General features: G+C 73.6%; 51 protein-coding genes, 2 tRNA genes and 1 riboswitch (2 of these 54 only partly in view). Of the genes, 24 read left to right on the top strand and 29 right to left on the bottom strand.

The annotated features are described in order from the left end of the window. Positions 1-417, top strand: partial view of a TetR/AcrR family transcriptional regulator gene (locus tag NRO40_RS20150; protein ID WP_058943415.1) — the 3' portion only. 159 nt of this gene lie to the left of the window's left edge; only the last 417 of its 576 coding nucleotides appear in the window; its start codon lies beyond the left edge, outside the window; it ends in the stop codon at positions 415-417. 65 nt (positions 418-482) lie between these two features. On the opposite strand, the gene NRO40_RS20145 is transcribed toward NRO40_RS20150, so the two are convergent. Beyond that, complete coding sequence (locus tag NRO40_RS20145; protein ID WP_058943414.1) at positions 483-1,541, bottom strand: family 2 encapsulin nanocompartment cargo protein polyprenyl transferase; 1,059 nt, start codon at positions 1,539-1,541, stop codon at positions 483-485. A 98-nt stretch (positions 1,542-1,639) separates the two neighbouring features. Continuing rightward, positions 1,640-3,064 (bottom strand): family 2B encapsulin nanocompartment shell protein, encoded by a 1,425-nt coding sequence (locus NRO40_RS20140; protein ID WP_058943413.1) that lies wholly within the window; start codon positions 3,062-3,064, stop codon positions 1,640-1,642. Positions 3,065-3,365: 301 nt separating this feature from the next. Between NRO40_RS20140 and NRO40_RS20135 the strand changes: the two genes are divergently transcribed. The 3 genes from NRO40_RS20135 to NRO40_RS20125 all read left to right on the top strand — a co-directional run bounded on the left by NRO40_RS20135 (position 3,366) and on the right by NRO40_RS20125 (position 5,921). Further along, positions 3,366-4,283, top strand: coding sequence for a 1-aminocyclopropane-1-carboxylate deaminase/D-cysteine desulfhydrase (locus tag NRO40_RS20135; protein ID WP_058943412.1), 918 nt, complete (start codon positions 3,366-3,368; stop codon positions 4,281-4,283). A gap of 265 nt (positions 4,284-4,548) precedes the next feature. Continuing rightward, positions 4,549-4,962 (top strand): ATP-binding protein, encoded by a 414-nt coding sequence (locus NRO40_RS20130; RefSeq protein WP_028963827.1) that lies wholly within the window; start codon positions 4,549-4,551, stop codon positions 4,960-4,962. Continuing rightward, positions 4,959-5,921: an RNA polymerase sigma factor SigF gene (locus NRO40_RS20125; protein ID WP_058943411.1), complete on the top strand. Its 963-nt coding sequence runs from the start codon at positions 4,959-4,961 to the stop codon at positions 5,919-5,921. Before NRO40_RS20130 ends, NRO40_RS20125 begins: the two co-directional genes overlap by 4 nt. A 153-nt stretch (positions 5,922-6,074) precedes the next feature. On the opposite strand, the gene NRO40_RS20120 is transcribed toward NRO40_RS20125, so the two are convergent. Continuing rightward, positions 6,075-6,497 carry a hypothetical protein gene (locus tag NRO40_RS20120; RefSeq protein WP_058943410.1) on the bottom strand — a complete coding sequence of 141 codons (423 nt, stop codon included), beginning with the start codon at positions 6,495-6,497 and terminating at the stop codon, positions 6,075-6,077. A gap of 69 nt (positions 6,498-6,566) precedes the next feature. Between NRO40_RS20120 and NRO40_RS20115 the strand changes: the two genes are divergently transcribed. Continuing rightward, positions 6,567-7,535: a diacylglycerol/lipid kinase family protein gene (locus NRO40_RS20115; protein WP_058943409.1), complete on the top strand. Its 969-nt coding sequence runs from the start codon at positions 6,567-6,569 to the stop codon at positions 7,533-7,535. A gap of 317 nt (positions 7,536-7,852) precedes the next feature. Continuing rightward, positions 7,853-8,110 (top strand): WhiB family transcriptional regulator, encoded by a 258-nt coding sequence (locus NRO40_RS20110; protein ID WP_003953983.1) that lies wholly within the window; start codon positions 7,853-7,855, stop codon positions 8,108-8,110. 228 nt (positions 8,111-8,338) lie between these two features. Here NRO40_RS20110 and NRO40_RS20105 read toward each other — a convergent pair whose 3' ends face one another. Both NRO40_RS20105 and NRO40_RS20100 read right to left on the bottom strand, forming a co-directional pair. Beyond that, entirely contained in the window at positions 8,339-9,808 is a 1,470-nt protein-coding gene (locus tag NRO40_RS20105) for a sensor histidine kinase (RefSeq protein ID WP_058943408.1), read from the bottom strand. 338 nt (positions 9,809-10,146) lie between these two features. Next, the gene (locus NRO40_RS20100; protein ID WP_058943407.1) at positions 10,147-10,758 is read right to left on the bottom strand and encodes a TetR/AcrR family transcriptional regulator; all 612 of its coding nucleotides are present in this window, start codon (positions 10,756-10,758) and stop codon (positions 10,147-10,149) included. A gap of 80 nt (positions 10,759-10,838) precedes the next feature. Between NRO40_RS20100 and NRO40_RS20095 the strand changes: the two genes are divergently transcribed. Beyond that, the gene (locus NRO40_RS20095; protein ID WP_058943406.1) at positions 10,839-11,591 is read left to right on the top strand and encodes an SDR family oxidoreductase; all 753 of its coding nucleotides are present in this window, start codon (positions 10,839-10,841) and stop codon (positions 11,589-11,591) included. Positions 11,592-11,939: 348 nt separating this feature from the next. On the opposite strand, the gene NRO40_RS20090 is transcribed toward NRO40_RS20095, so the two are convergent. Further along, entirely contained in the window at positions 11,940-12,986 is a 1,047-nt protein-coding gene (locus NRO40_RS20090) for an SIS domain-containing protein (RefSeq protein ID WP_058945444.1), read from the bottom strand. 199 nt (positions 12,987-13,185) lie between these two features. Here NRO40_RS20090 and nagB point away from each other — a divergent pair, with 199 nt between their 5' ends. Then, positions 13,186-13,971, top strand: a complete 786-nt coding sequence (gene nagB, locus NRO40_RS20085) for a glucosamine-6-phosphate deaminase (RefSeq protein ID WP_058945445.1) — start codon at positions 13,186-13,188, stop codon at positions 13,969-13,971. A gap of 68 nt (positions 13,972-14,039) precedes the next feature. Here the strand turns inward: nagB and NRO40_RS20080 are convergent, their stop codons facing one another. From NRO40_RS20080 to NRO40_RS20065, 4 genes are all read right to left on the bottom strand, one after another. Beyond that, the gene (locus NRO40_RS20080) at positions 14,040-15,563 is read right to left on the bottom strand and encodes a glycoside hydrolase family 3 protein (RefSeq protein ID WP_058945446.1); all 1,524 of its coding nucleotides are present in this window, start codon (positions 15,561-15,563) and stop codon (positions 14,040-14,042) included. An 8-nt stretch (positions 15,564-15,571) separates the two neighbouring features. Continuing rightward, positions 15,572-16,363 (bottom strand): carbohydrate ABC transporter permease, encoded by a 792-nt coding sequence (locus NRO40_RS20075; RefSeq protein WP_232791299.1) that lies wholly within the window; start codon positions 16,361-16,363, stop codon positions 15,572-15,574. Positions 16,364-16,485: 122 nt separating this feature from the next. After that, positions 16,486-17,496 (bottom strand): carbohydrate ABC transporter permease, encoded by a 1,011-nt coding sequence (locus NRO40_RS20070; protein ID WP_058945447.1) that lies wholly within the window; start codon positions 17,494-17,496, stop codon positions 16,486-16,488. A 75-nt stretch (positions 17,497-17,571) separates the two neighbouring features. After that, positions 17,572-18,849: an extracellular solute-binding protein gene (locus tag NRO40_RS20065; protein WP_257375458.1), complete on the bottom strand. Its 1,278-nt coding sequence runs from the start codon at positions 18,847-18,849 to the stop codon at positions 17,572-17,574. 291 nt (positions 18,850-19,140) lie between these two features. On the opposite strand from NRO40_RS20065, the gene NRO40_RS20060 reads away from it, so the two are divergent. From NRO40_RS20060 to NRO40_RS20030, 7 genes are all read left to right on the top strand, one after another. Continuing rightward, complete coding sequence (locus NRO40_RS20060; RefSeq protein WP_058945427.1) at positions 19,141-19,926, top strand: GntR family transcriptional regulator; 786 nt, start codon at positions 19,141-19,143, stop codon at positions 19,924-19,926. Positions 19,927-20,091: 165 nt separating this feature from the next. Continuing rightward, the gene (locus NRO40_RS20055; RefSeq protein ID WP_401892069.1) at positions 20,092-20,346 is read left to right on the top strand and encodes a DUF3311 domain-containing protein; all 255 of its coding nucleotides are present in this window, start codon (positions 20,092-20,094) and stop codon (positions 20,344-20,346) included. Continuing rightward, positions 20,343-21,965, top strand: coding sequence for a monocarboxylate uptake permease MctP (gene mctP, locus NRO40_RS20050; RefSeq protein ID WP_058945425.1), 1,623 nt, complete (start codon positions 20,343-20,345; stop codon positions 21,963-21,965). Before NRO40_RS20055 ends, mctP begins: the two co-directional genes overlap by 4 nt. A gap of 124 nt (positions 21,966-22,089) precedes the next feature. Next, positions 22,090-22,878, top strand: a complete 789-nt coding sequence (locus NRO40_RS20045; protein ID WP_079047555.1) for a hypothetical protein — start codon at positions 22,090-22,092, stop codon at positions 22,876-22,878. Between the two features lie 251 nt (positions 22,879-23,129). Beyond that, a riboswitch (cobalamin riboswitch) is annotated at positions 23,130-23,257 on the top strand. 145 nt (positions 23,258-23,402) lie between these two features. Next, positions 23,403-25,760 carry a ribonucleoside-diphosphate reductase subunit alpha gene (locus tag NRO40_RS20040; RefSeq protein WP_058945423.1) on the top strand — a complete coding sequence of 786 codons (2,358 nt, stop codon included), beginning with the start codon at positions 23,403-23,405 and terminating at the stop codon, positions 25,758-25,760. Continuing rightward, on the top strand, positions 25,760-26,776 hold the full coding sequence (locus tag NRO40_RS20035; protein WP_257375457.1) for a ribonucleotide-diphosphate reductase subunit beta: 1,017 nt from the start codon (positions 25,760-25,762) through the stop codon (positions 26,774-26,776). The genes NRO40_RS20040 and NRO40_RS20035 overlap by 1 nt, the downstream gene beginning before the upstream one ends. Continuing rightward, positions 26,773-27,204 carry a ribosomal maturation YjgA family protein gene (locus tag NRO40_RS20030; protein WP_058940698.1) on the top strand — a complete coding sequence of 144 codons (432 nt, stop codon included), beginning with the start codon at positions 26,773-26,775 and terminating at the stop codon, positions 27,202-27,204. The genes NRO40_RS20035 and NRO40_RS20030 overlap by 4 nt, the downstream gene beginning before the upstream one ends. 54 nt (positions 27,205-27,258) lie before the next feature. Here the strand turns inward: NRO40_RS20030 and NRO40_RS20025 are convergent, their stop codons facing one another. The 9 genes from NRO40_RS20025 to NRO40_RS19985 form a co-directional block, all read right to left on the bottom strand. Beyond that, positions 27,259-27,996, bottom strand: a complete 738-nt coding sequence (locus NRO40_RS20025) for a D-Ala-D-Ala carboxypeptidase family metallohydrolase (RefSeq protein ID WP_058940682.1) — start codon at positions 27,994-27,996, stop codon at positions 27,259-27,261. Between the two features lie 316 nt (positions 27,997-28,312). Further along, complete coding sequence (gene def, locus NRO40_RS20020; protein WP_058940681.1) at positions 28,313-28,963, bottom strand: peptide deformylase; 651 nt, start codon at positions 28,961-28,963, stop codon at positions 28,313-28,315. 73 nt (positions 28,964-29,036) lie between these two features. After that, entirely contained in the window at positions 29,037-30,017 is a 981-nt protein-coding gene (locus NRO40_RS20015; protein ID WP_058940697.1) for a tetratricopeptide repeat protein, read from the bottom strand. 97 nt (positions 30,018-30,114) lie between these two features. Further along, positions 30,115-31,308, bottom strand: coding sequence for an HD-GYP domain-containing protein (locus tag NRO40_RS20010; RefSeq protein WP_232790958.1), 1,194 nt, complete (start codon positions 31,306-31,308; stop codon positions 30,115-30,117). 41 nt (positions 31,309-31,349) lie between these two features. Continuing rightward, on the bottom strand, positions 31,350-32,993 hold the full coding sequence (locus tag NRO40_RS20005) for an HD-GYP domain-containing protein (RefSeq protein ID WP_079046823.1): 1,644 nt from the start codon (positions 32,991-32,993) through the stop codon (positions 31,350-31,352). A gap of 411 nt (positions 32,994-33,404) precedes the next feature. Then, positions 33,405-33,749, bottom strand: coding sequence for a mycothiol system anti-sigma-R factor (gene rsrA, locus NRO40_RS20000; RefSeq protein ID WP_058940679.1), 345 nt, complete (start codon positions 33,747-33,749; stop codon positions 33,405-33,407). After that, positions 33,746-34,402, bottom strand: coding sequence for a sigma-70 family RNA polymerase sigma factor (locus NRO40_RS19995; RefSeq protein WP_058940678.1), 657 nt, complete (start codon positions 34,400-34,402; stop codon positions 33,746-33,748). The genes rsrA and NRO40_RS19995 overlap by 4 nt, the downstream gene beginning before the upstream one ends. 267 nt (positions 34,403-34,669) lie before the next feature. Next, positions 34,670-35,311, bottom strand: coding sequence for an alpha/beta hydrolase family protein (locus NRO40_RS19990; protein WP_058940677.1), 642 nt, complete (start codon positions 35,309-35,311; stop codon positions 34,670-34,672). Positions 35,312-35,475: 164 nt separating this feature from the next. Further along, complete coding sequence (locus NRO40_RS19985; protein WP_058940676.1) at positions 35,476-36,291, bottom strand: SOS response-associated peptidase; 816 nt, start codon at positions 36,289-36,291, stop codon at positions 35,476-35,478. A gap of 50 nt (positions 36,292-36,341) precedes the next feature. Here NRO40_RS19985 and NRO40_RS19980 point away from each other — a divergent pair, with 50 nt between their 5' ends. The 4 genes from NRO40_RS19980 to NRO40_RS19965 all read left to right on the top strand — a co-directional run bounded on the left by NRO40_RS19980 (position 36,342) and on the right by NRO40_RS19965 (position 39,933). Then, positions 36,342-37,046: a M50 family metallopeptidase gene (locus NRO40_RS19980; RefSeq protein WP_058940675.1), complete on the top strand. Its 705-nt coding sequence runs from the start codon at positions 36,342-36,344 to the stop codon at positions 37,044-37,046. 27 nt (positions 37,047-37,073) lie between these two features. Then, positions 37,074-38,420 carry a 3-phosphoshikimate 1-carboxyvinyltransferase gene (gene aroA, locus NRO40_RS19975; RefSeq protein WP_058940674.1) on the top strand — a complete coding sequence of 449 codons (1,347 nt, stop codon included), beginning with the start codon at positions 37,074-37,076 and terminating at the stop codon, positions 38,418-38,420. Between the two features lie 5 nt (positions 38,421-38,425). Next, positions 38,426-39,439: a ribosome small subunit-dependent GTPase A gene (gene rsgA, locus NRO40_RS19970; protein WP_058940673.1), complete on the top strand. Its 1,014-nt coding sequence runs from the start codon at positions 38,426-38,428 to the stop codon at positions 39,437-39,439. A 170-nt stretch (positions 39,440-39,609) separates the two neighbouring features. Next, positions 39,610-39,933 (top strand): DMT family transporter, encoded by a 324-nt coding sequence (locus NRO40_RS19965; RefSeq protein ID WP_058940672.1) that lies wholly within the window; start codon positions 39,610-39,612, stop codon positions 39,931-39,933. Here NRO40_RS19965 and NRO40_RS19960 read toward each other — a convergent pair. After that, complete coding sequence (locus NRO40_RS19960; protein ID WP_058940671.1) at positions 39,899-40,579, bottom strand: TetR/AcrR family transcriptional regulator; 681 nt, start codon at positions 40,577-40,579, stop codon at positions 39,899-39,901. The genes NRO40_RS19965 and NRO40_RS19960 overlap by 35 nt on opposite strands. A 98-nt stretch (positions 40,580-40,677) precedes the next feature. On the opposite strand from NRO40_RS19960, the gene NRO40_RS19955 reads away from it, so the two are divergent. Next, a complete protein-coding gene (locus NRO40_RS19955; protein ID WP_058940670.1) occupies positions 40,678-41,547 on the top strand; it encodes an inositol monophosphatase family protein in 870 nt (289 codons plus the stop codon). 266 nt (positions 41,548-41,813) lie between these two features. After that, positions 41,814-42,230, top strand: a complete 417-nt coding sequence (locus NRO40_RS19950; RefSeq protein WP_058940669.1) for a CBS domain-containing protein — start codon at positions 41,814-41,816, stop codon at positions 42,228-42,230. 84 nt (positions 42,231-42,314) lie between these two features. Here NRO40_RS19950 and NRO40_RS19945 read toward each other — a convergent pair whose 3' ends face one another. Next, a complete protein-coding gene (locus NRO40_RS19945) occupies positions 42,315-43,766 on the bottom strand; it encodes a catalase (RefSeq protein WP_058940668.1) in 1,452 nt (483 codons plus the stop codon). A gap of 143 nt (positions 43,767-43,909) precedes the next feature. On the opposite strand from NRO40_RS19945, the gene NRO40_RS19940 reads away from it, so the two are divergent. Continuing rightward, the gene (locus NRO40_RS19940) at positions 43,910-44,326 is read left to right on the top strand and encodes a Fur family transcriptional regulator (protein WP_058940667.1); all 417 of its coding nucleotides are present in this window, start codon (positions 43,910-43,912) and stop codon (positions 44,324-44,326) included. 364 nt (positions 44,327-44,690) lie between these two features. On the opposite strand, the gene NRO40_RS19935 is transcribed toward NRO40_RS19940, so the two are convergent. From NRO40_RS19935 to NRO40_RS19920, 4 genes are all read right to left on the bottom strand, one after another. After that, a tRNA-Met gene (locus NRO40_RS19935) sits at positions 44,691-44,764 on the bottom strand. A gap of 49 nt (positions 44,765-44,813) precedes the next feature. Then, positions 44,814-46,715, bottom strand: a complete 1,902-nt coding sequence (locus tag NRO40_RS19930) for a tetratricopeptide repeat protein (RefSeq protein ID WP_408057031.1) — start codon at positions 46,713-46,715, stop codon at positions 44,814-44,816. Between the two features lie 205 nt (positions 46,716-46,920). Further along, positions 46,921-46,994: transfer RNA gene (locus NRO40_RS19925), tRNA-Met, on the bottom strand. A 77-nt stretch (positions 46,995-47,071) separates the two neighbouring features. Next, positions 47,072-50,113: a UPF0182 family membrane protein gene (locus NRO40_RS19920; protein WP_058940665.1), complete on the bottom strand. Its 3,042-nt coding sequence runs from the start codon at positions 50,111-50,113 to the stop codon at positions 47,072-47,074. A gap of 152 nt (positions 50,114-50,265) precedes the next feature. Here NRO40_RS19920 and NRO40_RS19915 point away from each other — a divergent pair, with 152 nt between their 5' ends. After that, on the top strand, positions 50,266-50,823 hold the full coding sequence (locus tag NRO40_RS19915; RefSeq protein ID WP_058940664.1) for a PPA1309 family protein: 558 nt from the start codon (positions 50,266-50,268) through the stop codon (positions 50,821-50,823). 183 nt (positions 50,824-51,006) lie between these two features. On the opposite strand, the gene NRO40_RS19910 is transcribed toward NRO40_RS19915, so the two are convergent. From NRO40_RS19910 to NRO40_RS19895, 4 genes are all read right to left on the bottom strand, one after another. Beyond that, positions 51,007-52,095: a YlbL family protein gene (locus tag NRO40_RS19910; RefSeq protein ID WP_058940663.1), complete on the bottom strand. Its 1,089-nt coding sequence runs from the start codon at positions 52,093-52,095 to the stop codon at positions 51,007-51,009. Between the two features lie 63 nt (positions 52,096-52,158). Beyond that, the gene (locus NRO40_RS19905) at positions 52,159-52,329 is read right to left on the bottom strand and encodes a hypothetical protein (RefSeq protein WP_198549256.1); all 171 of its coding nucleotides are present in this window, start codon (positions 52,327-52,329) and stop codon (positions 52,159-52,161) included. Between the two features lie 289 nt (positions 52,330-52,618). Then, positions 52,619-53,080: a molybdenum cofactor biosynthesis protein MoaE gene (locus NRO40_RS19900; protein ID WP_058940662.1), complete on the bottom strand. Its 462-nt coding sequence runs from the start codon at positions 53,078-53,080 to the stop codon at positions 52,619-52,621. A 279-nt stretch (positions 53,081-53,359) separates the two neighbouring features. Then, a complete protein-coding gene (locus NRO40_RS19895; protein ID WP_058940661.1) occupies positions 53,360-54,469 on the bottom strand; it encodes an SDR family oxidoreductase in 1,110 nt (369 codons plus the stop codon). A gap of 190 nt (positions 54,470-54,659) precedes the next feature. Between NRO40_RS19895 and NRO40_RS19890 the strand changes: the two genes are divergently transcribed. Next, positions 54,660-55,284, top strand: the start of a protein-coding gene (locus NRO40_RS19890) for a zinc-dependent metalloprotease (protein WP_079046821.1). 914 nt of this gene lie beyond the right edge of the window; the window shows 625 of its 1,539 coding nt (coding positions 1-625); its start codon is at positions 54,660-54,662; its stop codon lies beyond the right edge, outside the window.

Genomic DNA, 55,284 nt, shown 5'->3' with positions numbered 1-55,284 from the left:
CTCACCCAGGCCGGGGCGCGCATCCACGTCCGCATGAGCCCGGCCCCCGAGCAGGTCGACACGGTGACGCGCCCGGCGCCCGGCAGGGAGCTGGTCGCCGAGCTGATGAAGTGGCTGGTGCGGCGGACGGCCGAGGAGCGCACCGGTTACCTGGCTCTGCTGGAGCTGCGCCTGGAGGCCACGCGCCGCCCGGCGCTCCGGGCCGAGCTGGACCGGGCCGTCCGCGAGGAACTCGACCGGAACATCCGCTTCCACATGGACGCGGGACTGCCCGGTGACGCCGACACGGTCCTGCTCCTCTACCTGGCCATGACCGGTCTGCTCCTGGAGCGGCTGACACTGCCGGGCGTGCTCGCGGGCAGGGAGCTGGACCGGGTGGTCGACCTCGTGGTGGAGCGGATCGTCCCCGCCGGCTGAGGAACGGCACGGGCCGGGCCGGGACCACGGCCCGGCCCGTGCGGCCCGCCGGTCCGCCGGTCCGCTCAGTACGAGCGCCGGGTGACGAACTCCGCCAGCGACAGCAGCTCACCGGCCGCCGCCAGGTCGGGCACCGCGCGCGACAGCTCGTCGACCGCCCGCGCCATCCGGTCGGCGGCCTCCGCCTGGGCCCAGTCCCGTCCGCCGGCCCGCTCGACGGCCCTGGCCGCGCGGGCCACGTGCTCGTCCGTCGGCGCCGGCCGCCGGTACAGCTCGGCCAGCTCCGCGCCCTCCGCCGTGCCGGAGGTGAGCGCGGCGACGACGGGCAGCGACTTCTTGAGGGCGACCAGGTCCGCCCCGGCCGGCTTGCCGGTGTGCCGGGGGTCGCCCCAGATGCCGATCAGGTCGTCGATCAGCTGGAACGCCAGCCCGGCCTGCCGGCCGAACGCGTCCATCGCCGCGACCTGCGCCTCCCCCGCGCCCGCGTACAGGGCGCCGAGCGCGCAGGCGCAGCCGAGCAGCGCACCGGTCTTGGCCTCCGCCATCGCCAGGCACTCGTCCAGCGACACGTCGAGCGGGCCGCGCTCCTCGAAGGCGCAGTCCGCCTGCTGGCCCGCGCACAGCTCGACCACGCAGGCGCCGAGCCGGGCCGCCGCGGCCGGCGCGGCCGGGTGTCCCTCGGCGACGAGCGTGCCCAGCGCCAGGGCCTGCAGGGCGTCCCCGGCGACGAGGGCGTCGGGCACGCCGAAGACCGTCCAGGCGGTGGGCCGGTCGCGGCGGGTGCGGTCCTCGTCGACGATGTCGTCGTGGAGCAGCGTGAAGTTGTGCACCAGCTCCACGGCGGCGGCCGCCCCCACGGCGACGGCCGGGTCGCCGCCGAGAGCACGGGTCGCGGCCAGGACGAGGGCCGGGCGGAGCGCCTTGCCGGGGCGGCCGGAGGCGGGTGTCCCGTCGGCGTGCTCCCAGCCGAAGTGGTACATGGCCACCCGCCGCAGGGGGCCGGGCAGCGAGTCCAGGCCGGCGCGCAGCCGGGGGGTGACGGCGGCGTGGGTGCGGTCGAGGAGCGCGAACGCGTCCCGGCCGTCGCCCTCGTGCCGCGTACCGGTCCCGTCCGTGTGGGTCATCGTCACGGTTCTTCCTCCGCTCCCTGGGCCTGTGTCCTCTTCCGGGCAGGGGTACGGGCGGGGGCGCCGGTGCAGGGCGCCCCGCCCGTACCCGGTCCTCACCTCCAGCGGCTGATTTCGACGTTCTCCAGGACACCCAGGGCGTCGGGCACCAGGATGGCGGCCGAGTAGTACGCCGTGACCAGGTACGAGATGATCGCCTGTTCGTCGATACCCATGAAGCGCACCGACATACTCGGCTCGATCTCGTCCGGGATGCCGGTCTGGTGCAGACCGATCACGCCCTGGTCCGCCTCCCCGGTGCGCAGGCAGAGGATGGACGTGGTGCGGGCGTCACTGATCGGGATCTTGTTGCAGGGGAAGATGGGCACGCCGCGCCAGGTCGGGATGCGGTGGCCGCCGACGTCGATGCTCTCGGGGACCAGGCCGCGCCGGTTGCACTCGCGGCCGAAGGCGGCGATGGCCTTGGGGTGGGCGAGGAAGAGCTTGCTGCCCCGGCGGCGGGAGAGCAGCTCGTCCATGTCGTCCGGGCCGGGCGCCCCCTCGTGCGGCTGGATCCGCTGGCCGTAGTCGGCGTTGGCGAGCAGGCCGAACTCGCGGTTGTTGATGAGCTCGTGCTCCTGGCGCTCGCGCAGGGCCTCGACCGTCAGCCGCAGCTGCTGCTCGGTCTGGTTCATGGGCTGGTTGTACAGGTCGGCGACGCGCGTGTGGACCTTGAGCACGGTCTGCGCGACGCTCAGCTCGTACTCGCGCGGGGCCGGGTCGTAGTCGACGTAGGTGTGCGGGATGACCGGCTCGCCGCTGTGGCCGGAGGAGAGGTCGATCGCCTTCTCGCCGTACCGGTTGGTCCGCTGGTGCGGGATGGACGCCATGCCGGCCAGGTGGGCGGAGAGGGACCCGGCGCGCTCGGCGAGGTTCAGGACGTCGGCGCGGGTCAGCTCCAGCAGCACGCAGGCCGTGGCGGCCCGGTGGGTGTACTCCCAGCTGCACTCGCCGTCGAGCAGGGCGCCGTCGCCGAAGTACGCGCCGTCGGCCAGGACGTCGACGACGGCCTCGTCGCCGTAGGGACCGGTGCCGATCTTCTCTACCTTGCCGTGGGCGAGGAGGAAGACCCGGTCCGCGGCCGAGCCGGCCTCGACGATGACGTCGCCGGGGGCGACGTCGCGCTGCGAGCAGCGCGTGGCGAGCTCCCGCAGGGCCGCCTGGTCGTCGTACCCGCGCAGGGGTGGCAGCTCGCACAGCTCGGCCGGGATCACCTCGACGCGCTCGCCGGTCTGCACGAAGGTGACGCGCCCGTCGCCCACGGCGTAGGTGAGCCTCCGGTTCACCCGGTACGCGCCGCCCTGGACCTGCACCCACGGGAGCATCTTCAGGACCCACCGGGAGGTGATCTCCTGCATCTGGGGCGCTGACTTGGTGGTGGTGGCCAGGTTCCGCGCCGCCGCGGTGCCGAGGCTCTGCTGCGGAGGCACCTGCTCCGCCCGGACCTCGTCGCCGACCGAACCAACCGAACCAACCGACATGGACGTCCCTCTCGATCTTTCCGTACGGACCTGCGGCAGAAGCCTTTCAGCACGTGGCGTGAGGACGCCATTACACAAATGAGTGGGACTGAATGAAGATATCGCTGGGCAGTTAGAGATCCTTTTCGATTCGGCGGCGGTGGCGGTGGCGCGCGGAGCGGCGTGGAGCGACCGGTTCCGGCCGCCGCGCCCGTACCGCGCCCCCGTCCGTACCGCCGGCCCGGCCGCCGCGCGACCCCGTCCGCGCCCGTACCGCGGGACCGCCCCGGGGCCGTGCGGTGGCGGGTCGCACAATGGGCGGGTGACGTCCCGCGACCCCGCCGCCGCCCTGGAGCCGCGGCTGCCCTCCCCGCTGGTGGCGGTCGACGACGACCGGTTCACCCGGCGCGGCCTGCGGCTGCTGCTCAAGCGGGACGACCTCATCCACCCGGACCTGGTGGGCAACAAGTGGCGCAAGCTCGCCCCGAACCTGGCGGGGGCGGCCGGGCGCCCCGTGCTGACCTTCGGCGGCGCCTACTCCAACCACCTGCGCGCCACCGCGGCCGCCGGGCGGCTGCTCGGCTTCCCGACGGTCGGCGTCGTCCGGGGCGACGAGCTGGCCGGCCGGCCCCTGAACCCGTCGCTGCAGCGGTGCGCGGCGGACGGGATGCGCCTGGTCTTCGTCGACCGGGCGACGTACCGCGCGAAGGACGACCCGGCGGTCGTGGCGCGGCTGCTGCGCGGCGCGCCCGAGGACACGGTGGTCGTCCCGGAGGGCGGCAGCAACGCGGCGGCGGTGCGCGGCTGCGTCGGGCTGGGCCGGGAGCTGCGCGGCCGGGCGGACGTCGTGGCGGTGGCGTGCGGTACGGGCGGCACCCTGGCCGGGCTGGCGGCGGGCCTCGGGCCGCAGCAGCGCGCGCTGGGGATTCCGGTACTGCGGGGCGGTTTCCTGGGCGGGGCGGTGCGGGCCCTGCAGGAGCGGGCCTTCGGCGGACCGGCCGGCCGGTGGAACATGGACGACCGCTTCCACTTCGGCGGGTACGCCCGCAGCGGTCCGGCGCTGGAGGAGTTCGCCGAGGACTTCGGGGCGCGGCACGGGCTGGCCGTGGAACGCGTGTACGTCGCCAAGATGCTGTACGCGCTGGTGACCCTGGCCGAGGAGGGCGCCTTCACGCCGGGGACGGCCGTGGCCGGGGTGGTGACCGGCCGCCCGGAACCGGCCGGAGGCGGTCCCGGCTGAGAACGGGACGGTTCGACACCCCGGCACCTGGGTACGTCAACCCTCCGCCGGATTCTCCGGATTGGTCGCCGCAGAGCACTAGCCACTGTCCGTACTCGTGTGCCTACTATGAGTGACAGTCGTCGGACCCGGGGGCCCCGGCGACACGGCACCATGGATCGCGATAGCGTCACCGCGACTACGCACTCCTGCGTACCGCACGGTTCCGGGGGGATCTCACACCCCCCCGGCCCCCGAACGAGTTTGTGCCACCTTGGAGGTGAGGGTGTCCCAGATCGCAGGCGAGCCCGGGACCCAGGACTTCGTGGAAGTCCGGCTGCCCGCTGCGGGTGCCTACCTGTCCGTGTTGCGTACGGCCACGGCCGGCCTCGCGGCGCGCTTGGACTTCACCCTCGACGAGATCGAGGACCTGCGCATCGCGGTCGACGAGGCCTGCGCGATCCTGCTGCAACAGGCCGTGGCCGGCTCGGTCCTCAGCTGCGTCTTCCGGTTGATCGACGACTCCCTGGAGGTCACGGTGTCGGCGCCCACGACCGACGGCCGCGCGCCGGAGCGGGACACCTTCGCCTGGACGGTGCTGTCCGCCCTGGCGGGCAAGGTGGACTCCTCGGTGGCGGACGACCGTACGGTCTCGATCAGCCTGTACAAACAGCGCGGCGCGGGACCCGGGCCGGCGTGAGGGACGGGGACGGTCCGGTGCGGAACGAGGAGCGCGGCCCCCGGGCCTTCAGCGCGGCGGAGGGCATCGAGGGCATCCCGGAACAGCAGGCGCGGCCGCACCCGGTGGACGGTCTGGTGGAGGCGCCGGAGCAGGCGCGGACAGAGCGGGCGGCCAAGATGAGCGAACACGGGCACGAGCGGCGGAACAGGACCCAGCACGACCCCCAGGACCGCAGTGGCGCGAAGGCGATGTTCGTCCGCCTGCGCGACCTGCCGGACGGCTCCCCGGAGCGGGCGGAGCTGCGCAACCAGCTCGTCCGCATGCACCTGCCGCTGGTCGAGCACCTGGCCCGCCGCTTCCGCAACCGCGGCGAGCCGCTGGACGACCTGACGCAGGTCGCGACCATCGGCCTGATCAAGTCGGTGGACCGCTTCGACCCGGAGCGGGGCGTCGAGTTCTCGACGTACGCGACGCCGACGGTCGTGGGCGAGATCAAGCGGCACTTCCGCGACAAGGGGTGGGCGGTCCGGGTGCCGCGCCGCCTCCAGGAGCTGCGCCTGTCCCTCACCACGGCGACGGCGGAGCTGTCCCAGCTGCACGGGCGCTCCCCCACGGTGCACGAGCTGGCCGAGAAGCTCGGCATCTCGGAGGAGGAGGTCCTGGAGGGGCTGGAGTCCGCCAACGCCTACTCCACGCTCTCCCTGGACGTGCCCGACACGGACGACGAGTCGCCCGCCGTCGCGGACACGCTGGGCGCGGAGGACGAGGCGCTGGAGGGCGTCGAGTACCGCGAGTCGCTGAAGCCACTGCTGGAGGACCTGCCGCCGCGCGAGAAGCGGATCCTGCTGCTGCGGTTCTTCGGGAACATGACCCAGTCGCAGATCGCGCAGGAGGTCGGCATCTCACAGATGCACGTCTCCCGGCTGCTGGCCCGGACGCTGGCACAGCTGCGCGAGAAGCTGCTGGTGGAGGAGTAGGCCCGGCCGAGGGGTGGCACTCCGCCCGGGGGGAACGCCCGGCCCGAGGAGTGGTACCCCGTCCGCCCCGCCGTGCTCCGCGCGCGGGGCGGTGGGCCGCCGGACGGGGCCCGGGATGCGGACGGGACCCAAGGTGGGCGCGCGCCGGAGCGCTCAGGCGCCGCCGCGGCCGATGCCGAGGGCCTGGGTGGTCGCGGGGTGGACGAGGCAGACCAGCCCCGTGACCGCCGCGGCGGCCAGGGCGATGCCCGCCGGGATCGCCGCGCCGGTCGCCGTGAGCAGGGTGTACGCGACGGGCAGCGCCATGATCTGCGTGACGATCGCCGGCCCCCGGCTCCAGCTGCGGCAGCGCAGCAGGCCCCGCGCGGCGAGCAGCGGGATGAGGCCCAGGGCGACGAGGGTCGCCCCGCCGGTGAGGGCCTGGGTGACGCCGTCGGGCGTGCCGGTCAGGGTGTTCACGAGGACGTAGACGCCCCCGGCGAAGAGGGCCAGCGCCTCCAGGCCGGCCACCGCGGCGGCGGCCGTCACGCGGGTGGGACGGGTCCGGGGGGCGGGGTGCTGTTCGCTGCTGCTCACCCCAGCAGGGTAGCCGCCCGCTCCCGGCCCCCCTGGGCGCGGTACCGCGCGGTAGGTAACCTGGCGGGCATGCGCGCACTCCTCGTGGTCAACCCGGCAGCCACCACCACGAGTGCCCGCACCCGTGACGTACTGATCCACGCCCTGGCCAGCGAGATGAAGCTGGACGCGGTGACGACGGAGTACCGGGGGCACGCCCGTGACCTCGCCCGGCGGGCGGCTGACTCCGACGACGTCGACCTGGTCGTGGCGCTCGGCGGCGACGGCACGGTCAACGAGGTCGTCAACGGTCTGCTGCACCGGGGACCGGACCCCGACCGGCTGCCGCGGCTCGCGGTGGTGCCGGGCGGCTCCACGAACGTCTTCGCCCGCGCGCTGGGCCTGCCCAACGACGCCGTCGAGGCGACCGGCGCCATCCTGGACGCGCTGGCCGGGCGACGCAGCCGCACCGTCGGCCTCGGCTTGGCGGCCGGCACGCCCGGTACGGAGGACGAGGCGGTCCCGCCCCGCTGGTTCACCTTCTGTGCGGGCTTCGGCTTCGACGCGGGGGTGGTCGGCCGGGTCGAGCAGCAGCGGGAGCGGGGCAAGCGGTCGACGCACGCGCTGTACCTGCGACAGGTGGTCCGCCAGCTGCTGGGCGACCCGCACCGCCGGCACGGCACGATCACGTTGGAGCGGCCGGGGCACGACCCGGTCCGGGACCTCGTGCTGTCGATAGTCTGCAACACCTCGCCGTGGACGTACCTGGGCAACCGGCCGGTGTACGCCTCGCCCGAGGCGTCCTTCGACACCGCGCTCGACGTGCTCGCCCTGAGCCGGTTGTCGACGCCCGCCGTCGCCCGGTACGCCACCCAGTTGCTGACCTCGACCCCGGAACGCGGTCCGCACGGCAAGGACGCGGTGACCTTGCACGACCAGACGGACTTCGCCTTGCATTCGAAGGTGCCGCTCCCCTTCCAGATGGACGGAGACCACCTGGGGCTCCGCACGAGCGTGACGTTCACAGGCGTTCGCCGAGCACTGGGTGTGATTGTGTGAGCGGAAGGGCCCCTGGCCCTTTATCTCGAACGTATGGGCTGGGGTCCACCCCATGGAAGTACGGCTGTGACCTAGCCGACACCGAGGAATCAAAAAAAACTTTTCGGAAGGGGTTGTATCCGCCGCTGAGGTTTGCGAGTCTCTACGTGGCGATCGGGACGGCCCGCAACACCGGCCTCCACTGAAAGCCAGAACCCCTCCTCAGTCCAGGACCACACCAGTTCGTCTGGCCGTCGGCCCTTCCCTCGCGGGGGGATTCGTGAAAGCGTTCACATTCACAAGCAACTTGCATGCAACACCAAGGAGAGGTAGCAGCCATGGACTGGCGTCACAACGCCGTTTGTCGTGAGGAAGACCCCGAGCTGTTCTTCCCCATCGGCAACACCGGTCCTGCGCTGCTGCAGATCGAGGAAGCCAAGGCCGTCTGCCGGCGCTGCCCCGTGATGGAGCAGTGCCTGCAGTGGGCGCTCGAGTCCGGTCAGGACTCCGGCGTCTGGGGTGGCCTCAGCGAGGACGAGCGCCGCGCGATGAAGCGCCGCGCCGCCCGTAACCGGGCGCGCAACGCCAGCGCCTGAGCACCGCCACCGCGCCTCCCGAGTAGCAGCGCGCAGCAGTAACCCACAGCGTTCGAGCCCCGGACCGTGCCGACACGGACCGGGGCTCGCTGCTGTGCCCGCACACCGTGCGCGCACCACACACCGCACACCGCGCGTGTGCCGCGTGCACGCCGCCGGCTGCCGGCCGCGGGGGCCGGGGAGCGGGGCGGGGCCGGCGGCGGAGGGGGGGCGCGGGCCCTGCCGGTGCTACTTCTGGGCCCGCACCGGGACGTCCAGCACGACGCGCGTCCCGCGCTCCGGGGCCGGGCGCATGTCGAACGTACCGCCCAACTCCCCCTCCACCAGGGTGCGGACGATCTGGAGTCCGAGGTTCCCGGTGCGCTGCGGGTCGAAGCCGGGCGGCAGACCGCGGCCGTCGTCCTGGACGGTGATGAGCAGCCGCGCGTCGCCGACCCGTCCGTCGCCGCGGACCGCCGCCACCTCGACGGTGCCGTGCTCGCCGGGGGCGAAGGCGTGCTCCAGGGCGTTCTGGAGGACCTCGGTCAGCACCATGGACAGGGGCGTGGCGACCTCGGCGTCGAGCACGCCGAAGCGGCCGTTGCGCCGGCAGACGACCCCGCCCGGGGAGATCTCGGCGACCATCGAGATGACGCGGTCGGCGATGTCGTCGAACTCGACGCGCTCGTCGAGGTTCTGGGAGAGCGTCTCGTGGACGATGGCGATCGAGCCGACCCGCCGCACCGCCTCGTTCAGCGCCTCCCTCCCCTGGTCGGAGTCCATCCGGCGGGCCTGGAGGCGCAGCAGGGCGGCGACCGTCTGGAGGTTGTTCTTCACCCGGTGGTGGATCTCCCGGATGGTCGCGTCCTTGGTGATCAACTCTCTTTCGCGGCGCCGGAGTTCGGTGACGTCCCGGAGGAGGACGAGCGAGCCGATCCGGGTGCCCTTGGGCTTGAGGGGGATGGCCCGCAGCTGGATCACCCCGCCGTTGCCCTCGACCTCCGCCTCGCGCGGGGCGTAGCCGCTGGCCAGTTTGACCAGCGCCTCGTCGACGGGACCGCGGGAGGGCGCGAGTTCGGCGGTGATCTGGCCGAGGTGCTGGCCGACGAGGTCGGCGGCCAAGCCCAGGCGGTGGTAGGCGGAGAGGGCGTTCGGCGAGGCGTACTGGACGACGCCTTCCGCGTCGAGCCGGATCAGGCCGTCGCCGGCGCGCGGCGAGGCGTCCATGTCGACCTGCTGCTCCGCGAAGGGGAAGCTGCCCGCGGCGATCATCTGGGCGAGGTCGGAGGCGGACTGGAGGTAGGTGAGCTCCAGCCGGGAGGGCGTACGGACGGTGAGCAGGTTGGTGTTGCGGGCGATCACGCCGAGGACCCGGCCCGCCCGGCGCACGGGGATCGACTCGACGCGTACGGGGACCTCCTCCCGCCACTCCGGGTCGCCCTCGCGCACGATCCGGCCCTCGTCGAGGGCCGCGTCGAGCAGCGGTCGGCGGCCCCGGGGGACGAGGTGGCCGACCATGTCGTCCTGGTACGAGGTGGGCCCGGTGTTGGGGCGCATCTGCGCGACCGAGACGTACCGGGTCCCGTCTCGGGTCGGCACCCACAGCACGAGGTCGGCGAAGGACAGGTCGGAGAGCAGCTGCCACTCCGAGACCAGCAGATGGAGCCACTCGAGGTCGGACTCCCCGAGGGCGGTGTGCTGGCGGACGAGGTCGTTCATGGACGGCACATCCGCGAGCGTACCCGGGGCCCGAACCTGGTGCTTTGCCCGTCCGTGGGGGAGGATGGGCCGGGAAAGTCCGCGTCCTGTGGATGGACAGCCCCAAATGGTCTAGTCCACAATGGCGACGTGAGGACCTCCACCCTCCCCGCACAGGAGGGTGGACCGGGGAACCGGCGCTCTCTGCCCTGACTGCGCCGGGGCCCCACCCGCGGCCGCGGGACCGCACACCCGCCGGCCGCTGCTACTCCGGGCTGCGGTGCCGGACGGGTTGAGGGTCCCGTCGCGGCGCCGCGGCCCGCGGGTGTTTCCGGGGCCCCCGCGGGTGGCCCGCGGGGTCAGGGCGCGTCCACCGTTCGCTCCGGCCACGCTCGCATGGCCGCCTCCGCCACCGCCTCCAGCTCCTGCCGTGTCGCGCCGTCACGCGCCTGCTGCGACATGCCCTGGAGCACGGCCCCGCTGAAGCGGGCGAGTGCGCGGGCGTCCGTGCCGGCCGGGAGCAGGCCCGCCGCGACGTCCGCGCGGATGCGCGCCTCCATGCCCGCCAGGTTCGCGTTGCGCCGGTCGCGCAGGGAGTCCGCCACGTCCGGGGTGGCGCAGTTGGCCGCGGCGGAGATCACCAGGCAGCCGCGCGGGTGCGCCGGGTCGGTGAACTCCGCCGCCGCCTCGCGCAGCATCCGCCCTATCCCGGCGCGCGCGGTGGGCTCGACGTCGAGGGCGCGTGCCGCGAAGGAGCCGTGCGACCGGACGTACTCGGTCACGACCTCCTCGAACAGGGACCTCTTGTCACCGAAGGCGGCGTACAGACTGGGCGCGCCGATGCCCATCGCCCGGGTCAGCTCGGCGACCGAGGTCGTCTCGTACCCGTGCTCCCAGAAGGCCATCGTGGCCCGCTCCAGGGCCGTCGCCCGGTCGAAGGAGCGGGGCCGGCCGCGCTGCGTCGTCGCCATGCCGCCATTTTATAGCGCGCATTAGGGAATGCTGCTACGGTTCTTTCTGTAACGCTCACTAGAGAAAGAGGGGGGCGTCCATGCGCACGCTCACGGGCAGGACGGCGTTGGTGACGGGCGGCAGCCGGGGCATCGGGCGGGCGATCGCGGAGCGCCTCGGGCGCGACGGCGCGCGGGTCGCGGTGCACTACGGGGTCAACGAGACCGCCGCCAAGGAGACCGTCACCGCGATCGAGACGGCCGGCGGCTCGGCCTTCGCGATCGGGCAGGAGCTGGGGGTGCCGGGGGACGCCGAGGGACTGTGGGCCGCGTTCGACCGGCACGCGGACGGGCTGGACATCCTGGTGAACAACGCGGGCATCGCGGCGCCGGCGGCCTTCGGCGAGGTCGAGGAGGCGGCGTACGACAGGCTCTTCGCGGTCAACACCAAGGCGCCGTTCTTCGTGACGCAGGCCGGGCTCGGCCGGCTGCGCGACGGGGGCCGCGTGGTGAACGTCTCGACGGGGCTGTCGCGGGCGGCCCTGATGCCGGAGCACATCGCGTACGCGATGAGCAAGGGCGCGCTGGACCTGTTCACGTCGTACCTGTCGAAGGCCCTCGGCGCGCGGGGCATCACCGTCAACACCGTGGCGCCCGGCATCGTCGACACCGACATCAACGCCGACTGGCTGCGGGGGAGCGACGAGGCGTGGGCCGGGGCGGCGGCCATCTCCGCCCTGGGCCGGGTGGGCCGGCCGTCGGACATAGCCGACGTGGTGGCGTTCCTGGCGTCGGACGAGGCGCGGGCGGTCACGGGCCACTGGATCGACGCGACGAACGGCTCGCTGCCGTAGGACGTTCCGCGGGGCACGGCGGGCCGGTCGCTCGGCCCGCCGGGACACCGGCCCTGTGGGAGGCGGGCTTGGGGGGAAGGCGGCTCGGCGGGGCGCAGGCTCGGCGGGGGGCGCCGCAGGCTGGTGGGACGGCGCCCTGGCGGGGCGGCGACCTGGCGGGGGCGGCGACCTGGCGGGGGCGGCGCCGGCGGGGGCGGCGCCGGCGGGGGCGGCGGCCTGGCGGGCCGGTGGCTCGGTGGAGCGCGGGCTGGGGGGCGGCTCGGCGGGGGGCTCCGGCTCGGCTGCGCGCCGGCCGGCGGCGGGTGTCGCCGCGCCGCCCCACAGGGGCGGCCTCCGGGGGGTCCGGGGTCAGCGCGTCTCGGTGACCTTCGCGAGGGCCCTCGGCGCGTCCGGGTCCTGGCCGCGCGCGATGGTCACCTCGTAGGCGAGCTGCTGCAGCGGCAGGATCTCCAGGATCGGCTGGAGCTCCTCCGGCACGCCGTCGACCGGCAGGACGAAGCCTGCCGATGCCGCCTCCACCTGCGCCCGCGGGCCGACGACGAACAGGTCGGCGCCCCGGCCGCGCAGCCGGTCGAGCACGGGCTGGAGCGCCTCGCCGCCGCGCCCCTCGGTGACCACCGCGATGACCGGTGAGACGTTGTCGACCATGGCCAGCGGCCCGTGCAGCAGGTCGGCCCCGGAGTAGGCCAGCGCCGGGACGTAGCTGGTCTCCATCAGCTTCAGGGCGGCCTCGCGGGCCGTCGGGTAGCCGTACCCACGGGAGGTGAGCACCATCCGCTCGGCGAAGCGGTAGCGCGCGGCGAGGGTGCGCACCTCGTCGCGGCGGGCCAGGATCCGCTCGGCGAGGTCGGGCAGGGCGTGCGCGGCGGCGCCGTCGCCGCCGCGCAGCCCCTCCACGAGGAGGTACAGGGTGAGCAGCGAGGCGGTGTACGTCTTCGTCGCGGGCAGCGCCCGCTCGGGGCCCGCCAGGACGTCGAGGTGGTACTCGGACACGGCGGCCAGCGGTGAGTCCGGGTTGTTGGTCACGGCGAGCGTGACCGCGCCGGCCTCCCGGGCCGCCCGGGTGGAGGCCACCAGGTCGGGCGAGCCGCCGGACTGGCTGACGGTGATCACCAGTACGTCGGTCAGGTCGGGTCGGGCGCCGTAGGCCGTGGTGGTCGACATGGAGGTGAGACCGCAGGGCATGCCGAGGCGGATCTCCAGCAGGTACTTGGCGTACAGCGCGGCGTTGTCGGAGGTGCCGCGTCCGGTCAGCAGCACGAAGCGGCACCCACGCGCCGCGACGGCCCGCGCGACGGCGTGGACCTCCGGTACGCCGCGCTCCAGGATCCGGCGCAGCACGGCGGGCTGCTCCGCCATCTCCCCCGCCATGATCCGGCCAGGCTCGTCGCTCATGGCTCCCAGTCGACCAGGGTTCGCGCCGGGCCGCCAGCGGTGGGCGGACGTCGGGGCGCGCGGCCGTCGGCAGTGGGGGGCGGGGGTCGATCGAGGGGCGTTCCGGGCCATGGGACGGCGGGGGCGCTTCTGCTAGATTGGTCTATACCACCTTGAGGTATGTGACCCTTTCCCCTCCTCCCAGATCGGCAGGCCCAGCGTGGAAGTTGTCATCGTCCAGGACGCCCAGGCAGGCGGCGAGCTCATCGCGGAGGGCATCGCCGACCTCCTGCGCCGCAAGCCCGACGCTCTGCTCGGCGTGGCCACCGGCTCGACGCCGCTGCCCATCTACGACGCGCTGACCGCGAAGGTCCGCTCGGGCGCCGTGGACGTCTCCCGCGCGCGGATCGCCCAGCTCGACGAGTACGTCGGACTGCCCGCCGGGCACCCGGAGTCGTACCGCTCCACCGTGCTGCGCCAGGTGGTCGAGCCGCTCGGACTGGACGCGGACGCCTTCATGGGTCCCGACGGCTCCGCCGAGGACGTGCAGGCGGCCTGCGAGGCGTACGACCGGGCGCTCGCCGAGGCGGGCGGGGTCGACCTCCAGATCCTGGGCATCGGCACCGACGGCCACATCGGCTTCAACGAGCCGTGCTCGTCGCTCGCCTCGCGCACCCGGATCAAGACGCTCACCGAGCAGACCCGGATCGACAACGCCCGGTTCTTCGAGGGCGACATCGACCAGGTGCCCCACCACGTCATCACCCAGGGCATCGGCACCATCCTGGAGGCCCGCCACCTGGTCCTGCTCGCCACCGGCGAGGGCAAGGCCGAGGCTGTGGCCCAGACCGTCGAGGGCCCGGTCGCCGCGCTCGTCCCCGCGTCAGCGCTCCAGCTCCACCCGCACGCCACGGTCGTCGTCGACGAGGCCGCCGCGTCCAGGCTGAAGCTCGCGGACTACTTCCGTCACACCTACGCCAACAAGCCCGCCTGGCAGGGCCTGTGAGCCGGTAGCCCCGGGGGGCGTGACGGAGGGCCGGGCACCCACGGGTGCCCGGCCCTCCGTCACGTGCGCTACGCGCCCGCGACGACCTCCGCCGCCGCGATGCCGCAGACCCGCGCCGCACCGTGCGTCGCGATGTGCAGCGCCCCGCGCGGCGGAGCCTGGTTCAGGCCCATCTCCACCACGATCGTGTCGGGGCGGGCCGCGAGCAGCCCGTCCAACGCCTCCCTCATCCAGGCGTGACGGTGCGCGTCGCGCACGACGGCCACGATCCGGCGCTCCCCCGCCGCCCGCAGCACGTCCTCGGCGCCGGTCCCGGCGCCGTAGGTCCCGGTCCGGGTGCCCGGCAGGAGCCGCTCCAGCTCGACGCCGACGCCCCAGGGGGTCTCGTCGCCGACGGCGATGTTCGCCTCCGGCGCGTAGGACGCCACGTGGACCGGGCCCGCCGGCGGCTCGTACGGCGTCTCCCCGGGCGTGACGCGCAGGGCGCGGCGCGCCGCCACCAGGCCGATGTCGGTGCCGGGCGCGGTCCCCTCCTGCACAGCCGCGCCCGGCTCCGTTCCGGCCCCCCTTACCCGGTGCGCCCGGGTCCAGGACGCCAGGGCGCGTACCCGCGCCGCCGCGTCGGCCAGCCGCTCCTCGGGCAGTTCGCCGCTCCGTACCGCCGCCACCAGCGCGTCGCGCAGGCTGAGGACGATCCCCTCGTCCGCGAGGCCGCCGCCGACGCAGATGGCGTCGGCGCCCGCCGCGATGGCGAGGACGGAGCCGCGCTCGATCCCGTAGGTCGACGCGATGGCCTGCATCTCCATGCCGTCGGTGACGATCAGGCCCTCGAAGCCCAGCTCCCGTCGCAGCAGTCCGGTGAGGATCCGCGGGCTCAGGGTGGCGGGGCGGTCGGGGTCGAGCGCGGGCAGCAGGATATGCGCGCTCATCACCGATTTGGAACCCGCCGCGATGGCCGCGCGGAAGGGGATCAGCTCACGGGCGTGCAGTGTCCCCGGATCCACGTCGATGCGGGGCATCGCGAGGTGCGAGTCGACGTTCGTGTCGCCGTGCCCGGGGAAGTGCTTGGTGCACGCGGCGACGCCGGCGGCCTGCATGCCCTCGATGTAGGCGACGGTGTGGCGGGAGGCGAGCTCCGGGTCGGCGCCGAAGGAGCGCACGCCGATGACCGGGTTGTTCGGGTCGGAGTTGACGTCGGCGGACGGCGCCCAGTTGAAGTCCACCCCGCAGGCCGCCAGTCGGCGGCCCAGCTCGTGGGCGACGGCCCGGGTGAGCTCCGGGTCGTCGACGGTGCCGAGCGCGAGGTTGCCGGGGAAGGAGGAGCCGGTGCGGACCTCCAGCCGGGTGACGTCGCCGCCCTCCTCGTCGATGGCGACCAGGACGTCCTCGCGCTCGGCGCGCAGCCGCGCGGTGAGCGCGGTCAGCTGCTCCGGCGTGGCGATGTTGCGGCCGAAGAGCCCGACGGAGGAGAGCCCCTCGGCGACGCGCCGGAGCAGCCAGTCGGGCGGCGTCGTGCCGACGAAACCGGGCTGGAGGACGGTGAGGGCGTCGCGGGTCAGCGTGTCCGCGGTGTCGCGTACGAGTGTGGTCATGGGCCCGGTCATCCCTTCACTGCGCCGGCCGTGAGGCCCGCGGCCATCTTGCGCTGGACGAGGAGGAACAGGATCACGATGGGGACGGCCATCATGGTGGAGCCCGCCATCATGGGGGCGTACTCGGTGCCGTTCTTGGTGATGAAGTTCCCGAGCCACACGGTCGCGGTCTGGTTCTGCTGGCTCATCAGCATCAGCGCGTACAGGTACTCGTTCCACGCCTGGATGAAGCCGTAGACCGACGTGGCGACCATGCCGGGGGCGAGCAGCGGGAAGACGACGCGGACGAAGGCGCCGGTGCGCGTGCAGCCGTCGACCATGGCCGCCTCCTCCAGCTCCTTCGGGATGTTCACGATGAAGCCGCGCAGGGTCCACACCGTGAACGGGAGGATGAAGGTGAGGTAGGTGATGATCAGGCCGGTGAGCCGGTCGTACTGGCCCAGGTCGTTGAGGAGCAGGAAAACCGGGATGATCATGGCGACCAGCGGGACCATCTGGACGGCGAGGATGCCGACGATGACGATCTTGCGGCCGCGGAAGGCGAACCGCGAGATGGCCAGGGCGGCGAGCATGCCGACGGCGATGCCGATCACCACGACGACCAGCGAGACGACGAGGCTGCGGCCGACGGGCCCCCAGAAGTCGGCGACCTCCAGGGCGCGCTTGAAGTTCTCCAGCGTGAAGGTGGAGGGGAAGAAGTGCGGGTCCGGGTCGATCGCGTCCTTGGCCGGCTTGAAGGCCGTGTTCACCATCCAGTAGACGGGGAAGCCGAGGACGGCCACGACGAGCAGGCCGAGCAGGTTCCAGCCGAGCTTGCCGGGGCGCCGGCGGCGGGTGGTGGCGGTCCGGGGGGCCTTCGCGGCCGGGGCCGTCGGGGCGGCCGGGGCCACGGGGTTGGCCGGGGCGGCCGTGGCGTTGGCGCTCACTCCACCTCTCCGATCTTGAGCATCTGACGCATGTAGACGGCGACCGCACCGAGCAGCAGGAAGACCGTGACGAGGGCGATGGCCGAGCCGGTGCCGTAGTCGTTCACGACGAACGCCTTGTCGAACGAGTAGGTCGTGAGCACCTGGAACTCGGGCTCGGGGTGGCCGTTGCGCATCACGTAGACCTGCGGGAAGACGCCCATGTCCCAGATGACGGAGAGGGTCGTCAGCATGACGATGATCGGCTTGAGGATCGGGAGGGTGACGAAGCGGAAGACGCCCCAGGCGCCGGCGCCGTCGAGGCGGGCGGCCTCCTCCAGCTCCTTGGGCACCTGGGTGAGGCCCGCGCTGAGCGTGATGACGACGAAGGGCACGGCGCCCCAGACGACCAGCAGCATGATCACGGCGAGGCCCTGGGGGCCGCTGGCGAACCAGTTGTGGCCGATCATGTCGACGCCGGGGAGCTTGTCGATCAGCCAGTTCAGCACGCCGTAGTCGGCGTCGAAGAGCCACTTGAAGATGGCCGTGGCGACGATGATCGGCATGCCCCAGCTGGCCACGAGGACAACGCTGATCAGTGCCTTCACCCACGGCGAGACCCGCTGCAGCAGCAGGGCGATGAGCATGCCGAGGACCATCGTCAGCACGACGGCGCCGCCGGCGAAGACCACCGTGCGCAGGACGACGGCCCAGAACTCGCCGTCGCCGAGGATCCTGGCGAAGTTGGCGAAGCCGACGGACTCGGCCTCCTGGAAGCCCCACAGCTGCGGCTGGCCGAACTTCTGGAAGGAGAGGGCCACCAGCCGGTACAGCGGGTAGCCGAGGACCAGGACCAGGACGGTCAGGCAGGGCGCGAGCAGCAGCCACGGGACCGACGCCCCGGTCCTGGCGCCGGGTGCCGACGGTTTCCCGGCCGGCTTCCCGGGGTGGCGTCCGGCGCCCGGGCCGGGTGGTGGCGCTTGCCGCACCGGCGGCGCCTTCGCGGTGGTTGTCTCAGCGGCACTCATCCCGTGCTCCTCAGCGATCCCTCTCGTGGTGCGGGCGGCGGGGCCCCGTCGCGGCGACGGGGCCCCGCCCACAGGTCACTTGGTGTTGATGACCTTGTCGATCGCGGCGTCCGCGTCCTTGGCGGCGGCCTCGACGGACTTCTTGCCGTTGGCGATCTCGACGAGCATCGTCTTGAGGATCTGGCCCTTCTCGACCTGGCCCCAGCCGGGCGCGGTCGGGACGAACCAGCTGGACTCGGCGGCGGTGGCCGGGACGGCGGTCGCCGGGTCGGCCTTCAGCGGGGCGAGGTCGGCCTTGTTGTTGGGCAGGTTGCCCTTGGCGACGAGGCCCTTCTGGCCCTGGGGGCCGGTGAAGGCGGCGATCCACTCGGCGGCGACGTCCTGGGACTTCGACTTGACCGGCACGGCGAGGTCGGAGCCGCCCAGGAAGACCGGGAGGTTCTTGCCCGACGGGCCGGGCATGACGAAGTTCTCCAGCTTGTCCTTCAGGCCGCCCACCTTGTCGTTCTTCGGGTCGGCGGCGGTGGCGCCCTCCCACGCGGCGGCGAAGACGGTCGCCGCGTTGCCCTGGCCGAAGACGACGGGGCGGTCGGCCTCGTCCTTCGTCTTGTCCCCGTGCATGTAGGCGTCGAGGACCTTCTTGTACTCGGTGAGGCCCTTGACGGACTCCGGCGACGAGAGGTTCGCCTTCCACGTCTCGCCGTCCTGCTCGGCGATGGAGCCGCCGGCGTCGAAGACGAACGACATCGCGGCGTACCAGTCCGGCGCCGGCTGGTACCAGGCGCTGAACTTCTCGCCCTTCTTCGCCTGGATCTTGTCCAGGGCGGCGGTCAGCTCGGCCCAGGTCTTCGGGGCCGTCGTGACGCCGGCCTCGGCGGCGACGTCCTTGCGCCAGGTGCCGATGCGGCCGCCCGCGTAGTAGGGGACGCCGTACGTCTTGCCGTTGTAGGTGACGGACTCCTTCAGGGCGTCCAGCCACTTGTCCGAGTTCTCGAACTTCGCGGGGTCGACCTCGGCGAAGGCGCCCTTCGCCATGTAGCCGATCATCTCGGTGTTGCCCATCTCGACCACGTCGGGGGCCTTGTCCGTGGCCAGCACGGCGTCGAGCTTGGTGTTCTTGTCGGGCCAGCCGTAGTACTCGTGCTTGATCTTGATGCCCGGGTACTTCTTGGTGATCGCGTCGTCGGCCGCCTTGACCAGGTCCGGCCAGTTGTTCTGCGCGTCGACGGTCAGCCAGACGGTCAGCTCCTTGGCGCCGCCCGCCTTGTCGCCGCCGTTGTCGGAACCGCCGCAAGCGGCGAGACTGACCATCATGCCCGCGACGCCGATCGCCGCGATGAGCTTGCGCTTCACGCCACCCTCCTCAGGGATGCCTGCAACCCCTGCCCACCGCGGAGACGTGCGACGTACGACGCATCTTGCTCGTGGGACTGGGACCTGATCTTTAATGGTTTAGACCAGTAACCCGGAGCTTGGCCTAGACCTTTGGGGGTGTCAAGGGTGTATAAGAGGGGCTGTTGCGTCCGTTATGGGACCGACACCTGAGGAGGGGCGACGACCCGTGACCGGTCCGTGCCACCATGTGAGCCGCGACAGACGGAGGAGCCGGTGACGGCAACAGCACAGGAGTCGGAGAGGCAAGCCATGGCCGCGCACAGTGGCGGTACGGAGCCCGGGAAGGCGCTCCCGTCCGAGAACGGGACGGCGACGCGGACCGCTCGCGTGCCCAAGTACTACCGACTCAAGCGGCACTTGCTGGACATGACCGAGACCATGCCCCCCGGCACCCCCGTGCCGCCGGAGCGCACGCTCGCCACCGAGTTCGACACCTCCCGCACCACCGTGCGCCAGGCGCTCCAGGAGCTCGTCGTCGAGGGGCGGCTGGAGCGGATCCAGGGCAAGGGCACGTTCGTCGCCAAGCCCAAGGTCTCCCAGGCGCTCCAGCTCACCTCCTACACGGAGGACATGCGCGCCCAGGGCCTCGAACCCACCTCCCAGCTGCTGGACATCGGCTACGTCACCGCCGACGACACCCTCGCCGGACTCCTCGACATCCAGCCGGGCGGGCGCGTCCTGCGCATCGAGCGCCTGCGCCTGGCCAGCGGCGAGCCCATGGCCATCGAGACCACCCACCTGTCGGCGAAGCGCTTCCCGGCGCTGCGCCGCTCGCTGGTGAAGTACACCTCCCTCTACACCGCGCTCGCCGAGGTGTACGACGTGCGGCTGGCCCAGGCGGAGGAGACCATCGAGACGTCGCTGGCCACACCGCGCGAGGCGGGGCTGCTCGGCACGGACGTGGGCCTGCCGATGCTGATGCTCTCCCGGCACTCCATCGACGAGGACGGCGCGCCCGTCGAGTGGGTGCGGTCGGTGTACCGGGGCGACCGGTACAAGTTCGTGGCCCGGCTCCAGCGGCCGAGGGACGAGTAGGCCCGGACGGCCGGACCCGGCGACGGGCACAGGATTCCCACCCCTCACACACGCCTCCGCAGTCACACCGTTATCAAGCGACGGGTTCCCTCGCGCCGGGCCGTCCCCTAGATTCACCGCATCGCACGGCTGATCTTGAGGGGACGGTGCCGCCGTATGCCGGAGATGTCGCAAGAGAAACCACCCGTCGTCACCCCCGTGCGGGTGGTGATCGCGTTCTGTCTCGTCGCCCCGTTCGTCGCGATGCTCTGGGTGGGCTCCTACGCCCGGACGGAGCCGGTGCTCATCGGGATCCCGTTCTTCTACTGGTACCAGATGCTCTGGGTCGTGCTGTCCACGGCGCTGACCATGCTCGCGTACCGGCTCTGGCACCGTGACCAGCGGGCCCGCGCCTCCCGGGACGGGGGTGCGGAGCGATGAAGGACGGTGTGAACGGCGTCGCGCTCGCCGTCTTCGTCTTCTTCTTCCTGCTCGTCACGGTCATGGGCTTCCTGGCCGCGCGCTGGCGCCGGGCCGAGAACGAGCAGAGCCTGGACGAATGGGGCCTGGGCGGCCGGTCGTTCGGCACGTGGGTCACGTGGTTCCTGCTCGGCGGGGACCTGTACACGGCGTACACCTTCGTCGCCGTCCCGGCGGCCATCTACGCGGCGGGCGCCGCCGGCTTCTTCGCCGTGCCGTACACGATCCTCGTCTACCCGCTGATCTTCACCTTCCTGCCGCGCCTGTGGTCGGTGTCGCACCGGCACGGCTACGTCACCACCGCCGACTTCGTGCGCGGCCGCTGGGGCTCCAAGGGCCTGTCGCTGGCGGTCGCCCTCACCGGCATCCTCGCCACCATGCCGTACATCGCGCTCCAGCTGGTCGGCATCCAGGCCGTGCTGGACGTGATGGGCGTGGGCGGCGGCGAGTCCACGCACTGGTTCGTCAAGGACCTCCCGCTGCTGATCGCCTTCGGCGTCCTCGCCGCGTACACGTACTCCTCCGGGCTGCGCGCCCCCGCGCTGATCGCGTTCGTCAAGGACACGCTCATCTACCTGGTCATCGCGGTCGCCATCATCTACATCCCGATCAAGCTCGGCGGCTTCGACGCGATCTTCAGCGCCGCGAGCGACGCCTACGCCCAGGTCAACCCGGCGACCGACAAGCCGCGCGGCGCGCTGGTGCCGGGCGAGGCCGGCCAGTGGACGTACGCGACCCTGGCGCTCGGCTCGGCGCTGGCGCTCTTCATGTACCCGCACTCCATCACCGCGACGTTGTCGTCCCGCAGCCGTGACGTCATTCGCCGCAACACCACCATCCTGCCGCTGTACTCGCTGATGCTGGGCCTGCTGGCGTTCCTCGGCTTCATGGCGATCGCCGCGGGCATCAAGGTGCAGAACGGCCAGCTGGCCATCCCGCAACTGTTCGAGGACATGTTCCCCGACTGGTTCGCCGGGGTCGCCTTCGCCGCCATCGGCATCGGCGCGCTCGTACCGGCCGCGATCATGTCGATCGCCGCGGCCAACCTCTTCACCCGCAACATCTACAAGGACTTCCTGAAGCCGGACGCCACCCCGGAGCAGGAGACCAAGGTGTCCAAGCTGGTGTCGCTGCTGGTCAAGGTGGGCGCGCTGGCGTTCGTCCTCACGATGGACAAGACGGTCGCCATCAACTTCCAGCTCCTCGGCGGCATCTGGATCCTCCAGACCTTCCCCGCGCTGGTCGGCGGCCTGTTCACCCGGTGGTTCCACCGCTGGGCGCTGCTCGGTGGCTGGGCGGTCGGCATGGTGTACGGCACCTGGACCGCGTACAACGTCGCCGGCCCCACGCAGAAGCACTTCGGCGGCTCGTCGGCGGAGATCCCCGGCATCGGGGAGATCGGGTACATCGGCCTCACCGCCTTCGTGCTGAACCTCCTGGTCACGGTGGTCCTCACGTTCGCGCTGCGGGCGGTGCGGGCGCCGGAGGGCGTCGACGAGACGACCGCCGGCGACTACACCGCCGACGTGGGCGACACGGGCGTCCGCCGGACGATGCCCAAGGTCGGCACCGGGCACTGAACCCCGGACCGCCCCGCGGCGAGGGCCCCCGCACCGTCCCGGCAGGGCGGCGGGGGCCCTCGTGCGCGTACCGGGCCGACGGGGGCCCTCGTCCGGTACCGGGCCGGTAGGCGAGGATGTGCGCATGACACGACGCCCGGTGCCCGCACCGCTCCCCCCGCGCCCCCGGCGCACCCCGGCGCTCCTGGCCGCCCTGGCGTCGCCGCTGCTGCTCCTCGTCGGCTGCGGCACGCAGGTGGCCGGCTCCGGCGCCCCGGACCGGGCGGAGTTGGAGGCCCGCGCCGCCGCCCTGCAGACCAGGGCGGAACACGTGTACGTGACCGAGGCCGACGGCTTCGACCTCGCCGAGCAGTCGGTGGGCGTCCTCGGCGACGACGGCTTCTCCGCGTCGTACGTCTCGAAGGGCGGCGGCACGCTCACCCTCGGCGTCGAGCGGGGCCGCCTCGAGGACGTGGGCTGCGCCGCCGTCCCGTCGGCCCCACCCGCCCCGTCGACCGGCACGGGCGCGGCCGGTGGCGGGCCGTGCGCAGCGGACGGGGCGCTGTGGTACCGCTCCGGGGACACGGCACACGAGTACCTGCGCGTCGAGGGCGGGCTGCGCATCCGCGTGAGCGCCGACCGCGCCGCCGTGGACCGCGCCACCCTGCGTGCCGCCGCCGAGCGGGCGCACCGCGCCTCCGACGAGGAGTTGGCAGAGGTACTGCCCGAACGCCCGCCCGGGTCGGGTGGCTCGGGCGGCACGAGCGGCAACGGCGGTCCCGGCGGCACGAGCGGCACGAGCGGCACGAGCGGCACAAGCGGCACGGCCGGCAGCGGCGGCCCCGGCGGCACCGGCGGCGCGCCCGTGGAGCGCGGGGACCTGCCTCCCGTGGGTGACGGGGCGCCCGACAACGGCGTGGGCGTGAGCGGCTGACCCCGCCCCACCACCCCGGCCGCGCCGCCCCCGCGGGCTCGCGGGAGCCCCGCGGCGGCCCGTGACGGCCCCCGTGTCCGCCCGCGCCGGCCCTCCCCGAGGGGCCACGCGCCGGTCCCGCGAGAGCCCCGTGGCAGCCCCGCGCGGACCCCTCCGCCGGGGCCGGAACCCCTCCCCGGGCTGCCACTGTTCGCGTACGCGCCGACACTCTGACACAACATGTGGGGTGTGCCGTGAGGGGTGCCCCCCACATGTATGCTCGTCCTCGCTGTCGCAGCAGGGGAATCCGGTGAGAGTCCGGAACTGTCCCGCAACGGTGTACCGGTGTGCCCTTCGCGTACCCGCGAGTCCGACGACCTGCCGGCAGCGCGCCCGGACCGTCCGGCCCGGGTGCCCAGACGTCCGGGCCTCGCGGAGTGGGCCGGTGGACGCGGTCACGCACGCCCCCGTGCCCGGGGTGAGGCGCGCCCCGCTCCCCCGCCCCCGCCCGCGGGACCCCGAGCCGAGCGAGGGAGAGCCCCCACGTGACCATCGCGCCAGCGGATCCGGCTTCAGCCACCGAAGTCGACGCGCCCGGGACCGCGCTGCTGCGGACCCTGACCGACCTCACCGCGGACCTCCCCGACGCCGACCCCGGCCGGGTCGCCGCCGCCGCCCTGCGCGGCCGGCACGCCGGGTCGGACGAGGCCGAACTGCGGGAGCTCGCCACCGAGGCGGCGGCCGGACTGATCGCCGAGGACCCCGCGTACTCGAAGCTCGCCGCGCGGCTCCTGACCCGGACCATCGCCGACGAGGCGGCGGGCCAGGGCGCGGTGTGCTTCTCGGCCTCCGTCGCCGTCGGCCACCGCGAGGGGCTCATCGCCGACCGCACCGCCGAGCTCGTGGCGGGCCACGCCGACCGGCTGGACGCCGTGATCGACCCCGCGGCCGACGACCGGTTCGGCTACTTCGGCCTGCGCACCCTGTACTCGCGCTACCTGCTGCGCCACCCGCTCACCCGCAAGGTGGTCGAGACCCCGCAGCACTTCCTGCTGCGGGTCGCCTGCGGCCTGGCCGCCGACCGTTCGGCGGGCGCCCTGGACGAGGTCGAGGCGCTGTACCGGCTGATGAGCCGCCTCGACTACCTGCCGTCCTCGCCGACCCTGTTCAACTCGGGCACCCGGCACCCCCAGATGTCCTCCTGCTACCTGCTGGACTCCCCGCAGGACGAGCTGGACTCCATCTACGACCGCTACCACCAGGTGGCCCGGCTCTCGAAGCACGCGGGCGGCATCGGTCTGTCGTACTCGCGGATCCGCGCCCGCGGTTCGCTGATCCGCGGCACCAACGGCCACTCCAACGGCATCGTGCCGTTCCTGAAGACGCTGGACGCGTCCGTCGCCGCCGTCAACCAGGGCGGGCGGCGCAAGGGCGCGGCCGCCGTCTACCTGGAGACCTGGCACGCGGACATCGAGGAGTTCCTGGAGCTGCGCGACAACACGGGCGAGGACGCCCGGCGCACGCACAACCTCAACCTGGCGCACTGGATCCCCGACGAGTTCATGCGCCGCGTCAACGCCGACGCCGACTGGTCGCTCTTCTCGCCGTCGGACGTCCCCGAGCTGGTCGACCTGTGGGGCGAGGAGTTCGACGCCGCCTACCGCGCCGCCGAGGCCAAGGGCCTGGCCCGCCGGACGATGCCGGCCCGCGACCTGTACGGCCGGATGATGCGGACGCTCGCGCAGACCGGCAACGGCTGGATGACGTTCAAGGACGCCGCCAACCGCACCGCCAACCAGACCGCCGAGCCGGGCCACACGGTCCACTCCTCCAACCTCTGCACGGAGATCCTGGAGGTCACGGACGACGGCGAGACCGCGGTCTGCAACCTGGGCTCCGTCAACCTCGGCGCGTTCGTGACCGGTGACTCCATCGACTGGGAGCGGCTGGACGAGACCGTCCGCACGGCCGTCACCTTCCTCGACCGGGTCGTCGACATCAACTTCTACCCGACCGAGCAGGCGGGCCGCTCCAACGCCCGCTGGCGCCCGGTGGGCCTGGGCGCGATGGGCCTCCAGGACGTCTTCTTCCGGCTGCGGCTGCCGTTCGACTCCCCCGAGGCGCTCGCCCTGTCGACGCGGATCGCCGAGCGGATCATGCTCGCCGCGTACGAGGCATCCGCCGACCTGGCCGAGCGCCACGGCCCGCTGCCCGCGTGGGAGAAGACGCGGACCGCGCGCGGCGTGCTCCACCCCGACCACTACGACGTCGAACTGGCCTGGCCCGAGCGGTGGGAGGCGCTGCGCGCCCGCGTCGCCGAGGTCGGCATGCGCAACTCGCTGCTGCTCGCCATCGCGCCGACGGCGACGATCGCCTCCATCGCCGGGGTCTACGAGTGCATCGAGCCGCAGGTCTCCAACCTCTTCAAGCGCGAGACGCTGTCCGGCGAGTTCCTCCAGGTCAACTCCTACCTGGTGGACGAGTTGAAGAAGCTCGGCGTGTGGGACGCGCAGACCCGTGAGGCGCTGCGCGAGTCCAGCGGCTCCGTGCAGGGCTTCACCTGGGTCCCGGCCGACGTGCGGGCCCTGTACCGCACGGCGTGGGAGATCCCGCAGCGCGGCCTGATCGACATGGCCGCCGCCCGCACGCCGTTCCTGGACCAGTCGCAGTCGTTGAACCTGTTCCTGGAGACGCCGACCATCGGCAAGCTGTCGTCGATGTACGCGTACGCCTGGAAGCAGGGGCTGAAGACGACGTACTACCTGCGCTCCCGCCCGGCGACCCGGATCGCCCGCGCCGCCCAGGCGTCCGCCGCCGCCCCCGTACCCGCCCAGCAGGTGTCCGAGCCCGACGCCGTCGCCTGCTCCCTGGAGAACCCCGAGTCCTGCGAGGCCTGTCAGTGATGTCCCCCCACACCGAGAAGAACCTGCTCGACCCGGGCTTCGAACTCACCCTGCGCCCCATGCGCTACCCGGACTTCTACGAGCGTTACCGGGACGCCATCAAGAACACCTGGACCGTCGAGGAGGTCGACCTCCACTCGGACGTCGCCGACCTCGCCAAGCTCACTCCCGGTGAGCAGCACATGATCGGCCGTCTGGTCGCCTTCTTCGCGACCGGCGACTCGATCGTGGCGAACAACCTGGTCCTGACGCTCTACAAGCACATCAACTCCCCCGAGGCGCGCCTCTACCTCTCGCGGCAGCTGTTCGAGGAGGCCGTGCACGTCCAGTTCTACCTGACGCTGCTCGACACCTACCTCCCCGATCCGGCGGACCGCGCGGCCGCGTTCGACGCCGTGGAGAACATCCCCTCCATCCGCGAGAAGGCGCAGTTCTGCTTCAAGTGGATGGACTCGGTCGAGAAGATCGAGCGGCTGGAGACGCGGGCCGACCGGCGCCGCTTCCTGCTGAACCTGATCTGCTTCGCCGCGTGCATCGAGGGCCTGTTCTTCTACGGCGCCTTCGCGTACGTCTACTGGTTCCGCTCGCGGGGTCTGCTGCACGGGCTGGCGACCGGCACCAACTGGGTCTTCCGTGACGAGACGATGCACATGAACTTCGCGTTCGAGGTCGTCGACACCGTCCGCAAGGAGGAGCCGGAGCTCTTCGACGACGCGCTGCGGCAGCAGGTCACGGACATGCTGAAGGAGGCCGTGGAGGCGGAGCTGCAGTTCGGCCGCGACCTGTGCGGCGAGGGCCTGCCGGGCATGAACACCGAGTCGATGCGCCAGTACCTGGAGTGCGTCGCCGACCAGCGCCTCACCCGCCTGGGCTTCGCCCCGGTGTACGGCTCGGAGAACCCGTTCGCGTTCATGGAGCTCCAGGGCGTCCAGGAGCTGACGAACTTCTTCGAGCGCCGCCCGTCCGCGTACCAGGTGGCCGTGGAGGGCTCCGTCGACCTGGACGAGGACTTCTGACGGGGAGCGCCGGGACGCTGCCCACGCGGCTCGCGGCCGGCGCCGCCGCCGCGCTGACCGTCGCCGCGGGCCTGGGAGCCAGGTCCGCGGCGACGGGCGCCTGGGCGACGTACGCCGGGGACGCGCTGTACACCGTGCTCGTCGTGGCGCTGGTGGTGCTGGTCGCGCCCCGGCTGCGGCCGGTGGCGGCGGCCGGGGCGGCGCTGGCGTTCTCGTGCGCGGTGGAGCTGTTCCAGCTGACGGGCGTACCGGCCGGGCTCGCCGCCCACAGCCGGCTGGCGCCGCTGGTCCTCGGCACCTCGTTCCACGCCCCGGACCTGCTCTGGTACGCGATCGGCGCGGCGGCCGGCTGGGCGGTCCACGCCGCCTGCCGCCGCGCCCGGGGCCGTGAGGGCCGCGGCCGCCGGACGACGACCACGGCCGTCTGACGCCGCGGCGTCGGCGCCGCGGGCCGTCATGCCGCGACGTCGGCGCCGCGGCCGTCAGATGCCGCAGCCGGAGGCGGACCAGAACCGGTCGGCCCGGTGGTCGAGGTGGGTGTGGTCGCCGTGCCCGGGGTAGCCCGGGCCGAGGATGCCGTTGAAGCCGTGGTTGCGGGCCTGCTGGGCGAGCCGGCACAGCGAGTGCGGGCCCGCGCCGAGGTCGGCGGCGTCCCCGTACAGATGGCGGCTGCCCGACGCGCCGCCGACCGCGTCGTTGCAGGCGTGGGAGCGGAAGCCGCTGGTCACGGTGATGGGCTGGTCGCCGAGCGCGTGGCGCAGGGCCTCCAGCTTCCACATCGTGCGCAGCGCGTTGGACTTCGCGGTGGCGGCGCTGACGGCCCCGCCGGACCAGGTGGTGTTGCAGTCGTTCAGCTCGGCGTAGCCGAAGTGGACGGGCGTGCAGTCGTCGTCCTGGAGGGCGTACAGCTTGCTGAAGGTGGCGGGGCCCGCGACGCCGTCGGCCGTCAGGCCGTACGCGGCCTGGAACCGCTTGACCGCCGCGGTGGTGGCCGGGCCGTAGGAGCCGTCGACGGCGAGGACGGCCCCGTATCCGGGGTAGCCGGCGACGCGGATCTGCAGCTGGGTGACGTCGGCGCCGGAGGCGCCCTGGGAGAGCGTGCGCGACCACGTGTAGCAGCCGTCGGCGTGGGCGGTGCCGGCCGTGGTGACCACGCCGACCGTCAGGGCAGACATGAGCATGACAAAAGACAGCAGGAGTCGTCCGGTCCGTCCGAGCATCGTGCCTCCGTGTCCGAGCGGGCGTCCCGGCGGGCGCCGGGCGCGACGGGCGGGACGGCGCGGGCGCCGTACCGCTCCCGAGACTGGCGGGGCGGTCGACGCGCGTCAACAGGGCGTGCCGCCCTTCACCCGCCCGACCCCCGACGGACGTGGACGGGTCCCGCCCCGGTCACCTGAGCGTGACCGGACCGGGACCCGTAGGACCTGGACGTACGGGGACCGGACGTGACGGGACGGGCCCGGACGTAAGGGACGGGTCCGGGGCCCGAAGGGCCTGGACGTGCCGGGCCGGACGTGCGGGGCCGCGACGGCGGCGTCAGTCGTTGGCGACGACCGGGTAGCGGGGCGTGCCCTCGGCCATCTGCTGCAGCGCGTCCTTGCGGTCCCGCTTCGACAGCCGGTCGATGTACAGGTACCCGTACAGGTGGTCCGTCTCGTGCTGGAGGCAGCGGGCGAAGTACCCGGTGCCCCGGACCTTGATGGGGTTGCCCTTCACGTCCTGGCCCCGCACCACCGCGTAGTCGGGCCGCGCCAGCGAGGCGTACGCCGTCGGGACGGACAGGCAGCCCTCGTTGGAGTCGTCGAGGTTGCGCCGGTCCGCCGGCAGCTCCTCCAGCACCGGATTGCAGACGACGCCGACGTGCCGCACGCCCTCGTCGTCCGGGCAGTCGTAGACGAAGACCTTCAGGTCGACGCCGATCTGGTTGGCGGCGAGACCCACGCCCTCGGCGGTGCGCTGGCTGGCGAACATGTCGTCGACGAGCCGGGCGAGGTCGTCGTCGAAGGCGGTGACGTCCTTGCACTCCTTGTGCAGCACGGGGTTGCCCACCACCGTGATCGGACGCGACGTACCGCGCTCGCGGTACGCCTGCTCGCGCTCCTCGCACTGCTCCGTGTCGACGACGAACCCCTCGTCGTCGACGGGGAGGGCGTCGAAGCCCTGCTGGTCCGTCTCCTGCTGCGCCATGTCCGGTTTCGCGCCTTCCCTGAGTACCCGTTGCCGTGTGCCCGTACAGCCTAAGGGGCCCCTGCGGCGGGCATCAGCAGACTTCCTCCAGATCGCGCCACTCCCGGCTGTCCGGACTGTCGGCGACCCAGCCGTCCAGGAGCCCCCGCACGAGGCCGGCGGGCGCGGCGATGCCGCACTCCCGCTCGGGCACCCACAGGTCCCCGGCGGTGCGGTGGCCGAGCGGGCCGGGGTGGCCCGGCTCGCTGTGGTCGTGGGGGTCGAGGTGCTCACCGTCGCCCTCGGCGCTCGGCATCCGGGACTCCGAGCAGGTGCGGCACAGCAGCCGCACGGACGAGGACCAGTCCTCGGCGGCGAACCCGGCGTCGGCCGCCAGCCGCTCCAGGGCGTCCCGGTCGGCCTCGGTCGCGGCCTCCAGCAGCACCACCCAGGTGGGAACGGGCGACGGGGCCCACAGCTCGATCTCGTCGAACACCGGGAAGCTGTGCCCCGACGCGGTCGTGCGCTCGCCGTTGGGGACGCCGTCGTGGAGGACCACCTCGCCCCAGCGGCGCCCGGAGGACGGCAGCGGGATGGACAGCACCTCCATCCGGGCCGGGTCGAGCCTGCGGCCCCACACGACCTCGGCCTCGCCCTCCGGCGACAGCCGCACGGCGGCGCTGCCCAGCTCCATGCCGACCGGTTCCCCGCCGGGCGCGGTGCCGCCGGGCACCTTGAGCCCGTACGCCTGCCAGGCGCGGCGGGCCAGCGGCCAGTCCTGGAGGGCGGTCGCGGCGATGCCGACGTTCCACCAGTCGGGCGCCCCGGTCTCCTTGTCCAGCAGGGCGACGGCGCGCAGCCCGGCGGCGCGGGCCTGCTCCCAGTCGTGCCGGAACTTGTGCAGGAGCGCCAGGTTGAACCAGGACTCCGAGAGCCAGGGCTCCAGATCGGCCGCGCGCGTCAGCAGCGCGCCCGCGTCCTCGTACCGCCCGTCCCCGATCAGCGTGAACGCGCGGTCGGTGGCCTGCCGCCACGAGGCGGAGGGCCGATGCCGTACCTTCCCGAAGATCCTCACGATTCCCGCCTGCCGGTCGCTGAAGGTCACTGCCCCCGGACACCCTCTCGTTGGCATCCAACCATGCCCGGTCGCACGCCCGCTCATTACCCATGGGTTACCCCGGCACCCGCCCCTCGACGCCGCCCCGGGCGAGGACTCTGACGAGGGATTCCACGACCGCCGGGTGGTAGTCGCGGGCGGTCCCGAGCCTCAGGTGCTCCAAGGCCGCGAGCGCCCGGTGGGCGCATTCCCCGGAGAGGTCGTCGTACGCGTTGACCGCCCGGACGATGCGCGCCGCGAGGGGCTGCTCGCGGTACGGGTCGGCCTGCCGCTCGACGACCACGGCGACGGCCGGCGGCACACCGGTCTGGCGGACCACCGCGCCGCCGAGCAGGGCGATGCGGCGCTGCTCGGCGGCGGGCAGCAGGGCCGTGGCCCCGTCGGGGACCGGGTCGACCAGGGAGAGCTGGCCGATGTCGTGCATGAGGGCCGCGTACTCCAGGACGGTCAGGTCCTCGCGGCACAGCCCCATCTCCCGCCCCACGGCCCGGCTGAGCGCGGCGACGCGGTGGGCGTGGCCCGGCGGGGTGTACCCGGCGATCTCGGTGGCCCGGGCGAGGGAGGCGATGGTCTGCCGGTAGGTGCGGCGCACGGCGGCGTACCGGCGGAACGCCAGTTGCGTGAGGAGCAGCGGTACGCACAGGACGGGCAGCGTCCACAGGCCCGCGACCGCGACCGCCAGGGCCATCACCGCGCCGGTGGCGCACACGGCGGACGCGACCCCGGGCAGGGCCCGCAGCTCGTCGCGGAGGAGCGGACCGTACGGATAGCCGGTGCGGGCGCGCAGCAGCAGGGCGGCGAGGACGGCGTCGCACAGCGCGGTCAGGGCGAGGACCAGCAGCAGGAGCGGCACGTACCGGGGCGACGGGGGCTCGGCGTGCAGGGGCCCGGCGCAGACGGCGGCGAAGGTGACGGTCAGCGCGCGCCGGGCGGTCCGGTCGGGCTCGGGCCCGCGGCCCCGCGCCACGTCCGGCACGGCGCCCACGAGCACCCCTGCGGCGGTGACCGTCACGACCTGGGCCACCCCGCACGCGGGGGTGCCGGCCGGCACCCCCAGCAGGGCGTACGCCAGCGCCCCGGCCGCCGCGAGCGGGGCCGGCTCGCGTTCGCGCGGCGGTCCGCCCCGGCGCGCGAGCACGCCGACCGCGATCAGCACGCCGAAGGCGAGGGCCGTGCCGGGCTCCGAGAGGCCGTGCCAGAGGGTCCATCCGAGCGACAGGGCGGTGGCGGTGGCGGCGGCCCCGTACACGAGGAGGACGGTGAGGGGCGGGCGCGGGCCGCGGCACCCGCTCACCGCCCGCCCCCGGCGGTCCGCCCGGGCCCGGTTCCCGGCCTCTCCCCGGACCTTGCCCCGGACGCGGAGCCAGTACCGGTACCGGTACCGGTACCGGACCCTGCCCCGGGGCCGGAGCCGGAGTCCGAGCCGGAGCCGGTACCGGGCCCGTGCCCGTGCCCGGACGGGCGCCCGGTGCCGGCGGTCGGCGCCGTCCCGGTACGGGGCGGGCGGTCCGGTCCCGCGGCGGACCGGGCGGACCGGGCGGACCGGGCGGACTGGGCGGGCAGCCCGGGAGGGGTGCGCGGCGCGGGGCCGGGGGCCGGCCCGTCGGGCGGGGCCGGCTCGTCGGACGTCACGGCCGTCTGCCACCCGTGCCGGGCGAGCGCCCGGGCGAGCGCCCGCACCATGTCCGGGTCGAAGTGGCTGCCGGAGCAGCGGTCGAGTTCGGCGAGCGCCGCCCCGACCGGCCGCGCGCGGCGGTAGGAGCGCGTGGACGTCATCGCGTCGAAGGCGTCGGCCACGGCGACGACCCGGGCGATCTCGGGGATCTGGGCGCCGCGCAGGCCGTAGGGGTAGCCCCCGCCGTCGAGCCGTTCGTGGTGGTGGAGGATCGCGGCGCGGGCCTCGCCGAGGAAGCCGATGCCGCGCGTCATCTCGTGCCCGTACTCCGGGTGGAGCTCGATGATCCGGCACTCCTCCGGCGTCAGCGGCCCGTTCTTGCGCAGGACGCGCGTGGGGACGCCCAGCTTCCCCACGTCGTGGAGGGTCCCCGCGAACCGGAGGACCTCCAGGCGCTCCTCCGCCATGCCCAGCTCGCGGCCGATCATCACCGAGGCCCGGCCGACGCGTTCGCTGTGCCCGCGCGTGTAGGCGTCCTTCAGGTCGACGGCCTGGACGAGCGCCCGGATGGTCGCGTGGTGGGCGGCGCGCTCACGGTGGTACTGGGTGAACGCCCAGCTCGTCGTGGACATCGGCAGGAGCAGCAGCAGCGCGGCCGGCCAGCCGTACGGGCCGCACCAGAGCACCGCCATCACCAGTCCGACGAGGCCGTGCACGACGTGCGCGGCGAGCGAGCGGCCGAACAGCCCGCGCCAGGCGGCACGCGGCGGCACCCGTTCGGCGGTGGCGAGGATCCCGCCGTCGAGGGCGGCGAGCACGGCGCACGAGGCGAGGACGGCGGCGCCGGCGGGCAGCAGCGCGTACGGGAGGTCGGGGGGGAGCGGCCCGGCGGGCCCGGGGCCGCCCAGGGCGGCGGGGCCGTGGAGGAGCGCGGCGGTGTGGGCGGCGGCCCAGGCGGCGAGGGCGAGCCGGGCCGCCCGCCAGATCCGGCGGGTCCGCCGCGCGGATCGCTGCTCGACGGGCGCGACCAGTGCCCCGACCAGGACGGCGAGCGCGGCGGCGGACGGCGGGAGCAGCAGCGCGGCGGCGAGGAGGACGGGGAAGGAGGAGCCGTGGCCCGCCGGCGGGTCCGCGCCCCCGGGCCGGCCCGCGCGGGGCCGCACGCCCGGGCGTTCGCACAGTCCGTACAGCCCGGCGAGGAGCGCGAGGGCGCCCCAGGGAGTGGCGGCCGGTGCCGCGGCCGCCGGCAGGGCGCACGCGGCGGCACCCAGCGCGGCGCAGGCGACGTACGCGCGTGCCGCTCCCGGAATCGCCGCCACCGCTGCTCCGCCTCCCCTCCGCCCGGTCGGACGCCGGGGCTGGCCACGCTAACGAGCCGGTCGGGGGCGGGCGGCGGGACGGACCCGATTAGCACGTTCGGGTGACGGTGGGGGCGGCCGTGTGTGCGGGCCCGGCCGCGAGGCGCCGTACGGCGGCGGCGTACGGGGCGCGGTGAGGGCCCTGGGCCTCCCCGCGGTCGCGGCGGTGTCCGCCCTGCGCGAGCGGAGTCCTCCCTGGGGGAGCGTGGGCGCAGGGACGTGCGCCGTGGGCGGGCAGGTGTCCGCCCTGGCGGCGCGGCGGTCTCCGCCCTGGCGGCGCGCGGTGCGGGCGGGGCCCGTGGACGCGGGACGGGGCGCCCCCGCGGTGGTCCGCGGTGGCGCCCCGTCCGGGCGTCGGCGTGCCGCCTGCCGTCACTCCTGCGCGGTGGCGGGGACGTCCTGACCGGTGGCGGGGACGTCCCGGGAGGTGGTGGTGTGGACGTCCGAGGCCGGGACGGGTTCTCCCGCCCGGATCAGCTCGATCCGCCCCATGACCTTCGCGCGCAGGTCGCTGGGGACGTCGTCGTGTCCGCAGCACCGCTTGACGAGCTTCTTCACGGCCTGTTCGAGCCCGTACTTCTCCAGGCACGGGGAGCACTCCTCGAAGTGCGTCTCGAACTTGGTGCAGTCACTGTCGGGCATCTCGCGGTCGAGGAACTCGTAGAGGTGGTCCAGGACCTCCGAGCAGTCCGTCTCGTGCGGCTCTCCGCAGCTCATGAGCCCGAGCCTTTCCGGTCGTTCGTGGACTCTCCGGCGCCCGCGGGCACCAGCCCGCGCTCACGGGCGTAGTCCTCCAGCATGCCGCGCAGCTGGCGGCGCCCACGGTGCAGGCGGGACATCACCGTGCCGATGGGCGTTCCCATGATGTCCGCGATCTCCTTGTAGGCAAAGCCCTCGACGTCCGCGAGGTAGACCGCGATGCGGAACTCCTCCGGGATCGCCTGGAGGGCTTCCTTCACGTCGGAGTCCGGGAGGTGGTCCAGCGCCTGGGACTCGGCCGAGCGCAGACCGGTCGACATGTGGGACTCGGCGCGGGCGAGCTGCCAGTCCTCGATCTCCTCGGCGGCGCTCCGCTGGGGCTCGCGCTGCTTCTTGCGGTACGAGTTGATGAAGGTGTTGGTGAGGATCCGGTACAGCCACGCCTTGAGGTTGGTGCCCTCGCGGAACTGGTGGAACGAGCCGTACGCCTTGGCGTACGTCTCCTGCACCAGGTCCTCTGCGTCGGCCGGGTTCCGCGTCATCCGCAGGGCTGCCGAGTACATCTGGTCGAGGTAGCCGAGGGCGTCCCGCTCGAAGCGCGCGTTGCGCTCGCGGTCCGTCTCCTCGGGGCCTTCGTCGGTCCCCCTGTCGGTCCCAGTGACCGGACCCACCTCCTCCAGCGCGGCGGCGAGACCGAGTGCGGACCCGCTCGAATCGGAGAATAGTCGACCAGCCGCCGGCCGTCCCTTCCTATTCCCCTCGGCGGACGCCCTCGGGGAGCCGGTCGCGGGGCCGGGCAGCACGGTCCAGTCCAGCTCGGCGGCGTGCGACCGGTTCGGGCAGATGGTCGAACCCATGCGGCGGACTCCCTCTCCTGGCTCTCCTGTGTCGTTCGTCGACGTACGGCACAACAGCGGTGGCCCGCCCGTCATTCCCGGTCAGGAGGGCAGGTCCGCGAGCCAGCGGGCCGCCCCCGCGGTGATCGTCCCCAGCGCCTCGTCCTGCGTGGTGGTGGCCCGCTTCGGCACGGCGAACGAGTGGTCGGCCCAGGCCACCTCCACCAGCGCGTGGTCGCCCGCGGGGAACTCGCCGGGCCGGCCGAAGGGGTCGTTGCCGCCCTGGACGACGAGGGTGGGCAGGCCGGTGCCGAGGAGTTCGTCCGCGCGGGAGCGCTCCGGACGGCCCGGCGGGTGGAGCGGGAAGGACAGCGCGAGGACTGCGTGGGCGCCCAGCTCGCGGGCGGTGCGGCAGGCGACGCGGGCGCCGGCGCTGCGCCCGCCGGCGACGACGGGCAGGCCAGGGGCGCACAGCGCCGGCCACAGCTCACGCCAGGCCGCGTCCAGGGCCTTGGGGGCCGGGGCGAGCTTGCGGCCCGCCACGCGCCAGGGCTGTTCGACGAGGGCGACGGTCGCGGCGGCGGCGTCCGGCAGGTGCGCGGCGAGAGCCTGGAGGTCGCGCGCCTCGATCCCGCCGCCGGCGCCGTGGCCGAGGGCGACGACGAGCCGCGCGCCGGCGCCGGCGCCGTACCAGGTGATCCGGGCGTCGCCGGCGCCCGTGGGGATGGTCTCGGTCTGGGTCACGGGCCCATCCTCGCCCGTGGCACCGGCCCGGGCCGCGCACGCCACCGGTGCGGCACCCGGACGGGGAGGACCGGGCGGGGAGACCGGGACGGGGAGGGCCCGGACGGGGAGGGCCGGAGCGCGATGCGGGAGCGCGGGGCGGGAGCGCCGGCGGCCCGCCGGGCTCAGAAGAGGGTGCTCTCCTCCGGGGCGTCGAGCTCGGTCAGCAGCTCGGGCCCGTTGTTGCGGACGTTGCTGACGGCGGTGGGTACCGGATAGGCCCGCATCAGGCCCTCGGGGGGCGGGGCGAGCAGGCCGCGCAGCTCCTCCACGTCCGTGCGGGCGGGGTCGAGCCAGGCGTCCCAGCGGTCGGGGGTCAGCATGAGCGGCATCCGGGGGTGGATGTCGGCGAGGGAGCGCGGGCCCCCGGCGGGCGCGACGCCGAGGGGGCCCTGCTCGGCCTCCGTGGTGATCACCGAGCAGGTGGCCCACCAGGCGGAGGGGTGGTCGGGCGGCAGCGTGGGGTCGCGCCAGAACTCGTACAGGCCCGCCATCGCGAAGACCGAGCCGTCGGAGGGGGTCACGAAGTACGGCTGTTTGCGGGGCCGCTTCTTCTTCCCCTCGACCTCCAGCTCGCGCTCGGCGGCGCCGGTGACCCACTCGTAGTACCCGTCGGCGGGGAGGATGCAGCGGCGCGACGCGAAGGCGCGGCGGAAGGCGGGCTTCTCGTGCACGGTCTCGGCCCGGGCGTTGATCATCCGGGCGGCGCCCTCGGGCGTCTTGGCCCAGGAGGGGACGAGTCCCCACTTCAGGGTGCGCAGCTGGCGAACCGGGCGGGGCGAACCGGCGTCCTTGAGGGGGCGGTCCAGTACCGCGTACACCTCTTTGGTGGGGGCGACGTTCCAGTCGGGCTCCAGGGCCTCCCGGGGCTCCCACTTCTCTATCCCGAAGACCCCCGCGAGGTCCTCGGGCCGTCGACTGGCCGCGTAACGTCCGCACATACTGTCCCACCCTGCCACGTCCCCGCGTCCCCCGAGGAGTCCTTCACTCCATGGCCACCACGAAGTTCCTGTCCGACGTGCTCGGCACCCAGCCGGCGCCCGAGCTGTGGCTGGTCCTCGCGACCGCCGTCGCCGCCTTGGCGGTGACGGCCCCGCGGACGGTGTGGCGGCTGTCGCGCAACGCGGTCACCATCGCCCACGAGGGCGGCCACGGGCTGGTGGCGCTCCTCACCGGCCGCCGCCTGGAGGGCATCCGGCTCCACTCCGACACCAGCGGGCTGACCGTGAGCCGGGGCCGGCCGACCGGCCTCGGCATGATCCTGACGGCGGCCGCCGGCTACACCGCGCCGTCGCTGCTGGGCCTCGGCGGTGCCTGGCTGCTCGCCGCGCACCGGATCACGCTGCTGCTGTGGGTGGCGACGGCCCTGCTGATCGCGATGCTGCTGATGGTGCGCAACGCCTACGGGGCGCTGACGGTCCTGCTGACGGGCGGGACCTTCCTGCTGGTGTCGTGGCTGACCGAACCGCAGGTGCAGGCGGCCTTCGCGTACAGCGTGGTGTGGTTCCTGCTGCTGGGCGGCGTGCGGCCGGTGTTCGAGCTCCAGGCCAAGCGGCGGCGGGGCGAGGCGTGGGACTCCGACGCCGACCAGCTCGCCCGGCTGACCCACGCGCCGGCGGCGCTCTGGCTGTTCCTCTTCCACTCCGTGGCGCTCTGCTCGCTGATCGGCGGCGGCCGCTGGCTGCTCGGTCTGTGACCTGCTCGGCCCACTAAAGTGAGGGGCATGACCGATACCCCCGTGCACCCTGACCCCTGGCCCGCACCGCACGCGAGTGGCCCCGTCGACGCCACCGTCGCCGTGCCCGGTTCCAAGTCGGTCACGAACCGTGCCCTGGTCCTGGCCGCCCTCGCCTCCGAGCCGGGCTGGCTGCGCCGCCCGCTGCGGTCCCGGGACACGCTGCTGATGGCCGAGGCGCTGCGGACGCTGGGCGTCGGCATCGAGGAGACGGTGTCGTCCAGCTCCTCCGCCGCAGGCGCCCCGTCCGGTACGGGCGAGGCGTGGCGCGTCATCCCCGCCGGGCTCCACGGCCCGGCCTCGGTGGACGTGGGCAACGCCGGCACGGTCATGCGGTTCCTGCCCCCGGTGGCCGCCCTCGCGGACGGCCCGGTCCGTTTCGACGGCGACCCGCGCTCGTACGAGCGTCCGCTGCACGGCGTGATCGACGCGCTGCGCGTGCTGGGCGCCCGGATCGACGACGAGGGGCGCGGCGCGCTGCCGCTGACGGTGCACGGGGCCGGCGCCCTGGACGGCGGCAAGGTCGCCATCGACGCGTCGTCGTCCTCGCAGTTCGTCAGCGCGCTGCTGCTGTCGGCGCCGCGCTTCAACCAGGGCGTCGAGGTGCGGCACACCGGCCCGCGGCTCCCCTCGATGCCGCACATCCGGATGACCGTCGACATGCTGCGCGCGGTGGGCGCGCAGGTCGACGAGCCGGAGACGGGCGGCGAGCCCAACGTGTGGCGGGTCTCCCCTTCGGCGCTGCTCGGCCGGGACCTCGTCATCGAGCCGGACCTGTCCAACGCGCAGCCGTTCCTGGCGGCGGCGCTCGTCACCGGCGGCCGGGTCACCATCCCCGACTGGCCCGCGCGGACGACGCAGCCGGGCGACGCGCTGCGGGAGATCTTCACCGAGATGGGTGGCTCCTGCGAGCTGGACGAGGCCGGTCTGACCTTCACCGGATCGGGTCGGATCCACGGCATCGACGTGGACCTCGGCGAGGTGGGCGAGCTGACCCCGGGCATCGCGGCGGTCGCGGCCCTCGCCGACTCGCCGTCGACGCTGCGGGGCGTGGCGCACCTGCGGCTGCACGAGACGGACCGGCTGGCGGCGCTGACCAAGGAGATCAACGGCCTCGGCGGTGACGTGACCGAGACGGAGGACGGGCTGCACATCCGGCCCCGCCCGCTGCGCGGCGGCGTCTTCCACACGTACGACGACCACCGCATGGCGACGGCCGGCGCCCTGATCGGCCTCGCCGTCGAAGGGGTGCGCGTGGAGAACGTGGCGACGACCGCCAAGACCCTGCCCGACTTCCCGCAGATGTGGACCGAGATGCTCGCGACCGAGGCCTGAACGACATGCGCCGCTACGGCAGGAACGCCGACGAGGACGACATCCGCGTCCGTCCCAACCGCAAGGGGAACCGACCCCGCACCAGCATCCGCCCGAAGCACGAGGACGCCGCGGACGGCATGGTCCTCACCGTGGACCGGGGCCGCATCACCTGCCTGGTGGAGGACCGCACGGTCCTCGCGATGAAGGCGCGGGAGCTGGGCCGCAAGGCGGCGGTGGTGGGCGACCGGGTGTCGATCGTCGGCGACCTGTCGGGCGGCAAGGACTCCCTCGCGCGGATCGTGCGCATCGGGGAGCGGTCCTCGGTGCTGCGCCGGACGGCGGACGACGACGATCCGTACGAGCGGGTCGTCGTCGCCAACGCCGACCAGTTGGCCATCGTCACCGCGCTCGCCGACCCCGAGCCGCGGCCCCGGCTGATCGACCGCTGCCTGGTCGCCGCGTTCGACGGCGGCCTGGAGCCGCTGCTCGTGCTCACCAAGTCGGACCTGGCGCCCCCTTCGGAGCTGCTGGAGCTGTACGGCGCCCTCGACATCCCGTACGTGGTGACCAACCGCGACGAGCTGGACGACGGGGGCGCGGCGGACCGGGTGCGCGCCCACCTGTGGGGACGCACCACGGCCTTCGTCGGCCACTCCGGCGTGGGCAAGACGACCCTGGTGAACGCGCTGGTCCCGGAGGAACTGCGGCGGTCGACGGGCCACGTCAACGCCGTCACGGGCCGCGGCCGCCACACGACGACGTCCGCGCTGGCCCTGCCCCTGGCGGGCGAGGCGGGCGGCTGGGTGATCGACACCCCGGGCGTGCGGTCGTTCGGGCTGCACCACGTCGACCCCTCGCGCGTCATCCGCGCCTTCCCGGACCTGGAGCGGGGTACGGACGGCTGCCCGCGCGCGTGCAGCCACGACGAGCCGGACTGCGCGCTGGACGCGTGGGTCGAGGAGGGGCACGCCGACCCGGCGCGGCTCTACTCGCTGCGGCGGCTGCTGACGACGCGGGAGCGACGCGAGGGCGACTGACCGGTCCGGTTTGCCCGGCTTGGGTGCGAGTAAGTGCATAATCGCACCCAGGCGGCGCGTCGACGGCGGCCGGGGCGCGCGGACGGCGCCCGGAGCACGGCACGGGCGCGCGGCGCGCGAGGGGACGGACCGTCACCTTCCGGCGGGCGAGGGCGTGGGAGGCACGGACGATGGCGTGGCTGTTGGTGGTGGTGGCCGGCCTGCTGGAGACGGGCTTCGCGGTCTGTCTGAAGCTGTCGCACGGTTTCACCCGGCTGTGGCCGACGGTCGCCTTCGCGGCGTTCGCGCTGGGCAGCTTCGGCCTGCTGACGCTGTCGCTCCGCAAGCTCGACATCGGACCCGCGTACGCCGTGTGGACGGGGATCGGCGCGACCGGTACGGCGATCTACGGGATGGTCTTCCTCGGCGACCTGGTGTCGGCGCTGAAGATCGTCTCGATCACGCTCGTGATCGTCGGCGTCATCGGCCTCCAGCTGTCGGGCTCGTCGCACTGACACGGCCGAGCGCGGCCCGTACGAGCGCACCGGCCCCGTCCGGGTGCGGTACGACGAGCTGGCTGACGGCGAGCCGCACCGCGATCTCGACGGCGGGCGGGCGCGCCCCGGTGGCCCGCTGCACCCGGTCCCGTATCCGCGTCACCAGGTCGCCGGCTCCGGGCGGGACGCCCGCGTCGGCCGGATGCGGGACGGTGCCGGTGCGCGAGGTGCCGCCGGGGCGCGCGGGGCGCGGGTCGGGGAGGTGTGCGCAGCGGCAGCCGGTGAGCAGCGCCCGCAGCAGGGGCCGGGCCTCGGCCCGGCGGACGAGCCGCTCGGCGAGGGCGGCGAGGCACTCGACGACGTCGTCCCCCGTACCGGTGGGGTCGCCCGTATCGGTAGGGGCGCCGGGGCTGCCGGGGGTGCCGGGGGTGCCGGGGGTGCCGGGGGCGACCGTACCGGCGGGGACGACCAGCTCCAGGCAGCTGTCGGCCTCGTACCGCAGCAGGGCCCGCGCGAGCCCGTCCTTGCCGCCGAACTCGTTGTACAGCGTCTGCCGCGAGACCCGCGCGGACGCCGCGACGTCGACCATGCGAATGGTGGCCCAGGGCCGCTCGCACAGGGCCTCGTGGGCGGCGTCGAGCAGGGCCTCTCGCGCGGTGGACACCGGCGCCTCCCCGGGGCAGGCAGCTCTGGGGGCCAGGGTCGGGCGGCCCCCACGGACTGTCAAGGGGGCGGACGGACCCGCGGGATAGAGTCGGGCGCATGGCCGATTACCACGATGACCTGCGCCTCGCCCACGTACTGGCGGACGCCGCGGACGCCGCCACGATGGAACGGTTCAAGGCGCTGGACCTCAAGGTCGAGACGAAGCCGGACATGACCCCGGTCAGCGAGGCCGACCGGGCCGCCGAGGAGCTGATCCGCGGCCACCTCCAACGGGCGCGCCCTCACGACGCGATCCTCGGCGAGGAGTACGGCGTGGAGGGCTCGGGCCCGCGCCGCTGGGTCGTCGACCCGATCGACGGGACGAAGAACTACGTGCGCGGCGTCCCGGTGTGGGCGACGCTCATCGCCCTCATGGAGCAGACGGACGAGGGCTCCGGCGAGGGCTCGCGGAACGGCGACGGTGACGACGGCGGCCCGGGGGACGGCTCCGGCGACGGCTACCGGCCCGTGGTCGGCGTGGTGTCCGCCCCGGCGCTGGGCCGCCGATGGTGGGCGGCGGAGGGGCTGGGCGCGTACACGGGCCGCGGCCTCACCTCGGCGACACGCATCCACGTGTCACGGGTCTCGGAGCTGTCCGACGCGTCGTTCGCCTACTCCTCGCTGAGCGGCTGGGAGGAGCGGGGCCGCCTCGACGGCTTCCTCGACCTCACGCGCGCCTGCTGGCGCACCCGCGCCTACGGCGACTTCTGGCCGTACATGCTGGTCGCCGAGGGCGCGGTGGACTTCTGCGCCGAACCGGAGCTGTCGCTGTGGGACATGGCCGCGACCGCCGTCATCGTGCAGGAGGCGGGCGGCCGGTTCACCGGTCTGGACGGTCGCGAGGGACCCCACAGCGGGAACGCCGCCGCGTCGAACGGGCTGCTCCACGCGGACCTGCTCGGTCACCTGGGCGACGAGCGGGGCTGACCCCTGCGCACTGCGCGCCCGGCACCGGGAGCGCCGGACGGGCCGGAGCGCCGGACGGCGGTACGACAGCCGACGGGCGGGCGCCCGACGTACGGCGCACGGCGCACGGCGCACGGCGCACGGCGCACGCGGGGGTGGTGACGAGGGGGCGGCAGCCGTGTCGCGCCCCCTTGTCGGGCACCCCCGTCCCTGCCACTCTGGGGTCCCCCACTTGTGCACTTGTGAATCCCTTCGCGTGGAAGGGTTCACCAAGGAGGTGGCTCCCCATGCTCGTCCGTGACGCCATGAGCACCCTGGTCCTCACCATCGGCCCCGCCCACACCCTGCGCCAGGCGGCGACGCTGATGTCGGCGCGCCGTGTCGGCGCCGCCGTCGTCCTCGACCACGACAGCAACCAGATCGGCATCCTCACCGAACGCGACATCCTCAACTCCCTGGGCGCCGGGCAGAACCCGGACCTGGAGGCCGCGGGCGCGCACACCACCACGGACGTCGTGTTCGCGGCGCCCGACTGGACCCTGGACGAGGCGGCGGCGGCCATGACGCACGGCGGCTTCCGGCACCTCGTCGTCCTCGACGGCACCGGCCCGGTCGGCGTCGTCTCCGTCCGCGACCTGCTGCGCCGCTGGGCCCCCGCCCGCCGGGGGGTGTCGGCGGTCCCGGCGGCCGCGGTGGCCGGCTGAGGGGCCGGGCCGGTACGCACGCGCGGGAGGGCCGGCCCCCCAAGGGGAGCCGGCCCTCCGTCCACGGCAAGCGATCCAGTGCTGTCAGCCGCGCAGGGCCTGGACCGCGGCCTCCAGCCGCTTGCCGTAGTCCTCGTCCGCCTGGCGGAAGTTGTTGATGGCCCGCTCGGCGATGTCGACGCGCGAGACCTTGGCGATGAAGCCCGCCAGGTTGGCGATCAGACGCTCCTTCTCCTCCTCCGTCATCAGCCGGTAGAGGTTGCCCGCCTGGACGAAGTCGTTGTCCTCGGCGTGGACGGGCGCCTCCAGGTCACCGGTCACCCCGGTCACCGGGACGGGCTGCCACAGCGGGCGACCGGTCTGCGTCGGACCGCCGAAGCTGTTCGGCTCGTAGTTCTTCGCGCCCTTGTGGCGGCCGTCGTACAGGAAGCCGTCCCGGCTGTTGGTGCGCGCCTCGGTGGCGTGCGGGCGGTTCACCGGCAGGTGGTCGGCGTTGATGCCGACGCGGTAGCGGTGGGCGTCGCCGTAGGCGAAGAGCCGGCCCTGGAGCATCTTGTCGGGCGACGGGCCGATGCCGGGCACGAAGTGCGCCGGGGAGAAGATCGACTGCTCGACCTCGGCGAAGACGTTCTCCGGGTTGCGGTTGAGCTCCAGCTTGCCGAACTCGATGACCGGGTAGTCGGCGTGCGGCCAGACCTTGGTGAGGTCGAACGGGTTGAAGCGGTACGTCGCGGCGTCCGCGGCGGGCATGATCTGCACGCCGACGGTCCACGTCGGGTACTCGCCCCGCTCGATCGACTCGCGCAGGTCGCGCTGGTGCGAGTCCGGGTCCTCACCGGCGAGCCGGTTGGCCTCGGCCTGGGTGAGGTTCTTGATGCCCTGGTCGGTCTTGAAGTGGTACTTGACCCAGAAGACCTCGCCGGCCTCGTTGTTCCACTGGTACGTGTGGGAACCGAAGCCGTCCATGTGGCGGTAGCTCGCGGGTATGCCGCGGTCACCGAAGAGCCAGGTCACCTGGTGCGTGGACTCGGGCGAGAGGCTCCAGAAGTCCCAGACGTTGTCCGCCTCCTGGGAGCCGGTGTACGGGTCGCGCTTCTGGGTGTGGATGAAGTCGGGGAACTTGATGGCGTCCTTGACGAAGAACACCGGGGTGTTGTTGCCGACGAGGTCGTAGTTGCCCTCCTCGGTGTAGAACTTCAGCGAGAAGCCCCGCGGGTCGCGCACCGCGTCCGCCGAGCCGAGGTTGCCCGCGACGGTCGAGAAGCGCAGGAAGACCTCGGTCTCCCGGCCGACCTCGCCGAGGAAGTGCGCCCGGGTGTAGGGGGTGACGTCGCCGGTCACGGTGAAGGTGCCGTACGCCCCGGCGCCACGCGCGTGGACCACGCGCTCCGGGATGCGCTCGCGGTTGAAGTGCGCGAGCTTCTCCAGCAGGAGCTGGTCCTGCACCAGAACCGGACCACCGACGCCCGCGGTCTCGCTGTTCTGATTGTCGGCGACCGGCGCGCCGGCCTCCGTGGTGAGGGGTCCCTGCGTCACGTGCGCCTCCTGCGTCTCAGCACTCAGTCCTGTCCCTTGGCCAAAGCCGTTCCCGATCCTACAATGGACATTGTCTAAGTCAAGCCCGCATCCAAAGCCACACCCGTTCGGGACTGAGTCCCCCGCCTGTTAGGCTGAATCGCATGAGTGACCTGTTGGAGCGCCTGCGCGGCCGCGGCTGGCGGATGACCGCGCAGCGGCGCGTCGTGGCGGAGGTCCTCGACGGAGAGCACGTCCACCTGACCGCGGACGAGGTCCACGCCCGGGCGGCGGAGCGGCTCCCGGAGATCTCCCGCGCGACCGTGTACAACACGCTGGGTGAGCTGGTCAGCCTGGGCGAGATCCTCGAGGTCTCCACGGACCGCCGCGCCAAGCGGTACGACCCGAACGCCCACCGTCCGCACCACCACTTGGTGTGCGCCCGGTGTGGCGCGATACGGGACGTCCATCCGCAGGGCAACCCGCTGGCGGACCTGCCGGACTCGGAGCGCTTCGGCTTCACGGTCTCGGACGTGGAGGTCACCTACCGCGGCCTCTGCCCGCACTGCGCGACCGCCTGAGGCCACGCCCCCCGGACCGTCGGCGCCCCCGTCCCGGTCCCCCGCCCTTCGCACGACGAGAGCCCCCGGCGCACGACGCGCCGGGGGCCTTTGCCGCGCCCCCGGGGAACGCCTCGCCGATCCGGCCGGCAAGACGGGAGACGATCACCGGGCGGCACAACCCTGGCGCTGGACCACCAGGTCGCCGCCCTACGGGGCCCGCCGGGCGGCACCGGCCGCGTCTCGCGCGCCCGCCCCGCCCCGGCTCCACACTCGGCCCACTCCGACACCCGGCACACCCGCCGCCCGGCCCGCGTCACGGGTCGCGGGTGGCCGGAAATACGCCTAGGGCCCGGATCGAATGATCCGGGCCCTAGGACTTCAGTAGCGGGGACAGGATTTGAACCTGCGACCTCTGGGTTATGAGCCCAGCGAGCTACCGAGCTGCTCCACCCCGCGTCGGTGAACACCACCTTACGGGACGGCGTGGACCGGCGCAAATCCGGGCTCAAGCCGTCAGCTCCTGGTGCAGCGCCTCGCTCAGGCGCGCCGCCCGCTCCGCCACCTCGGCCGGCCCCAGCTCCACGGCGCGGGCGCACCAGCGTCGCCCTTCGGCCAGCTCGCCCCTGCGGGCGGCGAGCAGCGCCAGGCGCAGGGCGGCCCGCCCGTGCCCGGCCCGGGCGGCGCGGCTCCACCACAGGGCGGCCTCGCGCTCGTTGCCGTCGCGGGCGAGCAGCAGGCCGAGGTTGAAGGCGCCGTTGCGGCTGCCGGCCTCGGCGGCCTCGCGGTACCAGCGCCCCGCCTCCGCGACGTCGCCGCGCGCGGCGGCGAGCATGCCGACCCGGACCTGGGCGCGCCGGTGACCCTGCTCGGCGGCGCGCTCGTACCACTCCTCGCACTCGCTCTTCGGCGTCTGCGGCTGGCCGAGGGTGTGCGGCTCGGGCGGAGGCTGACGGGCGTCGAGGACGGTGGCCAGACGGAACGCCGCCTCGGCGCTGCCGCCGCCCGCCGCGCACCGCAGGTGCCGCTCGGCTTCCTGCTCGTCGCCCTCACGGAGCCGGGCCATGCCGACCTGCAGGGCCGCCTCGGTGTGGCCGGCCGCCGCCGCGCGCTCGTACCAGCCGAGGGCCGCGCGGTCGTCGTCGCGGCCCGCGTAGAGGATGCCGAGGTTGAAGGCGGCGTCCACGCTGCCCGCTTCGGCCGCCTTGGAGAACCACGGCTCGGCGCCGTGCGGGTCGTCGGCCTGCAGGAGCAGGATCGCCAGGGCGTTGGCCGCCTCCCGGTGCCCGGCGTAGGCGGCGCGCCGGTACCACTGCTCGGCCTGGGCGGTGCGGCCCTGGGCGGCGAAGAGCAGGCCGAGGTTGTAGGAGCCGTTGACGTCGCCCGCGTCGGTGGCGGCGCGGTACCAGCGCTCGGCGGTCTGGTACTCGCCGCGCGCGGCGTGCAGCGCGCCGAGCGCGTTGGCGGCGTTGCCGTCGCCCTCCTGGGCGGCGCGCAGCCACCAGACGGCGGCGCTGTCCTCGTCGCCGGCGTCGCGCAGCAGGAAGCCGAGCGCGCAGGCGGCACGGGGCTCGCCGCCCTTGGCGGCCATCAGGTACCAGCGGCCGGCCTCCTTGAGCTCGCCGCGCTTCTCCAGGATCGCCCCCAGGTGCAGCGCGGCCCTGCGGTGCCCGCGCGCGGCGGCCTGCCGGTACCACTGCTCGGCGCCGTCCGCGGCGGCGGTGCCGCCGGCCCCGTCCGGCTGCTCGGTTGCGGCGGGGTCGTCCTGGGACGTCCCCTGGGGCGCCCGCTTCTCCAGGGCTCGGGCCAGCCGGTACGCGGCCTCGCGGTGCCCCTGCTCGGCGGCGGCGCGCAGCCACCGCTCGGCGCCGGCGTCGCCGCGGTGCTCCATGAGGTCGGCGAGGGCGTACGCGCCGAGGGCGTGGCCCTGCTCGGCGGACTGGCGCAGCCAGTACTCCGCGGCGGGCTCGTCGCCGCGCTCGCGGTGGTGGCGGCCGAGGGCGTGCGCGGCCGCGGCCGAGCCGGCGACGGCGGCGACGCGCCACCAGCCGGCGGCCTCGTCGGGGTAGCCGCGCTGGTGGAGGAGGACGCCGAGGTTGTTGGCGGCGGCGCGGTCGCCGTCGGCGGTGGCGGCGCGCAGGTAGGGCTCGGCGGCGTCGAGGTCACCGCGGCGCAGCAGCATGGCGCCGAGGACGCTCATGGACGCGGTGTCGCCGGTATCGGCGGCGCGGCGGTGCCGTGCCTCCGCCTCGACGGTGTCGGCGGCGGCCTCCGCGAAGTCCATGCCGACCGTGTTCCACGCGCCCGTCAGATCGGGCGCGGCGTCGGCGTCGTCGAACGCCTCCGAGGCCCCGCCGGAGTGCTGTCGCTCGAACCGCCCACTCTCCAACAGCGTCGCCCTGTCCCCCATACGTCCCATCGTCGCACCACCCGCAACCCGCCTACACCTGGTATACCGCAGCCAGTGAGGTCACTTCAGCGTTTTGTCGACATGCCCACAGAGAGACAAGTCAAACACAAGGGGTGTCAACTCCCCACTCCGGACACGGCCTTCGGCCGGCCGCACACATGACCAGGGCCCGGATCCTCGAAGGATCCGGGCCCTGGTCTTTCAGTAGCGGGGACAGGATTTGAACCTGCGACCTCTGGGTTATGAGCCCAGCGAGCTACCGAGCTGCTCCACCCCGCGCCGTTGTGTGATCCACAGTACCACGGCGCGGGGCGGGCGTTACCGGCCCCCCGTTCGAGGGGCCGGTCGCGACCCGGTCAGCCGGCGTCCGGGGAGGCCGATGGCGACCCACCGGATCCGCCCGACGCGGCCGGCTTCGACGCGTCCGGCGTGGCCGGCTTCGACGCACCGGGGGCGGGCGCCGAAGCGCCCGGGGCGGGCGTCGAGGGGCTTGCCGGGGGTGTCTGCCCGCCGGCCTTGCGCTGCGCGTCCGCCGCCGCGGCGCGCTGGAGCGCCTCGGCGAGCGCCTGCTGGGACTTGCCGTACGCCTCCCAGTCGCCGCGCTTGAGCGCCGCCTCGCCGTCCGTGAACGCCTTCTGGGCGTCCGCGATGGCCTGCTTGAGGGCGGCCTCACCCGTCACCGGCGGCTTCGTCGGGTCCGGGTTCGGGTCCGTCGACGGCGGCTGCGGGGTGGGGGACTCGCCGTCCACGCCGAAGACCGCGTTGAGCGCGTCCCCGAGGGTGTCCTCGAACCGGGTGGTGTCCTTCGTGGCGTCACCCTCCGGCTTGCTCGCGTCGATGTACGAGACCGCCACCTTCTTCAGCAGCGGGTACAGCGCGCTGCGGCCCTGGGCGTAGACGGGCTCGACGTACAGCCATCCGCCGTCCATCGGCACGGTCAGGAGGTTGCCGTACTCGATCTCCGAGTCGGCGCCCTTCATGTCGCGGACGAACGTCGCCACGTCGGGGAGGCTGTTGAGCTTGGACTGCACCTGCGCCGGGCCGGGCACGTCCGACGTGGCGCGCAGCAGCCTTATGCGGCCGTAGTCCTTGCTGGTCGCGTCGGCGTCGACGGCCATGAAGGCGCCCAGGTTGGGCCGCCCGTTGGGCGTGAACGTCGTCGTCAGCGAGAACCGCTGCCGCTCGTCGCCGGGCATCTTCAGGCTCAGGTAGTACGGCGGGACCGCGTTGCCGTCCTTCTTCGTCGGGTCGGCGGGCACCTGCCAGGCGTCGCTGCCGCTGTAGAACTGCGCGGCGTCCCGGACGTGGTAGCGGGTCAGCAGCTCCCGCTGGACCTTGAACATGTCCTGCGGGTAGCGCAGGTGGGCCTTCAGGTCGGCGTCGATGGCGCTCTTGGGCTGCACGGTGCCGGGGAACGCCTTCATCCAGGTCTTCAGGACCGGGTCCTCGGTGTCCCACTGGTACAGGTCGACCGAGCCGTCGTACGCGTCGACGGTGGCCTTCACCGAGTTGCGGATGTAGTTGACCTGGTTCTGCTGGGCCACGACCGTGCGGGTCTGGTTGCCGGCGGTCAGCGAGTCGGCGGTGGTGTCGCCGAGCGTCGTCCGGGACGCGTACGGGTAGCCGTTCGTCGTCGTGTAGGCGTCGACGATCCACTGGACGCGGCCGCCGATGACCGCGGGGTAGGCGTCGCCGTCGATCGTCAGCCACGGGGCCACGGCCTCGACGCGCTGCTTCGGCGTGCGGTTGTACAGGATCCGCGAGCCGTCGCCGATCGCTCCCGAGTAGAGGATCTGCGGCTCGCTGAAGGCGACGGCGTAGGCGGCGCGGTTGAAGGCGTTGCCGAGGCTGACGCCGCTGTTCCCGCGGTAGCTCGTCATCCGCTCGCCGTTGGCCTCGTAGTCGAGCTCCTTCTGCGGACCGCCGACGATCGAGTACTGCTCGGTCTTCTCGCCGTAGTAGATCCGCTGCTCGTACTTCGGGAGCATGCCGGTGGTGGGCAGGCCGTTCTCGGTGAAGCGGGGCGCGCCCGTGCTGTCCACCGAGGTCCCCGTGGCCATGATCGCGCCGTAGCCGTGGGTGTAGGTGAAGTGGTCGTTGATCCAGTTCCGCTTCGGGATGCCCTTGATGTTGAGCTCACGCAGGCCGACGACCGTGTCCTGGCCCTTGTACCGGTCGACATCGAGGGTCACCGGGAACTGGTAGTACTTCCGCCGCTGCTCCAGCTGCTGGAACGTCGGCGAGACGATGTTCGGGTCGACGAGCCGGTAGCTGGCCGCCGTCGTCGCGTCGGCGCGCAGCTGATCCTTCGCCTTGACCGTCGCCTTGCCCGAGTAGTTCTCGGGGACCGTCCGGTCGATGTCGTAGGCCTTGCGCGTCGCCTCGATGTTCTTCTTGATGTACGGCGCTTCCTTGGCCTGCTCGTTCGGCTGGACCTGGAACTTCTGCACGATCGCCGGGTAGAGGCCGCCGATCAGGATCGCCGACAGCACCATCAGGCCGAAGCCGATCACCGGCAGCTGCCAGGTGCGGCGCCACAGCGTCCCGAAGAACAGCAGGGCGCAGATGACCGCGATGCAGAAGAGGATCGTCTTGGCCGGGAGGTAGGCGTTGGCGTCGACGTACCGCAGGCCCGTCCAGTTGCCCGCCGCCTTGAAGTCGCTGGACTTCACGGCGAGGCCGTACCGGTCGAGCCAGTACGCCACGGCCTTCAGCGACACGAAGACGCCGAGCAGCACGGAGAGGTGGCCGGTGGCCGCGGCGGTGGCGCGCCCTCCGGGGCTCGTCACGCGCAGCCCGCCGTACAGGTAGTGCGTGAGGGCGGCGGCGATCAGCGACAGCACCGTGGCCGCGAAGCCGAAGCCGAGGAGGAACCGGTACCAGGGCAGGTCGAACGCGAAGAACGACACGTCCATCCCGAACTGCGGGTCCTTCTGGCCGAAGGCCACGCCGTTCACCCACATGAGCCACGTGCGCCACTGGCCGGAGGCCGAGGCACCGGCGATCAGGCCGACGAGCGCCGTGATCCCGAGAAGCACCCACTTCTTGTACGGCGCCACGCCCATGCGGTACCGGTCGAGGCTCTGCTGCTCCAGCGACATGGCGCTGAGCGGCGGCCGCAGCCGGTGCGCGAGCCAGATGTTGAACCCGACGGCCAGGGCCATCAGCAGGCCGAAGACGGCGAACATGCCGACCTTCGTCCACAGGGTGGTGGTGAAGACCGACGAGTACTCGACGGACCGGTACCACAACCAGTCCGTCCAGAACCCGGCGAACATGACGAAGAGCATGGCCAGGACGGCCAGCACCCCCAGCGTCATGAGCAGGGTGCGGGCCCGCCGGGACGGCCGGCCGACTCTGATCCGTGGCCCGGTCGGGCCTCCGCCGCGGTCCGGCATCTGGAAAGCCAACGTGCGCCCCTCGAAGTTCGCGTCGTGTGTGCTGCGGGTGTCGTGCTGTGGCCCCGGATTCACCGGCGCCCCACTGATGCAACTTACTGAAGCTTTACCTGGTTCCCGTCTCCGGGTCGAGAAGAGGCAGGATATTGACCATGCCCAATGTTTCTCCCTCCGGCCCTCCGATGGCCGCAAGCCCGCTCACCCGCGCGGTCCTCGAGATCGACGAGTACGCGTCGGGTCTCGGCTGGGACCAGCCGGCCCGCCTCTTCGCCCTCGTCGACACCGTGCGGTTGCGCGCCGACGAGCCGGAACTGGCCGCCCAGCTCGGTCTCGGCGGTGACGCGGACGCCGCCCCCCTCACCCCCGTCGAGCAGGACGAGCTGCCCTCCGGCGCCCCGCTCGACGAGTTCCTCGCCACGGTCGCCTGGCCCGACGCCGTCACCGGCTGCGCCCTGACCGTGGAGCGGCTGATGCTGCCGCCGTCCGTCGAGGGCTCCGTCCCCGACGGCCTCGACGAGGCGGGCCTCGCCCGGTGGGTCGCCTCCCACCCGAAGCGTCAGGAGGTCCGCATGACGGTGGCCGTGCTGCGCGACGGCGCGCGGGAGTCGGCCATCCGGCTCCGCGAGAAGGACTCGCCGACGGAGGTCCTCACCGGCGCCGACCTCGTGCCGGGCCTCGCGGAGGCGCTGGCCGCCACGTTCGAGGGCTGACCGCCGTACGCCGGTGGGGGGCGGGCCCGGACCGCGGGGGGAGGCGGCACCGGCCCGCCCCCCGCGCGTACCGGCCCCTCTGCCGGCGCTGCCCGGGCCGGTCCACCGGCGGCTCGCGGGCCGGTCTGCGCGCGATGCCCGGGCCGGTGACCGGCGGCCGCCGCGGGCCGGCGGCCGGGTGCGTCAGCCCGGGGAACAGTCGGGGAGGCCCGCCGTGTCGCCCTTGCGGACCTTCTCCAGGGACTTCACGGCGTCGGCGATGGTGTCGACCTTGATGAGCGTCAGTCCCTCGGGCGTGGCCGGCGCGGCGGAGGGGCAGTTGGCGGCGGGCGTCAGGAAGTAGCGCGCACCGGCCTCGCGCGCCCCCACGAGCTTCATCTCGATGCCACCGATCGGGCCCACCTTGCCGGTGTCGTCGATGGTCCCCGTGCCGGCCACGAACCGGCCCCCGGTCAGCGCGCCGGGCGTCAGCTTGTCGACGATGCCGAGCGCGAACATCAGGCCGGCGCTCGGGCCGCCCACGTCGTCGAGCTTGATGTCGATCGCGAACGGGAAGGTGTGGTCCCTGCCCGCCTGGATGCCGACGATCGCCCGGTCCGCGTCGGGCGCCCGCTTGGTGGGGACGGTGACGGTCGCGCTGGTGGTGGGCGCGCGGCCCGCCTTCTCCGCTGCGGCGGCGTCCTTCGCGGGGACGATGGTGAAGGTGACCGGCTTGCCGGGCCGCCGCTTGGTGACGATCTTCGCCACGTCCTTGGGGTCGCGCACCGGAGTGCCGTCGACGGACTTGATCACGTCACCGGCGTGCAGCCTGCCCTCGGCGGGGCTGTCCTTCTGGACCGAGGAGACGACCACCCGGGCGGAGACGGGGATGCCCAGCTGCCCGAGCGCGGCGACGCGGGCGCTCTCCTGGGACTGGCTGAACTCCTCGGCGTTCTCCTGCGTGGACTGTTCCGCCGTCTTGCCGTCGGGGTAGAGGGTGTCGTGCGGTACGACGACGGCGTCCTCGGCGATCCATCCCGCGACGGCCTCCACGAGGTTCATCCGGTACTCCGCACCGGTGACCCTGACGGTGGTCATGTTCAGGTGGCCGGAGGTCGGGTACGTCTCGTGGCCGGAGATCCGCAGCACCGGCTCGCCCCTGGCGTCACCCAGCGTGTTGACCGTGGGGCCCGGGCTCATCTCGGAGTAGGGCACCGGGATGAGGACTCCCGCACAGAGCAGCGCGATGAGCGAGAGGGTGGCGGCGAGCATCGTCACGGTGCGGCGTGGCATGGAACGACAGTACGGGACGGGTCTGTCAGTGCACTCGTGGGGCCGGTCCGTCCGTGGTGGCCGTCAGACGGATCCGCCGCTCGAGTGGGTCCGGTCCATGGCGGCGCGGAAGCGGGCGTAACCGGCGAGCTCGGCTATGTCCTCGGTGGTGCGGCTGCGCGCGGCCCAGACGCCCCATATCGCGGCGCCGACAGCGGCGAACAACGGGATGAGCAACCAAGCGAGCGCTGCCATCGCGGCCTCCCGTCCCCTAGAGCGAAGCAAGTGATGATCAGCAGATTAACCGTCCGTGCTCCCCACGCTCGTACCGGGGAGGCGGTTACGCAAATCGGCTGAGCCTCGGTCTCGGGCGACCCGTTCGGCGGGTGCCGGCGGCCGGCCCGTACCGCCGGCCGGGGAGCGCTTCCGGCAGACGGGTACCGCCGACCGGGCGATGCCGTCGGCAGGCGCCGGTGCCACCGCGACCGAGGGACGCCGGCCGGAGGCCGGTACCGCCGATCGGGGGACGCCGACCGCGGGCCGGTCAGCAGGAGCCGACCCACTCCTCGGTGCCGTCCGAGAAGCGCTGGTGCTTCCAGATGGGGACCTCGTGCTTGAGGTCGTCGATCAGCTTCCGGCAGGCCGCGAACGCCTCCGCACGGTGCGGGCAGGACACGGCGACGACCACCGCGAGGTCGCCCACGACCAGGTCGCCCACCCGGTGCACGGCGGCCAGGGCGCGCACGGGGTACTCCGCGACGACCTTCTCGGCGACCCGCCGCAGTTCCGCCTCGGCGGAGGGGTGGCTGGAGTAGCCGAGCGCGTCGACGTCGGCACCCCCGTCGTGGTTGCGCACGGTGCCCACGAACAGCGCGGTCCCGCCGGCCGCGTCGTCGCCGACGGCCCGGAACACCTCGTCCAGGGAGAGCGGGGTGTCGCGGACGGCCAGCAACCGGATCGGGTCGGCGGCGGCCCGCTCGCCGGGGTGGTCGTAGGTGGGTGCCATGCCACCCATCGTGCCGCACACCCCGGCGACGCGGTATTGCCTGTTCGACCGGTGGACGCGCGCGTGCGTTGGAGCCTCCTACAGCGGACGGCGCCGAGGGGCGGCCGTTCCCGCCCCGCACCGGTCGGGCCGGGTCGGGTCGGAGGCCCCGTCCCGGCCGAGGCACCGGTCACCGGTCAGCCCGGGACGGCCGTTCCCGGCCCGCACCGGTCGGGCCGGTCGGGGTCGGGTCGGGTCGGGTCGGGTCGGGTCGGGTCGGGTCGGGTCCGTCGTACGTCGCTACAGGCCGCGGCGCCGGCGGGCACGGCGGACGAGGGCGGCCGTACCGAGCAGGGCCACCGTGGCGCCCGCCGCCCCCGCCGCCGTGGCGTCCTTGCGGCCGAGGCGGCGGCCCGCGACGGTGTGCCGGCCCGCGACCTCCTCCAGGAGCGCGGTCAGCACCTCCTCGTTCGTCCAGCTCGGCCGCCATCCCGCGTCGTGGAGCCGGCCCACGCTCACCACCCACGGGTGCATCGTGTACGCGAGGTCACCGGCCGGTGAGGGGGTGAGCCCGATGCGGTGGAGCCTGGCGGCGGCGCCGAGCGCGACGGCCGACGGCAGCTCCATGCGCCGGATGCCGCTCAGCTCCTCGACCTCCTCCTGCTCCAACCAGCCGTCGCAGCCGACCGCGAACTCCCCCTCGACCTTCTCCAGCGCCGCGTACTCCAGGGCGCTGACCAGGTCCTCCACGTGGCAGAACTGCCAGGCCGGACGGGATCCGGCCACGACGAGCAGCCGCGGCGACTCGAAGTAGCGGGTCAGGGCGGTGTCGGTGCCGCCGACGAGCACGGCGGGGCGCACGACCGTGATGTGCAGGCCGGGGTGCGCGCGTGGCGCCCGGCGGGCCAGGCGCTCGATCTCCAGGAGGTCGCCCACACCGGTCGCCTCGGCCGTCGCCCGCAGCTCGGCGTCCTCGGACAGCGGGATGTCGTTGTCCGGGAGGGCGCCGTAGACCATGGCGGAGGTGCACAGCACGGCTCGGCGGACCCCCGCGGCCGCGGCGGCGGTCAGCACCGTCTGCGTACCGCGCACGTTGTACGCGGTACGGGCGGCGGCGTCCGTCTCCAGGTCCAGGTCGAGGGCGAGGTGCACCACGACGTCCGCGCCGCGCAGCTTCTCGGCGATGGCCGGATCCCGTACGTCCAGGATGTGCCACTGCGCCTCGGCCACCTCGCCGCGGCGCTCGTCGATGGCGATGACCTGCCGGATCTCCTCCGAAGCGGCCAGGCGCCGGGTCAGCATGTCGCCGAGGCCGGACGCGGCGCCCGTGACCGCGACGACGGGCCCCCGGGCGGCGGACGGGGTTGAACGGTTTCGCGCTGCGCGAACCTGCGGATCTGGGGAACTCACCAGGCGTCTCCAGCGGTTGTCTTCAGTACGTACGCGGTCAACGCGCACGCACCAGGTGGCGTCCATCCTGCCGCAGGCACTGCGCCAGTGGAGCACCGAGCCCCAGACCGGCCCGGATGTCTACGCTGGGTGTGATGTCGGGCAGCCGCCGTCGGCAGGAAGCCGGCGGCCCAACGAGCCGAGGAAACCCGTGAGCGACACCCCATTCGGATTCGGCCTTCCCCCGGAGGAGCCGGACGACGGCGACCAGGGCAAGAAGAAGCCCGAGGGTGGTGCCAACCCCTTCGGAGGGTTCGGCGGGCTGCCCGGAGGCCAGGGCGGCGCGGACAATCCGTTCGCCGCCATGTTCGGCTCCTTCAACCCCGCCGACCTGGGCGCGGCCTTCCAGCAGCTCGGCCAGATGCTGAGCTACGAGGGCGGTCCCGTGAACTGGGACATGGCCAAGCAGATCGCCCGGCAGACCGTCTCCCAGGGCGCGCCGGACGGCAGCAAGGACAGCAGCGTGGGCGCCGCCGAGCGGAAGGCCGTCGAGGAGGCGGTCCGCCTGGCCGACCTCTGGCTCGACGGCGTCACGTCGCTGCCGTCCGGTGCGGCCGGTGCCGTCGCCTGGTCCCGCGCGGAGTGGGTCGAGGCGACGCTGCCGGCGTGGCAGCAGCTCGTGGACCCCGTCGCGGAGCGCGTCGGCACCGCCATGGGCGACGTGCTGCCGCAGGAGATGCAGGCCATGGCGGGCCCGCTGATCGGCATGATGCGCTCCATGGGCGGCGCCATGTTCGGCCAGCAGATCGGGCACGCCGTGGGCGCGCTCGCCGGCG

The sequence above is a fragment of the Streptomyces changanensis genome (assembly GCF_024600715.1).
In the GTDB taxonomy this organism is placed as follows: Bacteria; Actinomycetota; Actinomycetes; order Streptomycetales; family Streptomycetaceae; genus Streptomyces; species Streptomyces changanensis.
Note: the sequence above shows the minus strand (reverse complement) of the source record. Positions and strands in the feature narration are given on the sequence as shown.

What these genes read in the sequence shown, in the direction of transcription:
- NRO40_RS20145 (WP_058943414.1), bottom strand. Translation starts at nt 1,541, where the DNA reads ATGACCCACACGGACGGGACCGGTACGCGGCACGAGGGCGACGGCCGG.
- NRO40_RS20140 (WP_058943413.1), bottom strand. Translation starts at nt 3,064, where the DNA reads ATGTCGGTTGGTTCGGTTGGTTCGGTCGGCGACGAGGTCCGGGCGGAG.
- NRO40_RS20115 (WP_058943409.1), top strand. Translation starts at nt 6,567, where the DNA reads ATGCGCGCACTCCTCGTGGTCAACCCGGCAGCCACCACCACGAGTGCC.
- NRO40_RS20110 (WP_003953983.1), top strand. Translation starts at nt 7,853, where the DNA reads ATGGACTGGCGTCACAACGCCGTTTGTCGTGAGGAAGACCCCGAGCTG.
- NRO40_RS20105 (WP_058943408.1), bottom strand. Translation starts at nt 9,808, where the DNA reads ATGAACGACCTCGTCCGCCAGCACACCGCCCTCGGGGAGTCCGACCTC.
- NRO40_RS20100 (WP_058943407.1), bottom strand. Translation starts at nt 10,758, where the DNA reads ATGGCGACGACGCAGCGCGGCCGGCCCCGCTCCTTCGACCGGGCGACG.
- NRO40_RS20095 (WP_058943406.1), top strand. Translation starts at nt 10,839, where the DNA reads ATGCGCACGCTCACGGGCAGGACGGCGTTGGTGACGGGCGGCAGCCGG.
- NRO40_RS20090 (WP_058945444.1), bottom strand. Translation starts at nt 12,986, where the DNA reads ATGAGCGACGAGCCTGGCCGGATCATGGCGGGGGAGATGGCGGAGCAG.
- NRO40_RS20080 (WP_058945446.1), bottom strand. Translation starts at nt 15,563, where the DNA reads ATGACCACACTCGTACGCGACACCGCGGACACGCTGACCCGCGACGCC.
- NRO40_RS20070 (WP_058945447.1), bottom strand. Translation starts at nt 17,496, where the DNA reads ATGAGTGCCGCTGAGACAACCACCGCGAAGGCGCCGCCGGTGCGGCAA.
- NRO40_RS20060 (WP_058945427.1), top strand. Translation starts at nt 19,141, where the DNA reads ATGGCCGCGCACAGTGGCGGTACGGAGCCCGGGAAGGCGCTCCCGTCC.
- NRO40_RS20055 (WP_401892069.1), top strand. Translation starts at nt 20,092, where the DNA reads ATGTCGCAAGAGAAACCACCCGTCGTCACCCCCGTGCGGGTGGTGATC.
- mctP (WP_058945425.1), top strand. Translation starts at nt 20,343, where the DNA reads ATGAAGGACGGTGTGAACGGCGTCGCGCTCGCCGTCTTCGTCTTCTTC.
- NRO40_RS20045 (WP_079047555.1), top strand. Translation starts at nt 22,090, where the DNA reads ATGACACGACGCCCGGTGCCCGCACCGCTCCCCCCGCGCCCCCGGCGC.
- NRO40_RS20035 (WP_257375457.1), top strand. Translation starts at nt 25,760, where the DNA reads ATGTCCCCCCACACCGAGAAGAACCTGCTCGACCCGGGCTTCGAACTC.
- NRO40_RS20025 (WP_058940682.1), bottom strand. Translation starts at nt 27,996, where the DNA reads ATGCTCGGACGGACCGGACGACTCCTGCTGTCTTTTGTCATGCTCATG.
- def (WP_058940681.1), bottom strand. Translation starts at nt 28,963, where the DNA reads ATGGCGCAGCAGGAGACGGACCAGCAGGGCTTCGACGCCCTCCCCGTC.
- rsrA (WP_058940679.1), bottom strand. Translation starts at nt 33,749, where the DNA reads ATGAGCTGCGGAGAGCCGCACGAGACGGACTGCTCGGAGGTCCTGGAC.
- NRO40_RS19985 (WP_058940676.1), bottom strand. Translation starts at nt 36,291, where the DNA reads ATGTGCGGACGTTACGCGGCCAGTCGACGGCCCGAGGACCTCGCGGGG.
- NRO40_RS19980 (WP_058940675.1), top strand. Translation starts at nt 36,342, where the DNA reads ATGGCCACCACGAAGTTCCTGTCCGACGTGCTCGGCACCCAGCCGGCG.
- aroA (WP_058940674.1), top strand. Translation starts at nt 37,074, where the DNA reads ATGACCGATACCCCCGTGCACCCTGACCCCTGGCCCGCACCGCACGCG.
- rsgA (WP_058940673.1), top strand. Translation starts at nt 38,426, where the DNA reads ATGCGCCGCTACGGCAGGAACGCCGACGAGGACGACATCCGCGTCCGT.
- NRO40_RS19965 (WP_058940672.1), top strand. Translation starts at nt 39,610, where the DNA reads ATGGCGTGGCTGTTGGTGGTGGTGGCCGGCCTGCTGGAGACGGGCTTC.
- NRO40_RS19955 (WP_058940670.1), top strand. Translation starts at nt 40,678, where the DNA reads ATGGCCGATTACCACGATGACCTGCGCCTCGCCCACGTACTGGCGGAC.
- NRO40_RS19950 (WP_058940669.1), top strand. Translation starts at nt 41,814, where the DNA reads ATGCTCGTCCGTGACGCCATGAGCACCCTGGTCCTCACCATCGGCCCC.
- NRO40_RS19940 (WP_058940667.1), top strand. Translation starts at nt 43,910, where the DNA reads ATGAGTGACCTGTTGGAGCGCCTGCGCGGCCGCGGCTGGCGGATGACC.
- NRO40_RS19930 (WP_408057031.1), bottom strand. Translation starts at nt 46,715, where the DNA reads ATGGGGGACAGGGCGACGCTGTTGGAGAGTGGGCGGTTCGAGCGACAG.
- NRO40_RS19920 (WP_058940665.1), bottom strand. Translation starts at nt 50,113, where the DNA reads ATGCCGGACCGCGGCGGAGGCCCGACCGGGCCACGGATCAGAGTCGGC.
- NRO40_RS19915 (WP_058940664.1), top strand. Translation starts at nt 50,266, where the DNA reads ATGCCCAATGTTTCTCCCTCCGGCCCTCCGATGGCCGCAAGCCCGCTC.
- NRO40_RS19910 (WP_058940663.1), bottom strand. Translation starts at nt 52,095, where the DNA reads ATGCCACGCCGCACCGTGACGATGCTCGCCGCCACCCTCTCGCTCATC.
- NRO40_RS19905 (WP_198549256.1), bottom strand. Translation starts at nt 52,329, where the DNA reads ATGGCAGCGCTCGCTTGGTTGCTCATCCCGTTGTTCGCCGCTGTCGGC.
- NRO40_RS19900 (WP_058940662.1), bottom strand. Translation starts at nt 53,080, where the DNA reads ATGGCACCCACCTACGACCACCCCGGCGAGCGGGCCGCCGCCGACCCG.